At 55.0% G+C, this 56874-nt stretch carries 54 protein-coding genes and 2 tRNA genes (2 of these 56 cut by a window edge); 25 read left to right on the top strand and 31 right to left on the bottom strand.

Annotation, left to right across the window (positions count from 1 at the left end; all coding sequences use genetic code 11):
• From ldtD to ACR8BN_RS12520, 3 genes are all read left to right on the top strand, one after another.
• Positions 1 to 1409 carry the 3' portion of a L,D-transpeptidase gene (ldtD, locus tag ACR8BN_RS12530; protein ID WP_434746981.1) on the top strand. 403 nt of this gene lie to the left of the window's left edge, so the window shows 1409 of its 1812 coding nt (coding positions 404-1812); its start codon lies off the left edge, out of view; the stop codon is at positions 1407 to 1409.
• 185 nt (positions 1410 to 1594) lie between these two features.
• Positions 1595 to 2143 carry a YcbK family protein gene (locus ACR8BN_RS12525; RefSeq protein WP_010254972.1) on the top strand — a complete coding sequence of 183 codons (549 nt, stop codon included), beginning with the start codon at positions 1595 to 1597 and terminating at the stop codon, positions 2141 to 2143.
• A 39-nt stretch (positions 2144 to 2182) separates the two neighbouring features.
• Positions 2183 to 2812: an MBL fold metallo-hydrolase gene (locus ACR8BN_RS12520; protein ID WP_235764915.1), complete on the top strand. Its 630-nt coding sequence runs from the start codon at positions 2183 to 2185 to the stop codon at positions 2810 to 2812.
• A 42-nt stretch (positions 2813 to 2854) separates the two neighbouring features.
• Here the strand turns inward: ACR8BN_RS12520 and ACR8BN_RS12515 are convergent, their stop codons facing one another.
• The 4 genes from ACR8BN_RS12515 to pncB all read right to left on the bottom strand — a co-directional run bounded on the left by ACR8BN_RS12515 (position 2855) and on the right by pncB (position 8463).
• Positions 2855 to 4045, bottom strand: a complete 1191-nt coding sequence (locus ACR8BN_RS12515) for an amino acid aminotransferase (protein ID WP_235764916.1) — start codon at positions 4043 to 4045, stop codon at positions 2855 to 2857.
• A 233-nt stretch (positions 4046 to 4278) separates the two neighbouring features.
• Entirely contained in the window at positions 4279 to 5400 is a 1122-nt protein-coding gene (gene ompF, locus ACR8BN_RS12510) for a porin OmpF (protein WP_060679873.1), read from the bottom strand.
• 300 nt (positions 5401 to 5700) lie between these two features.
• Complete coding sequence (gene asnS, locus ACR8BN_RS12505) at positions 5701 to 7101, bottom strand: asparagine--tRNA ligase (RefSeq protein ID WP_010254981.1); 1401 nt, start codon at positions 7099 to 7101, stop codon at positions 5701 to 5703.
• 156 nt (positions 7102 to 7257) lie between these two features.
• The gene (gene pncB / locus ACR8BN_RS12500; RefSeq protein ID WP_279852024.1) at positions 7258 to 8463 is read right to left on the bottom strand and encodes a nicotinate phosphoribosyltransferase; all 1206 of its coding nucleotides are present in this window, start codon (positions 8461 to 8463) and stop codon (positions 7258 to 7260) included.
• A gap of 243 nt (positions 8464 to 8706) precedes the next feature.
• On the opposite strand from pncB, the gene pepN reads away from it, so the two are divergent.
• The gene (gene pepN, locus ACR8BN_RS12495; RefSeq protein WP_033766848.1) at positions 8707 to 11322 is read left to right on the top strand and encodes an aminopeptidase N; all 2616 of its coding nucleotides are present in this window, start codon (positions 8707 to 8709) and stop codon (positions 11320 to 11322) included.
• A gap of 37 nt (positions 11323 to 11359) precedes the next feature.
• Here pepN and ssuB read toward each other — a convergent pair whose 3' ends face one another.
• Genes ssuB through ssuE form a run of 5 tightly spaced genes read right to left on the bottom strand, consistent with a single transcriptional unit; the run spans position 11360 to position 15621 of the window.
• Positions 11360 to 12148, bottom strand: coding sequence for an aliphatic sulfonates ABC transporter ATP-binding protein (gene ssuB, locus ACR8BN_RS12490; RefSeq protein WP_010254985.1), 789 nt, complete (start codon positions 12146 to 12148; stop codon positions 11360 to 11362).
• The gene (gene ssuC / locus ACR8BN_RS12485; RefSeq protein WP_010254987.1) at positions 12145 to 12936 is read right to left on the bottom strand and encodes an aliphatic sulfonate ABC transporter permease SsuC; all 792 of its coding nucleotides are present in this window, start codon (positions 12934 to 12936) and stop codon (positions 12145 to 12147) included. Before ssuC ends, ssuB begins: the two co-directional genes overlap by 4 nt.
• A 10-nt stretch (positions 12937 to 12946) precedes the next feature.
• Positions 12947 to 14095, bottom strand: coding sequence for an FMNH2-dependent alkanesulfonate monooxygenase (gene ssuD / locus ACR8BN_RS12480; RefSeq protein ID WP_022625932.1), 1149 nt, complete (start codon positions 14093 to 14095; stop codon positions 12947 to 12949).
• Positions 14096 to 14104: 9 nt separating this feature from the next.
• Complete coding sequence (locus tag ACR8BN_RS12475; RefSeq protein WP_010669774.1) at positions 14105 to 15058, bottom strand: sulfonate ABC transporter substrate-binding protein; 954 nt, start codon at positions 15056 to 15058, stop codon at positions 14105 to 14107.
• Between the two features lie 11 nt (positions 15059 to 15069).
• Positions 15070 to 15621 (bottom strand): NADPH-dependent FMN reductase, encoded by a 552-nt coding sequence (gene ssuE, locus ACR8BN_RS12470; protein WP_434747589.1) that lies wholly within the window; start codon positions 15619 to 15621, stop codon positions 15070 to 15072.
• A 750-nt stretch (positions 15622 to 16371) separates the two neighbouring features.
• On the opposite strand from ssuE, the gene ACR8BN_RS12465 reads away from it, so the two are divergent.
• The 4 genes from ACR8BN_RS12465 (at position 16372) to ACR8BN_RS12450 (ending at position 20596) form a co-directional block, all read left to right on the top strand.
• Positions 16372 to 17352 (top strand): glycosyltransferase family 2 protein, encoded by a 981-nt coding sequence (locus ACR8BN_RS12465; protein ID WP_033757180.1) that lies wholly within the window; start codon positions 16372 to 16374, stop codon positions 17350 to 17352.
• Between the two features lie 101 nt (positions 17353 to 17453).
• Complete coding sequence (locus ACR8BN_RS12460; protein WP_031592844.1) at positions 17454 to 18755, top strand: flippase; 1302 nt, start codon at positions 17454 to 17456, stop codon at positions 18753 to 18755.
• A gap of 134 nt (positions 18756 to 18889) precedes the next feature.
• Entirely contained in the window at positions 18890 to 19900 is a 1011-nt protein-coding gene (pyrD, locus tag ACR8BN_RS12455; protein ID WP_010255000.1) for a quinone-dependent dihydroorotate dehydrogenase, read from the top strand.
• 153 nt (positions 19901 to 20053) lie between these two features.
• Positions 20054 to 20596 carry a cell division protein ZapC gene (locus ACR8BN_RS12450; protein ID WP_033757182.1) on the top strand — a complete coding sequence of 181 codons (543 nt, stop codon included), beginning with the start codon at positions 20054 to 20056 and terminating at the stop codon, positions 20594 to 20596.
• Here ACR8BN_RS12450 and ACR8BN_RS12445 read toward each other — a convergent pair whose 3' ends face one another.
• A complete protein-coding gene (locus tag ACR8BN_RS12445) occupies positions 20597 to 21706 on the bottom strand; it encodes a YcbX family protein (protein ID WP_434746980.1) in 1110 nt (369 codons plus the stop codon).
• Positions 21707 to 21816: 110 nt separating this feature from the next.
• Here ACR8BN_RS12445 and rlmKL point away from each other — a divergent pair, with 110 nt between their 5' ends.
• The 6 genes from rlmKL to rmf all read left to right on the top strand — a co-directional run bounded on the left by rlmKL (position 21817) and on the right by rmf (position 29780).
• Entirely contained in the window at positions 21817 to 23931 is a 2115-nt protein-coding gene (rlmKL, locus tag ACR8BN_RS12440; RefSeq protein ID WP_434746979.1) for a bifunctional 23S rRNA (guanine(2069)-N(7))-methyltransferase RlmK/23S rRNA (guanine(2445)-N(2))-methyltransferase RlmL, read from the top strand.
• A 6-nt stretch (positions 23932 to 23937) separates the two neighbouring features.
• Positions 23938 to 25854: an ABC transporter ATP-binding protein gene (locus tag ACR8BN_RS12435; protein WP_031592840.1), complete on the top strand. Its 1917-nt coding sequence runs from the start codon at positions 23938 to 23940 to the stop codon at positions 25852 to 25854.
• A 14-nt stretch (positions 25855 to 25868) separates the two neighbouring features.
• Positions 25869 to 27137: a membrane integrity-associated transporter subunit PqiA gene (gene pqiA / locus ACR8BN_RS12430; protein ID WP_434746978.1), complete on the top strand. Its 1269-nt coding sequence runs from the start codon at positions 25869 to 25871 to the stop codon at positions 27135 to 27137.
• Positions 27124 to 28767, top strand: coding sequence for an intermembrane transport protein PqiB (gene pqiB, locus ACR8BN_RS12425; RefSeq protein ID WP_031592838.1), 1644 nt, complete (start codon positions 27124 to 27126; stop codon positions 28765 to 28767). Before pqiA ends, pqiB begins: the two co-directional genes overlap by 14 nt.
• Positions 28764 to 29333 (top strand): membrane integrity-associated transporter subunit PqiC, encoded by a 570-nt coding sequence (gene pqiC / locus ACR8BN_RS12420; protein WP_434746977.1) that lies wholly within the window; start codon positions 28764 to 28766, stop codon positions 29331 to 29333. The genes pqiB and pqiC overlap by 4 nt, the downstream gene beginning before the upstream one ends.
• 279 nt (positions 29334 to 29612) lie before the next feature.
• Complete coding sequence (rmf, locus tag ACR8BN_RS12415; RefSeq protein WP_008925875.1) at positions 29613 to 29780, top strand: ribosome modulation factor; 168 nt, start codon at positions 29613 to 29615, stop codon at positions 29778 to 29780.
• Positions 29781 to 29848: 68 nt separating this feature from the next.
• Here rmf and fabA read toward each other — a convergent pair whose 3' ends face one another.
• Both fabA and ACR8BN_RS12405 read right to left on the bottom strand, forming a co-directional pair.
• Entirely contained in the window at positions 29849 to 30367 is a 519-nt protein-coding gene (gene fabA, locus ACR8BN_RS12410) for a bifunctional 3-hydroxydecanoyl-ACP dehydratase/trans-2-decenoyl-ACP isomerase (RefSeq protein WP_031592836.1), read from the bottom strand.
• Between the two features lie 68 nt (positions 30368 to 30435).
• Complete coding sequence (locus ACR8BN_RS12405) at positions 30436 to 32304, bottom strand: AAA family ATPase (RefSeq protein ID WP_050491346.1); 1869 nt, start codon at positions 32302 to 32304, stop codon at positions 30436 to 30438.
• A 53-nt stretch (positions 32305 to 32357) separates the two neighbouring features.
• Between ACR8BN_RS12405 and matP the strand changes: the two genes are divergently transcribed.
• The gene (gene matP / locus ACR8BN_RS12400; protein ID WP_138919647.1) at positions 32358 to 32825 is read left to right on the top strand and encodes a macrodomain Ter protein MatP; all 468 of its coding nucleotides are present in this window, start codon (positions 32358 to 32360) and stop codon (positions 32823 to 32825) included.
• 95 nt (positions 32826 to 32920) lie between these two features.
• Here matP and ompA read toward each other — a convergent pair whose 3' ends face one another.
• Positions 32921 to 33991 (bottom strand): porin OmpA, encoded by a 1071-nt coding sequence (ompA, locus tag ACR8BN_RS12395; RefSeq protein ID WP_010255028.1) that lies wholly within the window; start codon positions 33989 to 33991, stop codon positions 32921 to 32923.
• A gap of 350 nt (positions 33992 to 34341) precedes the next feature.
• Positions 34342 to 34833, bottom strand: coding sequence for an SOS-induced cell division inhibitor SulA (sulA, locus tag ACR8BN_RS12390; RefSeq protein WP_031592832.1), 492 nt, complete (start codon positions 34831 to 34833; stop codon positions 34342 to 34344).
• 210 nt (positions 34834 to 35043) lie between these two features.
• Between sulA and ACR8BN_RS12385 the strand changes: the two genes are divergently transcribed.
• Entirely contained in the window at positions 35044 to 35673 is a 630-nt protein-coding gene (locus ACR8BN_RS12385; protein WP_109653163.1) for a TfoX/Sxy family DNA transformation protein, read from the top strand.
• On the opposite strand, the gene yccS is transcribed toward ACR8BN_RS12385, so the two are convergent.
• Both yccS and ACR8BN_RS12375 read right to left on the bottom strand, forming a co-directional pair.
• Positions 35670 to 37829 carry a YccS family putative transporter gene (yccS, locus tag ACR8BN_RS12380; RefSeq protein WP_052270880.1) on the bottom strand — a complete coding sequence of 720 codons (2160 nt, stop codon included), beginning with the start codon at positions 37827 to 37829 and terminating at the stop codon, positions 35670 to 35672. The two genes, ACR8BN_RS12385 and yccS, sit on opposite strands and share 4 nt — an antisense overlap.
• The gene (locus tag ACR8BN_RS12375; protein WP_052270881.1) at positions 37813 to 38253 is read right to left on the bottom strand and encodes a YccF domain-containing protein; all 441 of its coding nucleotides are present in this window, start codon (positions 38251 to 38253) and stop codon (positions 37813 to 37815) included. The genes yccS and ACR8BN_RS12375 overlap by 17 nt, the downstream gene beginning before the upstream one ends.
• Positions 38254 to 38376: 123 nt before the next feature.
• Here ACR8BN_RS12375 and helD point away from each other — a divergent pair, with 123 nt between their 5' ends.
• Positions 38377 to 40431 (top strand): DNA helicase IV, encoded by a 2055-nt coding sequence (gene helD / locus ACR8BN_RS12370; protein WP_069026031.1) that lies wholly within the window; start codon positions 38377 to 38379, stop codon positions 40429 to 40431.
• 1 nt (position 40432) lies between these two features.
• Here the strand turns inward: helD and mgsA are convergent, their stop codons facing one another.
• Both mgsA and ACR8BN_RS12360 read right to left on the bottom strand, forming a co-directional pair.
• The gene (gene mgsA, locus ACR8BN_RS12365) at positions 40433 to 40891 is read right to left on the bottom strand and encodes a methylglyoxal synthase (RefSeq protein WP_434746976.1); all 459 of its coding nucleotides are present in this window, start codon (positions 40889 to 40891) and stop codon (positions 40433 to 40435) included.
• 69 nt (positions 40892 to 40960) lie between these two features.
• Positions 40961 to 41602, bottom strand: coding sequence for a YccT family protein (locus tag ACR8BN_RS12360; RefSeq protein WP_064704751.1), 642 nt, complete (start codon positions 41600 to 41602; stop codon positions 40961 to 40963).
• A gap of 176 nt (positions 41603 to 41778) precedes the next feature.
• Here ACR8BN_RS12360 and ACR8BN_RS12355 point away from each other — a divergent pair, with 176 nt between their 5' ends.
• A complete protein-coding gene (locus ACR8BN_RS12355) occupies positions 41779 to 42198 on the top strand; it encodes a CoA-binding protein (RefSeq protein ID WP_010669789.1) in 420 nt (139 codons plus the stop codon).
• A 31-nt stretch (positions 42199 to 42229) separates the two neighbouring features.
• Here the strand turns inward: ACR8BN_RS12355 and hspQ are convergent, their stop codons facing one another.
• Entirely contained in the window at positions 42230 to 42547 is a 318-nt protein-coding gene (gene hspQ / locus ACR8BN_RS12350) for a heat shock protein HspQ (protein ID WP_010246651.1), read from the bottom strand.
• Between the two features lie 59 nt (positions 42548 to 42606).
• Positions 42607 to 43797 (bottom strand): 23S rRNA (cytosine(1962)-C(5))-methyltransferase RlmI, encoded by a 1191-nt coding sequence (rlmI, locus tag ACR8BN_RS12345; RefSeq protein ID WP_022625919.1) that lies wholly within the window; start codon positions 43795 to 43797, stop codon positions 42607 to 42609.
• An 85-nt stretch (positions 43798 to 43882) separates the two neighbouring features.
• On the opposite strand from rlmI, the gene yccX reads away from it, so the two are divergent.
• Positions 43883 to 44161: an acylphosphatase gene (gene yccX, locus ACR8BN_RS12340; RefSeq protein WP_109653167.1), complete on the top strand. Its 279-nt coding sequence runs from the start codon at positions 43883 to 43885 to the stop codon at positions 44159 to 44161.
• On the opposite strand, the gene ACR8BN_RS12335 is transcribed toward yccX, so the two are convergent.
• Together ACR8BN_RS12335 and yccA are read right to left on the bottom strand one after the other, a co-directional pair.
• The gene (locus ACR8BN_RS12335) at positions 44162 to 44488 is read right to left on the bottom strand and encodes a TusE/DsrC/DsvC family sulfur relay protein (protein WP_010246645.1); all 327 of its coding nucleotides are present in this window, start codon (positions 44486 to 44488) and stop codon (positions 44162 to 44164) included.
• Positions 44489 to 44592: 104 nt separating this feature from the next.
• On the bottom strand, positions 44593 to 45246 hold the full coding sequence (yccA, locus tag ACR8BN_RS12330) for an FtsH protease modulator YccA (RefSeq protein ID WP_434746975.1): 654 nt from the start codon (positions 45244 to 45246) through the stop codon (positions 44593 to 44595).
• Between the two features lie 220 nt (positions 45247 to 45466).
• Between yccA and ACR8BN_RS12325 the strand changes: the two genes are divergently transcribed.
• The 3 genes from ACR8BN_RS12325 (at position 45467) to agp (ending at position 47729) form a co-directional block, all read left to right on the top strand.
• Positions 45467 to 45554, top strand: a tRNA-Ser gene (locus ACR8BN_RS12325).
• Between the two features lie 67 nt (positions 45555 to 45621).
• Positions 45622 to 45709: transfer RNA gene (locus ACR8BN_RS12320), tRNA-Ser, on the top strand.
• A 271-nt stretch (positions 45710 to 45980) separates the two neighbouring features.
• On the top strand, positions 45981 to 47729 hold the full coding sequence (gene agp, locus ACR8BN_RS12315) for a bifunctional glucose-1-phosphatase/inositol phosphatase (RefSeq protein ID WP_434746974.1): 1749 nt from the start codon (positions 45981 to 45983) through the stop codon (positions 47727 to 47729).
• 65 nt (positions 47730 to 47794) lie between these two features.
• Here agp and ACR8BN_RS12310 read toward each other — a convergent pair whose 3' ends face one another.
• From ACR8BN_RS12310 to wrbA, 3 genes are read right to left on the bottom strand one after another with little or no spacing between them, the layout of a single operon-like run.
• Positions 47795 to 49168 (bottom strand): NAD-dependent succinate-semialdehyde dehydrogenase, encoded by a 1374-nt coding sequence (locus ACR8BN_RS12310; RefSeq protein WP_425011703.1) that lies wholly within the window; start codon positions 49166 to 49168, stop codon positions 47795 to 47797.
• A gap of 53 nt (positions 49169 to 49221) precedes the next feature.
• Positions 49222 to 49452, bottom strand: coding sequence for a YccJ family protein (locus ACR8BN_RS12305; protein ID WP_010669794.1), 231 nt, complete (start codon positions 49450 to 49452; stop codon positions 49222 to 49224).
• Between the two features lie 20 nt (positions 49453 to 49472).
• Entirely contained in the window at positions 49473 to 50072 is a 600-nt protein-coding gene (gene wrbA / locus ACR8BN_RS12300; protein WP_022625914.1) for an NAD(P)H:quinone oxidoreductase, read from the bottom strand.
• A 300-nt stretch (positions 50073 to 50372) separates the two neighbouring features.
• Here wrbA and ACR8BN_RS12295 point away from each other — a divergent pair, with 300 nt between their 5' ends.
• Positions 50373 to 50546, top strand: a complete 174-nt coding sequence (locus tag ACR8BN_RS12295; RefSeq protein WP_010246636.1) for a general stress protein — start codon at positions 50373 to 50375, stop codon at positions 50544 to 50546.
• Positions 50547 to 50642: 96 nt separating this feature from the next.
• Positions 50643 to 51557 (top strand): DMT family transporter, encoded by a 915-nt coding sequence (locus ACR8BN_RS12290; RefSeq protein WP_010669796.1) that lies wholly within the window; start codon positions 50643 to 50645, stop codon positions 51555 to 51557.
• Between the two features lie 4 nt (positions 51558 to 51561).
• Here the strand turns inward: ACR8BN_RS12290 and rutG are convergent, their stop codons facing one another.
• The 6 genes from rutG to rutA are packed head-to-tail and all read right to left on the bottom strand — an operon-like array spanning position 51562 to position 56501.
• Positions 51562 to 52890 (bottom strand): pyrimidine utilization transport protein G, encoded by a 1329-nt coding sequence (gene rutG / locus ACR8BN_RS12285; RefSeq protein WP_010669797.1) that lies wholly within the window; start codon positions 52888 to 52890, stop codon positions 51562 to 51564.
• A gap of 46 nt (positions 52891 to 52936) precedes the next feature.
• A complete protein-coding gene (gene rutF / locus ACR8BN_RS12280) occupies positions 52937 to 53452 on the bottom strand; it encodes an NADH-dependent FMN reductase RutF (protein WP_434746973.1) in 516 nt (171 codons plus the stop codon).
• Positions 53453 to 53471: 19 nt separating this feature from the next.
• Positions 53472 to 54281: a pyrimidine utilization protein D gene (gene rutD, locus ACR8BN_RS12275; RefSeq protein WP_434746972.1), complete on the bottom strand. Its 810-nt coding sequence runs from the start codon at positions 54279 to 54281 to the stop codon at positions 53472 to 53474.
• Entirely contained in the window at positions 54281 to 54676 is a 396-nt protein-coding gene (gene rutC / locus ACR8BN_RS12270) for a pyrimidine utilization protein C (protein WP_010246626.1), read from the bottom strand. The genes rutD and rutC overlap by 1 nt, the downstream gene beginning before the upstream one ends.
• A gap of 20 nt (positions 54677 to 54696) precedes the next feature.
• Positions 54697 to 55410, bottom strand: a complete 714-nt coding sequence (gene rutB / locus ACR8BN_RS12265) for a pyrimidine utilization protein B (protein ID WP_010246624.1) — start codon at positions 55408 to 55410, stop codon at positions 54697 to 54699.
• Entirely contained in the window at positions 55410 to 56501 is a 1092-nt protein-coding gene (gene rutA, locus ACR8BN_RS12260) for a pyrimidine utilization protein A (RefSeq protein ID WP_010669800.1), read from the bottom strand. The genes rutB and rutA overlap by 1 nt, the downstream gene beginning before the upstream one ends.
• 306 nt (positions 56502 to 56807) lie before the next feature.
• Here rutA and rutR point away from each other — a divergent pair, with 306 nt between their 5' ends.
• Positions 56808 to 56874 carry the 5' portion of an HTH-type transcriptional regulator RutR gene (gene rutR, locus ACR8BN_RS12255; RefSeq protein WP_003849991.1) on the top strand. Its footprint extends 569 nt past the window's final position, so only the first 67 of its 636 coding nucleotides appear in the window; it begins with the start codon at positions 56808 to 56810; the stop codon falls past the right edge of the window.

The raw sequence follows: 56874 nt of genomic DNA, 5'->3' as shown, positions 1-56874 counted from the left end.
ATCTGCAATTTGTTTCGAATGTGCCGACGCAGGGTGAAACCTGGCTTTACAGCAATGTTCCCTACCGGCTGACGCAGCCGTCGGTGGCGGTCGTGAATCAGTGGCAGAACGCGGTCAATGCAGGTTCAGGCAACACGTTTATTGCGTCACTGCAGCCGCAGCACCCGCAGTATCAGCCGATGCACGCCGCGCTGAAAACCCTGCTAGGCGATAAGCAGCCCTGGCCGCAGTTGAAAAGCAGTGAAACACTGCGTCCGGGACAGGTCAGTGACGATGTTCCGGCGCTGCGTGAAATCCTGCAGCGCAGCGGCATGTTAACGGCGCAGGTTAATGCGCCGGCACCGGATGACGATGCGGTGCCGGTGGCCGCCTCACCAGTGACCCACAGCGACCAGCCGGTTGCGGTCAGCCCTTCCGCCGCGCCAGTCACCGATCTGTCTGCGCCGTCACTGCAATCGCCGGGTAACGTTCAGAGTGAGACGCTGGAAGGGAATACCGCCAATGTCTATGACGAGACGCTGGTGGCGGGTGTGAAGCGTTTCCAGCAGTGGCAGGGACTGGATGGCGACGGTGCTATCGGTGCCAGAACGCGGCAGTGGCTTAACGTCTCTCCGCAGATGCGTGCTTCATTGCTGGCGCTGAACATTCAGCGACTGCGCCTGCTGCCGGACGATATGCACAACGGCATTATGGTGAACATCGCCAACTACTCGCTGATTTATTACAACAACGGCAACAAGATCCTCTCATCCAGGGTCATCGTCGGGCGTCCCGATCGCAAAACGCCGTTGATGCGCAGCGCGCTCAATAATGTGGTGCTGAACCCGCCGTGGAATGTGCCAACCACGCTGGTGCGTAAAGATATCATTCCTAAAGTGAAGCAGGATCCAACCTATCTCTACAAGCACGGTTATACCCTGTTGTCGGGCTGGAGCGCTGATGCTGAAGTGATCGATCCCAGCATGATCGACTGGCGCATGGTCACCGCTTCATCGTTCCCCTATCGGTTGATTCAGGCACCGGGTGTGGCGAATGCGCTGGGCCGCTATAAATTTAATATGCCCAGCTCAGATGCGATCTATCTGCACGACACGCCGAACCACAACCTGTTCCAGCGTGATATCCGCGCGCTCAGCTCAGGGTGCGTCCGGGTAAATAAAGCGTCTGAACTGGCAGGTTTATTACTGCAGGATGCTGGCTGGAACGATGCCCGCATCTCCAGCACGTTAAAAGAGGGTGACACCCGCTACGTGCCCATCCGCCATCGCATCCCGGTCAATCTCTATTATCTGACGGCGTGGGTCGCTGATGATGGCAAACCACAGTTCCGCACAGATATTTACAATTATGATGACACCGCCCGTTCGGGCAGTCAGGCACTGAGTCGGGCTGAGCAACTGCTGCTCTAGTGATTGATTTTAAATCGTTAGCGGCGCGCAGGTTACTCACATAAATCTTATCAAATGACGATCCCTCGCGGGATCGTCACGCAAAGAGATTGCAGATGGGTTGACGCTCCACTGAGAGAAAGTTATGGTTCGGGCTGTGCGCTTTTTGCACATTTCTATGGCTTCACTCTCAGGTAAATCGTTACATGTCTACTATTGATTCTTTTCGTCGCAAACTACTGTTGTGCGGTAGCGCCGCCGCCGGTCTGGCATTATTACCCGCTTCTGCAAGGGCCTCGCTTTCTACCTCTCGCCCGCGTGTATTGATGCTTAATAATCTTCACACCGGTGAAACCCTTAAAACTGAGTTTTTTAATGGTAAGAGTTACGACAAGGATGAGTTGTCACGATTAAATCACTTTTTCCGGGACTATCGCGCCAATAAAGTGAAAAGCATCGATCCACACCTGTTTGATCAAATCTTCCGCCTGCAGGCGCTGCTGGGAATGCGTAAACCGATACAGCTGGTTTCGGGCTACCGTTCACTGGCAACCAACAACATGTTACGTGAGAGCGGTCCTGGGGTGGCAAAGCACAGCTATCACACCAAAGGCCAGGCAATGGATTTTCATATCGAAGGGGTTTCTCTGGCCAATGTACGCAAAGCGGCGTTATCTCTGCGTGCGGGTGGTGTAGGATATTATCCCCGCAGTAACTTTGTACATATTGATACCGGGCCGATCAGGCACTGGTAATGACACCGGCAACGCTGCGTGAGCCGGTCATGGAGCGTTATGAATTACCACATTATTCCTGTTACCGCGTTTGCCCAGAACTGTTCAGTTATCTGGTGCGAGTCCACTCGTGAAGCCGCGCTGGTCGATCCAGGCGGCGATGCCGATCTGATCAAAGAGACGCTGGAACAGCTCAGACTTAAACCTTCCCGGATTCTGCTGACTCATGGACACCTTGATCACGTCGGGGCCGCCGTTGAGCTGGCTGCCTTCTGGCAGATTCCGATTGTCGGACCACAAAAGCGTGATGCATTCTGGCTGGAGGCGCTGCCTACCCAGAGCCGGATGTTCGGGCTTGATGAGTGTGCGCCTTTTACTCCCGATCGCTGGCTGGAAGAGGGGGAGAGCGTACAGGTAGGGCTGACCACGCTGGAAGTCCTGCACTGTCCGGGCCATTCACCTGGACATGTGGTGTTCTTTGATCGTCCAGGACGGTTACTGATCTCAGGCGACGTGATTTTTAATGGTGGTGTGGGACGCACAGACTTCCCGCAGGGCGATCATCAGCAGTTAATCGATGCTATCCGCATGAAACTGCTGCCGCTGGGCGATGATGTCACTTTTCTACCCGGTCACGGCCCGATTTCCACTCTGGGGCATGAACGCATCAGCAATCCTTTTCTGCAATAAAAAATGGGCCAGCAGGCCCATTTTTCTGTTCACTCTTCCTGCTTACAGTACGGTGACAATCGCTTCGCACAGCGCCGACATATTGTCTGGCGTCATGCCCGCCACATTCACCCGACCTGAGTTCACCGCGTAGACGCCAAACTCCTCACGCAGGCGAATGACCTGGTCTTTGGTTAAGCCACTGAACGAGAACATGCCGTTCTGCTTAATAATAAAGCTGAAGTCGCGCTGTGCGCCTTTTTCCGCCAGGGTATTTACGAAGAGCTGGCGCATGCGCTGGATGCGCTGACGCATATCCGACAGCTCCTGCTCCCAGATGGTACGCAGGGTATCGTTGCCCAGAATGGTGGCGACGATGGCGGCGCCATGTGCCGGCGGATTGGAGTAGTTCGCGCGGATGGTGTACTTCACCTGGCTGAACGCGGTATCTGCCACGCTCGCATCGGCGGCAACCAGTGTGATGGCACCGACACGCTCGTTATACAGGCCGAAATTCTTGGAGTAAGAGCTGGCAACGATCAGTTCCTGATGCGAGGCGGCAAAAATACGCAGGCCTTCTGCATCTTCCTCCAGACCACGGGCAAAACCCTGGTAAGCGAAGTCGAACAACGGCAGCCAGCCATTGGCCTGTGACAGCTGCGCCAGCTGTTGCCACTGCTCGGCGGTCGGGTCGATACCGGTCGGGTTATGGCAGCAGCCGTGGAACAGCACCACGTCGCCTGGCTGAACCTGTTTCAGTGACGCCAGCATACCATCGAAATCGAGCGTATGGTTTGCAGCGTCATAATAGTGGTATTCACAGACTTCAAGACCGGCAGCATTGAACACGTTGTTGTGATTCGGCCAGCTCGGATTGCTGATCCAGACCCGCTTCACCGATGTTTGCGTGGCGAGGAAATCGGCTGCAACGCGTAGCGCACCGGTACCACCCGGTGTCTGAGCCGTGCGAGCGCGGCCAGCGGTGATTAGCGGACTCTGGTTGCCGAACAGCAGGGCCTGCGTGCAGCGGGCGAAATCAGCCAGACCATCAATGCTGAGATAGTTTTTGGTGGTTTCATTTTCCAGCAGATATTGCTCAGCTTTTTTAACACTGGTCAGCACCGGGGTCTTGCCGGTTTCGTCTTTATAGACGCCAATACCCAGGTTTATTTTTTCCGGGCGGTCGTCAGCACGAAACAGATCGGCCAGCCCAAGAATAGGATCGGCGGGTGCAGCAGAGATCGATTCAAACATGTGTCAGGTCCATTAGCGTGAACTTAAGCAAAAGAGCTCTCAGGTTAGCGTCCGGCCAGACAAATGCCAACCGTTTGCGAGACAAATTCATACATTTTGCAGGGTGGATTGCGCGACGGGGAAAGGCAGTGACTAAAGCGGGGTAACGGCGCGAGGGAAAACGCACCTGTCGGGAATAGCAGCCATAAAAAAACGGGGCCTTAGCCCCGTTTTTAAACATGTTTTAAGCAGGATTAGAACTGGTAAACCAGGCCTACACCAACCACGTCGTCTGTGTTCAGACCCAGCGGGTTGTTGTCATCCAGCTGGTTGATTTTGTAATCAACATAGGTAGACATGTTTTTGTTGAAGTAGTAAGTCGCGCCGATGTCAAAATATTTGTACAGGTCAGCATCGCCCACACCTTCGATATCTTTGCCTTTCTGCTGCACGTAGGCAACGGATGGACGCAGACCGAAGTCAAACTGGTACTGTGCAACTAACTCAATAGTCTGGCTTTTGTTAGCATAAGCAGTAGCCTTGTCGGTAGAGTTAGCTACATTGACGCCGATAAGGCTAGAGTTACGGCCTTCACCGTAGAGCGCTGCCAGGTAGACGTTGTTTGCATCATATTTAAGAGCGGTTGCCCAGCTCTCAGCACGTTTGCCCTGACCGACTACGTTACCATTAACATCGGTAACACCTGCCGCCTGTGCATTAGTACGGTCGCTGCTGCTGTATGCACCCACGATGCCTACACCGATTGGTGCGGTATATGAAGATGATACGGCCCAGCCGTCGCCGTTAGAACGACGCACACCGTCATTGTTACCGTCGCGATCGTTTTTGCCCTGATACTGAGCTGCAAAGTCCCAGCCATCAACCAGTCCGAAGAAGTTGGTGTTGCGGTAGGTCAGCAGGCCAGTGCTACGACCGTTCATGAAGTTGTCTGAGCTGCCCCAGTCGCCACCAAATACTGGCAGCATATCAGTCCAGCCGATTGCATCGTAAACCAGACCGTAGTTACGACCGTAGTCGATTGAGCCTGCATCGCCGAATTTCAGACCGGCAAAGCCCAGACGGGTCTTGTTGTCGTCTTGTGCGTCAGAACCTTCAGAGTTGTTCGCCTGAATATTATATTCCCACTGGCCGTAACCGGTCAGTTGGTCATTAATCTGGGTTTCGCCTTTGAAGCCGAAGCGCACATAAGACTCATCGCCATCATCACCAGCGCTATCAGAGAATTGGTGACGCGCATCCACTTTACCGTACAGGTCCAGTTTGTTGCCGTCTTTGTTATAGATTTCTGCAGCGTTTGCTGCGCCAGCTACTAACAGAGCAGGGATAACCACTGCAAGAATATTGCGCTTCATCATTATTCATTACCCTCATTGGAGTTATTTGTACACCTGCCACTGCCGTCAGGAAATCTTTACAGAACCCTGAACGAAGTTTGGTGTCTTCCTGTGTCTGCACGCATCTTTCCATCCCACCCGCCGTAATTCTAGCGCTTAAATGCTACTAAACTCGTAATCTTGTTTCAGTAAGAAAATATGTATTACAAAATGTAAAAAAAACGGAACTTTGTGAGAGAACTCAAAATTTACAAAAATAAAAAAAGGCCGGCAGTGCCGACCTCGTTATATATATGAATTTCTTATATTTAATGCCGAATATCAGAAACTCGCGTTGCGTGGGGTGCGCGGGAAGGGGATTACGTCCCTGACATTTTGTACGCCTGTGACATAGGCGATTAAACGTTCAAAGCCTAATCCAAAGCCAGAATGTGGCACGGTACCGTAGCGACGCAGGTCACGATACCACCAGTAATCTTCTTTATTCAGACCCATCTCTTCCAGACGCGCGTCCAGGACATCCAGACGTTCTTCACGCTGTGAACCGCCAATGATCTCACCAATGCCTGGCGCCAGAACATCCATCGCCGCCACGGTTTTGCCATCGTCATTCAGGCGCATATAGAACGCTTTAATGTCTTTCGGATAGTTTTTCACCACCACCGGCGCTTTAAAGTGTTTCTCGGCCAGGTAACGCTCATGCTCAGAGGAGAGGTCAATACCCCATGAGACCGGGTTTTCGAAGGTCTGACCGCAGTTCATCAGGATCTCAACCGCATCGGTGTAATCCACCTGCGCGAAATCGGTGGTGATGAAACGCTGCAGGCGCTCAACCGCCTCTTTATCTACCCGCTCAGCAAAGAAGGCCATGTCATCGGCACGCTCTTCCAGCACCGCGTTGAAGACATACTTCAGCATTGATTCGGCCAGTGCAGCGGCATCATCCAGTGAGGCAAAAGCGATTTCCGGCTCCAGCATCCAGAATTCCGCCAGATGGCGGCTGGTGTTGGAGTTCTCTGCGCGGAACGTCGGACCAAAGGTGTAGATCTTCGACAGGGCGCTGGCATAGGTTTCGCCATTCAGCTGACCTGAAACGGTCAGGAATGCCTCTTTACCAAAGAAATCTTCGCTGAAGTCAACTTTGCCCTGATCGTTACGCGGCAGGTTTTCCATATCCAGCGTAGAGACACGGAACATTTCGCCGGCACCTTCGGTATCGGAGGCGGTAATCAGCGGCGTCGAGACCCAGAAATAGCCATTTTCATGGAAGAAGCGATGCAGCGCCTGCGCCAGGGTGTGGCGAACGCGGGCGACCGCGCCAATCAGGTTGGTGCGCGGACGCAGGTGAGCCACTTCGCGCAGATACTCGATACTGTGGCGTTTCGCCGCCATCGGGTAGCTGTCGGGATCTTCCACCCAGCCCACGACTTCAAGGCTGGTCGCCTGAATCTCAAACGCCTGGCCCTGACCCGGCGAGGCCACCACTTTACCGGTGACGATAACGGAACAGCCCGTGGTCAGACGCAGCACTTCATCCTGATAATTATTCAGAGAATTATTGACGACAGCCTGAACGGGATTAAAGCAGGAGCCGTCATAGACAGCGATGAAGGAAAGACCGGCTTTGGAATCTCTTCGGGTACGCACCCAACCACGTACGGTGACTTCACTGTCAACCGCGACGCGACCGTGCAGTACGTCCGCTACAGGCACTACGCTCATAAATATCTCTCTATATAGAAGAAGTGAGTAAAAAGTTGCCCCATCCGGGGTTTTGCTATGTTACTTGCGAGTCTTCAGGAAACAAGCAAAATTCAGGGGGAAAGCAGATTTATTACAGCAGAGGCGGGGCGTATCAACGCCCCGATAAGAAGAGGATTAACTCGCTTTTTTCACCAGCGGCAGATCAAAAGCTTTACGCAGGGCTCTGACAAAGGCTTTATCCTGGCAGATAGTTTTGCCCGGGCTGTCTGAGAGTTTCGCCACCGGCTTGCCATTGCACTGCACCAGTTTGATAACGATGTTAAGTGGCGTCACGCCCGGAATATCGCAGGTGAGGCGGGTACCGATGCCGAACACGACGTTAGTCCGCTGGCCAAAGTGGCGGTAAAGCGCCAGCGCTTTGTCGAGATTCAGGTTGTCAGAAAAGACCAAGTGTTTGCTTTGCGGATCGATACCCAGCTTCTGGTAGTGAGCGAGCGCTTTCTCGCCCCATTCGACCGGATCGCCGGAGTCGTGGCGCAGTCCCTGGTAGCGGCGGGCAAACACCGGGCCGAAATCGCGCAGAAAGGCGTCCATGGCGATGCAATCGGTCAGGGCGATGCCCAGCTTATCGTCATACTCATCCAGCCACGCCTGCAGCGCCGCGCGCTGGCTGTTGGCCAGTACCGGACTGATCTGCTGGAAGGCCTGGAACCACTCGTGCGCCTGTGTTCCCACCGGCGTCAGTGACAGACGGCGCGCCAGATCATAGTTACTGGTGCCAATCAGCCACGGAAATTCCTGTTTCAGCGTTGAGACGATCGACTGCTGCACATCCTGCGAATAGCGACGACGGGTGCCGAAATCCATCAGGCGGAAGCGTGACATATCAAGGTCAGCAACCTGGCCTTTAAAGTCGCCGAGTTTCTGATGTAAGTGGTCAAGTGCCTGCTGAGTAGTGACCTGCGGCGTGCGATGACGATGCACAATCTCACTGATCAGCGCCAGCAGCGGCACCTCCCACATGATCACTTCTCGCCACGGCCCCTGAATACGGAGTTCCAGCTTGCCATGATGATTGCGCACCTCAACCTGATCCGGGTTATAGCGGAACTGGCGTAACCAGCTGAGGTAATCCTGCCGGAAGAAGGGAAGGTGAGACAACCAGGTCGCTTCATCATCAGTCAGCGCCAGGTGTTGCATTGCGGTTATCGCGTCACGAATTTCGTCAGCGTAGAGACCCAGCAGTTCGTCGCCGCGGCAGCGAAACTCCGCCGCCACCGTTATGTCATGATAGCGGTGGAAAACGGCCTGCTGCATATGGAGCTTATAGGCGTCCGTATCCAGCAGCGAGGTCAGTATCGGGGAAGCATGTCCTGTCATGGCGCGTTTCAGCATCCTGTTCGGTGGCGCAGAGCCCGGTGTTGTACACAGTCATAAAGACGCAAAAGTATAATTCACTATCTGAAGCCGATCACAGCATATTTCAGTCGGGCGGGTCGAGGCCAATCTGTGCCATTGTTAACAAAGTGTAGCCATTTCACCCTTTAGGTGCATTGTGCGTGGCAAGCTTGTAGTAACAAGCTTAGACTTTGCCGGTAAACTTATAACAACGCGAGACGCAATATGACGCAACAGCCCCAAATCAAGTATCGCCACGACTACCGTGCGCCTGAGTACACCATCACCGATATCGATTTAACTTTTGAACTGGATGCGTCCACCACCCGCGTAACGGCCATCAGCCAGGTTAAACGACTGGGCGACAGCCAGGCTGAGCTGCGACTGGACGGCGAAGCGTTAACGCTGATTGCGCTGGAGGTCGACGGGCAAGCCTGGACGGCCTTCCGTGAAGAAGAGGGCGCACTGGTCATCAGCCAGCTGCCGGAAAGCTTCACCCTGAAAATTATTAACGATATTCACCCGGATCAGAACACCGCGCTGGAAGGGCTGTACAAATCGGGCGAGGCGCTCTGCACCCAATGTGAGGCTGAAGGCTTCCGTCATATTACCTGGTATCTCGATCGCCCCGACGTGCTGGCGCGCTTTACCACTACCATTTATGCCGATGGTGAACGCTATCCATTCCTGCTCTCCAACGGTAACCGCATTGACAGCGGCCGGGATGAGCAGGGTCGCAGCTGGGTGAAGTGGCAGGATCCGTTCCCGAAACCCTGCTACCTGTTTGCGCTGGTGGCGGGCGATTTCGACGTGCTGCGCGACAGCTTCACTACCCGTTCAGGACGTGATGTGGCGCTGGAGATCTTCGTCGATCGCGGTAACCTCGACCGTGCCGACTGGGCGATGACCTCGCTGAAAAACAGCATGAAGTGGGATGAAGAGCGTTTCGGTCTGGAGTATGACCTCGACATCTTTATGATCGTGGCGGTGGACTTCTTCAACATGGGTGCCATGGAGAACAAAGGCCTTAACGTCTTCAATGCCAAATATGTGCTGGCTAAAGCGGAAACGGCGACGGACAAAGATTACCTGGGCATTGAAGCGGTTATCGGTCACGAATATTTCCATAACTGGACCGGTAACCGCGTGACCTGCCGCGACTGGTTCCAGCTCAGCCTGAAAGAGGGACTGACGGTGTTCCGCGATCAGGAGTTCAGCTCTGATCTGGGTTCACGCGCGGTGAACCGCATTGATAACGTGCGTATCGTACGCGGTGCGCAGTTCGCCGAAGATGCCAGCCCGATGGCACACCCGATCCGTCCGGATCAGGTCATCGAGATGAACAACTTCTATACCCTGACGGTGTATGAAAAAGGGTCAGAAGTGATCCGTATGATGCACACCCTGCTGGGTGAAGAGAACTTCCAGAAGGGCATGAAGCTCTATTTTGATCGCCACGACGGCAGCGCCGCCACCTGTGATGATTTTGTTCAGGCGATGGAAGATGCCTCGAATGTTGACCTGTCGCAGTTCCGCCGCTGGTACAGCCAGTCCGGTACGCCAGTGCTGACGGTGCGTGACGATTACAACCCGGAGCTGGAGCAGTATACGCTGCACGTCACGCAGCACACGCCTGCGACTGCCGATCAGAAAGAGAAGCTGCCGCTGCATATCCCGCTGGATATTGAACTCTACGATGGCGAAGGCAAGGTAATCCCGCTGCAGAATAATGGTCATCCGGTACATCATGTGCTGAATGTCACCGAGGAGTTCCAGACCTTTATTTTCGATAATGTCTACTTCCAGCCGGTGCCGTCGCTGCTGCGCGAATTCTCTGCCCCGGTGAAGCTTGATTACAAATGGAGTGATGCTCAGCTCACCTTCCTGATGCGTCATGCACGCAACGACTTCTCCCGCTGGGATGCGGCTCAGAGCCTGCTGGCGACCTATATCCGTCTGAATGTCGCCCGCTATCAGCAGGGTCAGCATCTGTCACTGCCGCTGCATGTGGCCGATGCCTTCCGCGCGGTGCTGCTGGATACCGACTGCGACCCGGCGTTGACCGCGCTGATCCTGACGCTGCCGTCGGAAAATGAGATTGCCGAGCTGTTTGATACTATCGATCCGCAGGCGATTGCGCTGGTGCGCGACGCGCTGCAACGCACGCTGGCACGCGAACTGGCCGATGAGTTTTTTGCGATCTACAACGCCAATCAGCAGCCTGAATACCGCGTGGAGCATGACGCGATTGGTCAGCGCAGCCTGAAAAATATCTGCCTGACCTATCTCGCCTTCAGCGATGCGCAGCTGGCGGATAAACTGGTGCAGACGCAGTATCACCAGGCGACCAACATGACCGATGCGCTGGCGGCGCTTTCTGCTGCTGTTGCGGCACAGTTACCGTGCCGTGATGCGCTGCTGGCAGCTTACGATGAGCGCTGGCATCAGGATGGTCTGGTGATGGACAAATGGTTTGTGCTGCAGGCGACCAGTCCGGCCGCTAACGTGATGCGCAACGTGCGTCAGCTTCTGAATCATCGCTCCTTCACCATGAGTAATCCGAACCGTGTTCGCTCGCTGGTGGGTGCCTTTGCCTCGGCTAACCCTGCCGCTTTCCATGCTAAAGATGGCAGCGGTTATAAGTTCCTGGTGGAGATGCTTACCGACCTCAACACCCGCAATCCGCAGGTTGCGGCACGGATGGTGGAGCCGCTGATTCGCCTGAAACGTTATGATGAAGGCCGTCAGGCGATGATGCGCCAGGCACTGGAGCAGCTGCTGGAGCTGGATAAACTCTCTGGCGACCTCTACGAGAAAATTACCCGGGCACTGAACGCCTGATAATTAAAAAGGGGAGCGTCTGAGACACTCCCCTTTTTCAGCGCTGCTGCGCGTAACGAACCGGCTGCGGTCGCTCCGTACGCTGCATGACCCGATCCAGTACCTCAGCTTCCAGCTCGGCCAGCCGCGCCGATCCGCGACGGCGGGGACGGGGCAGATCCACCAGCAGATCCAGCCCGATCTGACCCTCTTCGATCAACAGCACGCGATCTGCCATCACCACCGCTTCACTGACATCATGCGTAACCAGCAGCACGGTAAAGTGATGCTGCTGCCACAGTGACTCAATTAATCCCTGCATTTCAATGCGTGTCAGGGCATCCAGCGCCCCCAGCGGTTCATCCAGCAGCAGTAAACCGGGCCGGTGGATCAGCGCCCTGGCCAGTGCGACGCGCTGTTTCTGGCCGCCGGAGAGGGCGGCTGGCCACTCATCAGCCCGATCGGCGAGGCCTACCGCCGCCAGCGCATCCAGCGCCGCGCTGCGCCATTCGCGTCCACGCAGACCCAGCCCGACGTTATCAATCACTTTTTTCCACGGCAGCAGTCGCGCATCCTGAAACATCAGGCGGGTATCTTCACGAGCCGACTGCAGCGGCGCGTTGCCTGCCAGCAGTTCACCGCTGGAGCTCTGTTCGAGACCGGCCAGCAGGCGCAGCAGCGTGCTTTTACCACAGCCGCTGCGACCCACCACCGCCACAAACTGACCTGAGGGAATATGCAGGTCAATCTTATTGAGAATGGTGCGGCTGCCATACTGTTTGCTGACGCCGTTAACGCCAACCGGGGTACCGGTGTTGAGGCGCGCCGGTGAGAGAGTCTGGCTCATGCGTTCTCCTCCTTCAGTTGATAAGCGGGATGCCAGCGCAGCCAGACACGTTCAAGCAACAACGCGGCGACATCCGCCAGTTTGCCGAGCAGGGCGTAAAGAATAATGGCGACCACCACCACATCGGTCTGCAGGAATTCACGCGCGTTCATGGCCAGATAGCCGATACCCGCGTTGGCAGAGATGGTCTCTGCGACAATCAGCGTCAGCCACATCAGGCCCAGCGCGAAACGCACGCCGACCATGATATTGGGCAGCGCGCCTGGCAGGATCACCTGGATAAACAGGCTCCAGCCGGAAAGGCCATAGCTGCGCGCCATCTCAACCAGCCCGCGATCGATGTTGCGGATGCCGTGATAGGTATTCAGGTAGATCGGGAACAGCGTCCCCAGTGCCACCAGAAAGATCTTGGCGGACTCATCGATACCGAACCAGAGGATCACCAGCGGGATCAGCGCCAGATGCGGCACATTGCGCAGCATCTGTACCGAGGTATCCAGCAGTCGTTCACCGGTTCTGGAGGTGCCGGTAATCAGCCCGAGCAGCAGGCCGATAGAGCCGCCGATACTGAAGCCGATCAGCGCCCGCCAGCTACTGATCGCCAGGTGCTGCCAGAGTTCACCACTGGCGGTCAGCTGCCAGAAGGTGGTCACAATTTTCTCCGGTGCGGGCAGAATGCGGGTCGACAACCAGCCGGTTTGCGAGGCAATCTGCCACACCACCACCAGCAGCGTCGGCAGCAGCCAGGGCACCAGCGTATCAGCAAGGCGTTTTCGGGTTCTGGTCATCATGCTCTCCTCAGCCCCGGGCGACTTTTTTCTCAGGGGTAAAATCGTTGGCTACCGCTTCACCGTGTGCCTGAACCACGCGCGGCTGGGGCACCAGTGGAACCTGCAGATCAAGATGCGGGAACAGCAGTTCACCGACGCGATAAGCCTCTTCCAGGTGCGGATAACCCGACAGGATGAAGGTCTCAATGCCCAGCGCTTCATACTCTTTGATGCGAGCGGCCACGGTCGGACCATCGCCGACCAGCGCGGTCCCGGCTCCGCTGCGCACCAGGCCGACGCCTGCCCACAGGTTAGGGCTGATTTCGAGCTTGTCACGGCGACCGCCATGCAGTGCGGCCATCCGGCGCTGCCCCACAGAATCTGCCCGCTGGAACGCCGCCTGCGCTTTCGCGATGGTGGCGTCATCCACATTAGCAATCAGTTTGTCTGCGGCCTGCCAGGCCTCTTCATTGGTTTCACGCACGATCACATGCAGACGGATGCCGAACCGGACGGTGCGTCCCTGGGCTGCCGCTTTCGCGCGCACCTGATCAATCTTCTCTTTAACCTGCGCAGGGGGTTCGCCCCAGGTGAGGTAGACATCGACCTGTTCGGCCGCCAGCTCCTGGGCGGGTTCAGAAGAGCCGCCAAACCACAGCGGGGGACGAGGCTGCTGAACCGGTTTAAACATCAGACGCGCACCGCGAACCTTCACGTGCTTGCCTTCATAATCGACGGTTTCGCCTTCCAGCACCCGACGCCAGACGCGGGTAAACTCGGCGGATTCCGCGTAACGCTCGCGGTGATCGAGAAACACGCCGTCGCCCGCCAGCTCTTCCGGATCGCCGCCGGTCACCAGATTAAACAGCGCACGTCCGTTAGAAAGACGGTCCAGCGTGGCGGCCTGACGTGCTGCCTGGGTCGGTGAAATCACCCCAGGACGCAGCGCCACCAGGAATCGCAGGCGCTGCGTCACCGGAATCAGCGAGGCGGCAACCAGCCAGGCATCTTCGCAGGAGCGGCCGGTGGGGATCAGTACGCCGCCAAAGCCAAGGCGGTCAGCGGCCTGCGCCACCTGTTGCAGATAGGCGTGATCAACCGGTCGCGCCCCTTCGGCAGTACCAAGATAGTGGCCGTCGCCATGCGTCGGCAGGAACCAGAAAATGGATACGCTCATTGTTGCTCCTTATTGCGTCACGGTATGCGGATGCCAGATGCGATCCTGGATCGTCACTTTTACTGGCAAGAGATGATTGGCATAGAACAGGTCAGCAGTGCGCTGCTGAGCTGCGGCAGTTTCGGCACTGACCGGCGAAATCCGGGTGGGTGGCCGATGGCTGAGGTAGCTGGCGATAACCGGTTCGGGCAAGCCCATCGCCTGCGCCAGTAACGTGGTGCTCTGCTGACGCTGGCTGATTGTCAGCGCGTCAGCAGTGCTGAAGGTGTCGAGCACCTGCTGAATAAACGCGCCATGGGCTTCGGCGTAGCTGCGGGTCGCTAAATAAAAGGAGCCGGTCAGGTTAAGGGAGCTGCCATCAATCAGCAGGCGCGAATTCCCCTGCAGCAGCACTGATGAATAGTAGGGGTCCCAGATTGCCCAGGCATCAACGTCACCCTGCTGGAAGGCGGCGCGCGCATCGGCGGGGGTGAGATAGACCGGCGTGATGTCTTTAAAGGTCAGACCCGCCTGCTGCAAGGCACGCAGCAATAAATTATGTGAGCTGGAGCCTTTCTGGAAAGCCACTTTCTTGCCTTTCAGATCTGCAACCTGTTTCAGCGGGCTGCTTTTTGGCACCAGAATCACTTCCGCTTTGGGTTTTGGCGGCTCCGCGCCGACATAAAGCAGATCCGCGCCCGCGGCCTGGGCAAACAGCGGGGGAAGATCACCGGTACTGCCCAGGTCGATACTGTTGATATTCAGCGCTTCCAGCATTTGCGGACCTGCAGGAAACTCGATCCACTTAATCCGGGTATGGGGAAACCGTTTCTCCAGTAACTGATGTGACTTCGCCAGCACCATGCTGACCGAACCTTTCTGATAGCCGATGCGAATCTCAGACGGATCGGATTCGGCGGCCTGTACCTGGAGGCCAGCCAGTAAAAGTCCGGCCACCAGCCACTTTCCTAATCTCAGCTTCATCGATCGTTTCCTTATACCGCTTGCGCAACAGGGTGATGGTGACGGGTCAGCGCCAGCCAGAAGGCGGAGACGGCTTCATCCAGGCGCTGTGACAGTGAATCCTGCAGTTCGGGCTGACGGTCGTAATGGCTGATCTGGCTATCTTCGGCATAAACACCATACAGGATCTCCTGCGCCTTTAAGGCGTTGAGCACCGGCTTCAGGGCATAGTCCAGCGCCAGCATATGACCGGCGCTGCCGCCGCTGGCCAGCGGTAATACGACTTTGTGTTCCAGTGCGCGCTCAGGCAGCAGATCGAGCAGAGTCTTCAGCGCACCCGAAAACGACGCTTTATAGATAGGTGTCGCAACAATCAGTCCATCAGCCGAAGCCAGATCGTCACGCAGGGCCAGCAGCGCAGGCGCATCAAAACGCGCATTGATCAGATCGTCAGGCTGAAAGTTGTGAATATTCCAGGGGATGACTTCAATGCCACGCGCCTCCAGCTTGTGCTGACATAGCGTCAGCAGTGAGGTTGAGCGGGAGGGGAATCTTGGGCTGCCTGCCAGCGTAATAACTCGCATCATCACTCCTTATAACTAAAAGTTATTGATTATCAAATGTTGAGAACTTATGTCTTCATACTGTCAGAGCAGGGGAGTGGGCTTAAATGATTTATCCGGCAAAGTAAGGGTGAAATCTGCAAATAGAAGCGGTAGTGGCAGGTGTCAGCATCGCCGCTTCCGATAATTCTTAAATTATGTGTCGGCAGCAGAACAATTCATTAAGAGGGATGATACGAGATCGTCAAAATGAGCCGGTTAAGCAGAAAAAATAGCTTTCGTCTGATTGCTTAATCATTTTTCCTGAGAGTGGCACGGCAATAAAGCGAAACGGCTGACAAAAGAGCGCTGCGAAGCAGCACAGTATCAGCTTATCTGCGGGAAGCATCTTTCAGGAATTAGGATTAGTTGCAGAAAGAAAACTGTAATGAAAATGAAGGAATGCTGAACTTATTCATCGTTTCAGATGTTCGCTTACACATTCCTGAATCTGGTTACGTCTGCTTCACAGGGCAATTTTAAATCGATCATCAACGGTTTTAACATTAACGCAGGCTATAGATGCACTTTCGTTAACAGTGATTCTCACGTGAAACGTTAAGATAATTTTTACGACTGGTCTTTTTTCGCCTTACCGGTTTAAGATAATCAGGCTAAATGAAAGCCATCATAATATTAGCGCATCACTCTTTTCGACGTTTCGCCTCTGGTCATGCCCTGCATCTGGCGGGTGAATCGTATTGTCTTTTTTCTAACAGCAGAGAATTGCCTATGTCTGACACTTTATTATCAGTGATTATTCCAACTTACAATGTTGAAAAATATATTGTGGAGTGCGTCGATTCATTATTACGTCAGGTTAAAGCGCCCAATGAAATACTCATTGTGAATGATGGCTCCACCGATGGAACATTAGCCTTACTTGAACAGAATTATGCGCATCTTTCTCAGGTGAAAATAATTACCACTGAAAATGGTGGTGCCGGTCATGCACGGGATGTGGGTATTGAGCAGGCGCAGGGCCAGTTTCTCTTTTTCTGTGACCCGGATGACGTCGTCGCGGATGGGCTGGTAGCTGAACTGGCCATGGTGGCGGAAAAGCACCCTGAAACCAACCTGTTCTGTTTTAACTCCTGCGTCTACCGCGATGGTCAGACAGAGATCACATCGCCAAAAGTCAGACACGAACACTTCGGCCAGCAGAAATCGCAGGAAGTCTTATTGGGCCTGCTGCGTAACGGCAGCTATACCTCTGCGGCCTGGAGCTATGTCATCAGCAAACGCGTTATTGAGCAGCATAAATTACGCTTTGTTAAGCGCGTTCATGAAGATCACAATTTTACGCTCTCCTGCTTTATGAAAAGTCAGCAGGCATGGGTCAGTCATCAGGTCTATTATAAACAGCGTATTCGCAACGGCTCACTGACTAACAGTACCAAAAGTAATGAGTTTTTCTATCAGCGCTATGATGCCTTTATGCACGCCTACAACACCTTAACCTGTTCTCAGGTTAAATCAGCGTGGCGCGATACGCTGGAAAAAGCTTATTTAGTGCACTCGTTTCGTCTGATGATCTATTTATCGCTCTATAATCGCACCCCTGTTCCGGAATATGTGCTTAACGCTATTCGCTTTATGGGCCGTAATGTGAAAACAGAGAGCTTTAAAGAGTGGTTATTGTTCAAACGTCCTGAACTGTTTATAGCGCTACAGCATTACAAGGTTAAAAAAGAGCTGAAAAACGCGGCCTGATTCTGAAAAACAGCCTGATTCTGAAAAGTGTTTAGCGATATTGTTTATGCCTTTACGAAATGAGAAGGTGAGACATGCAATGTGTATAAGGTTGTTGCGTCATGGCAAAAGTTCTCGATAAAAGTCTGGTTATTAATATTTTTTCGCTGCTGGCTTACCGCGGCGCGTCGTTTTTGTTCCCGCTGGCCACGCTGCCCTATCTTGCCCGCGTTCTGGGCGTAGAGCAGATGGGTACGCTGGCGCTGGCGATCGCCTGCGTGCTCTATTGCAGCACCATCTCCGACTGGGGATTCAATGTCTTTACCACCAAAGATATTGCTCACCATCGTGATGACAAAGAACGCGTCAGTCAGCTCTTCTGGTCAACGTTTAACGCCAAGCTGATGCTGCTGGTGGTCACCAGCGGCACGCTGCTGACCGCGACCTGGTTCAATCCCTCCTGGCACCCTCTGTTCTTCATCATTCTGGCGAACTGCACCACGCTGGTCGGCTCGCTGTTTTCATTTGGCTGGCTGATGCAGGGCTTTGAGAAGCTGGGTAAGACGGCGATGATCGCCACCTTCGGTAACTTCTGTGCGATTCCGCTGACCTTTTTGCTGGTGAAATCCCCGCAGGACACCTGGCTGGCGGCCCTGATCCCTGGCGCGGTCTCCATTATCAGCGCGGCGATTACGCTGAAGTTTGTGCTGGAGATGAAAGTCATTGGCCGCTATCGCTTTGAACCACGCGAAATCAAACAGCGCATCACCGACAGCATGGATGTGTTTATCGCCATTGCCGGCGCTAACCTTTTCAACAGCGTCAACGTGGTGATTCTCGCCTCCTTTGCTTCTACTTACATGGTCGGGATCTACAACGGCGCCGATCGCCTGCGTAAAGCGGCTAACTCTGTCCCGGAGCAGATCGGCAGCGCCTTCTTCCCGCGCGTCAGTCACCTGTTCGGCCGGGATAAACGGGCCGCGATTGCGGCGACACGTAAAAGCCTGCTGCTGTCGTTCTCCCTGAGTCTGGCAATTGTGATCTTTACCTGGTTTTTTGCTGATCTGGTGGTCTCAATCTTACTGGGTAAAGACTTTATCCCGTCGGCGGATGTGCTGCGCGTCTTTGTGCTCTGCTTCCTGTTTGGCAACATTGCCTATCCGGCTGGATTGCAGATTCTGATCCCACATGGTCTGGCCCGCCAGCGTATGTGGGTGATGATGGCCGCTGGTGTGGTCAACGTGCCGCTGTGCTGTTTCCTGGCGTGGAAGTTTGGCGCAATCGGTGCCGCATGGTCGATGGTCGGGGCTGAAGCGTTTGTCTGTCTCGGTATTTTTGGCATCATGCAACGTCACGGCATCCTGCGGGAATATCTGTTTCCCTCTGAGGTGAAAAATCACCCCGTAAACGATTCCGCCGCGTAAGATCAAAGCATTTTCAGATAGTTTTATGCATCTCCGCTGTTCGATTTACTTTTGCGCCAGAGCACTTTACCATTCTGGCGCACATTTTCCCGTGCACCGACTTCCACGATCGCTTCCGTCCTTCAGGAGAGTGCATGTTTTATCCTATCGTCCGACCGGCGCTGTTTAAACTCGACCCCGAACGCGCACACGAACTCACCTTTCAGCAACTGCGTTTTATGAATGGCACCCCGCTGGAGATGTTTTATCGCCAGAATCTGCCGTCGCGTCCGGTCACCTGTATGGGACTGACCTTTAAGAATGCCCTGGGCCTGGCGGCGGGTCTGGATAAAAACGCAGAGTGTATTGATGCGTTTGCGGCGATGGGCTTTGGTTTTGTTGAAGTCGGCACCGTCACACCACGCGCTCAGGCAGGAAATGATAAGCCACGCATGTTTCGTCTGGTCGAAGCGGGCGGAATTATCAATCGGATGGGATTTAATAATCTCGGTGTTGATCACCTGGTTGAGAACGTGAAGAAAGCGCGTTTTAACGGCGTGCTGGGGATCAATATCGGTAAAAATAAAGATACGCCGGTCGAGCAGGGCAAAGATGATTATCTGATCTGCATGGAGAAGGTCTATGCCCACGCCGGTTATATCGCCATCAATATTTCTTCGCCTAACACCCCAGGTTTGCGTTCGCTGCAATATGGCGAGGCGCTGGATGATCTGCTGTCTTCGATCAAACAGAAACAAAAAGAGCTGGAACAGCGTCATCTTAAATATGTTCCGCTGGCCGTAAAAATTGCGCCCGATCTCTCTGAAGAAGAGTTAATTCAGGTCGCGGACAGTTTAATACGTCATCAGATTGATGGCGTGATTGCCAGCAATACCACGCTCGATCGTTCGCTGGTGAGCGGTCTTAAGCATGCTGAGGAAGCGGGTGGGTTAAGTGGACGGCCAGTACAGTCGCGCAGTACGGCAGTGATCCAGCGCCTCTCTCAGGAACTGCAGGGACGGTTGCCGATTATTGGCGTAGGCGGGATCGATTCTCTGACGGCAGCGCGTGAAAAAATCGCCGCCGGGGCAACACTGGTTCAGATTTATTCAGGCTTTATTTATCAGGGGCCAGGATTAATTAAAGATATCGTCACCCATCTCTAAGACAATTCTCACAATGATTGGCCGGGGGGTTTATTTATCCCCTCGGCTCGTTTATATTTTGTCCTGTTGCACGCTTTTTCAGCTTTTCCTTATATTTCTTTTTTCGCTGAATTCTGCGTGATTTTTGGCGCAGCGGTAAATACAGGGCACACGATGAAAATTAAACCCGATGATAACTGGCGTTGGTATTTTGACAGCAGCCACGACCGAATGATGCTCGACCTGGCAGACGGTATGCTTTTCCGTTCCCGTTATTCCCGCAAAATGCTGACGCCGGATGCCTTCACTGAATCGGGTTTTTGTGTCGATGACGCTGCCCTTTATTACACCTTTGAAGAGACCTGCCGTCAGTGCAAACTCAGTGGCAGCCATCGCGCCGAACTGGTGTTAAATGCGCTGGTCGCTGCACGCTTCCTCAAGCCACTGATGCCGAAAAGCTGGCATTTCGCCTCTTATGCCCCGGCAATGCAGCCCCGTCCCGGTGAAATGGTGCAGGTTACGCTGGCAGAAGAGGGGACGCAGGCGCGTCTGCTGGTGGTTGAGAGTGGCGATAACGCGGCGCTCTGCCTGCTGGCGCAGCCGGGATTGACGCTGGCCGGAAAAAACATGGTGCTCGGCGATGCCATCAAGGTGATGAACGATCGCCTGCAGCCTCTGTATCAGGATGTCGCGCCGCGCTACGCCCGCGCAGTCTGATTACCTTAGTTCTACATCGCCAGCCGGAATACAGCTGCAGCTCAACAGCGTGCCGTCCTGACGCAGGGCGCTCTGTTTCAGCGCCTTAACCTCACCCGCGACCAGACTCAGCTTGCAACTGCCGCACAGTCCCGCCCGACAGGAGTAGGGGATCCGGAAGCCCTGCATCTCCAGCTGATCCAGTAGTACCTGCTGATTATCTCCGGTGAACGTATGCCCCTGAAACGTGATGGTCACGGCATCTGGCGCCTGCTGCTTTGGTTTCAGTGTTTCGACCACTTCACCGGCACCATAGCTGCGCGGTGCATGACGTTTCAGGACAATCATCTCATCACCGGCGCGCACCACCCCACTGTTGCGCGCCACTAAGTTCAGACCGAAATCAATATCCCCGCTGCCATCCAGGGCGGTACGGAACGTCTGCAGCGTGGCCAGCGGATGACCGGCAGGATGCTTAACGCCGGTCTCGGTGCTGACAGTGGTGAGCACGCAGCGACTGCATGGCTTAGGCACCTCGAATATCACGTCGCCAATCTGAATCTCCGCCCAGCTGTCTTCATCCCACGCGGCAGCGCCGCTGACGACCAGATTCGGACGAAACTGTTCAGCACGGACGCTGGCCGGGCAGTGCTGTTGCAGATCATGCAGCGACGCGTTGTTGATCAGCAAAAACGGAAAGCCGTCGGCAAAGCTCAGCGGAATATGATTAAACGCTTTAACCCGGCGGCTGGGTTGCGGCCCGACCCAGCGCAACTGAACCTCACGCGGGAAGAACTGGCTCAGCCATTGATTAATCGCACGCGGCGCTATGCGCGCGGTGAAATGGTTTCCCCAGACTTCGGTGGGGTGATCCTGCTCATCGAAATCGCTGAAGCGGATCAGGGAGTGACTGCCATCCGGGGCCGTCAGCAGCAGGCCATCCGGTAAAATAGCGGGCGTGAAGCGTACCATCTCAGGGTGCTGCCGGGCAGTAATAAAGGTGCCATCAGGTTCGGTCACCATAAACAGACGATCAAATGCCAGTCCGCTGTCAGTGACCAGCGCGTGTGACAGCGCTAATCCCCGCATCGACTTCACAGGATGAATAAATAAGCGGGAAAGCGTGATCATGGTGTTCTCCTTGAACCCGACGCGCGACACAAAAGAAGCTAACTTTATGACATAGGTCTCCGATTCGCTATAATGCGCGACAATTTTCTCAAGAGTTAAAAAGTGACGATATGAATTCTCTGTTTGCCAGCACGGCGCGTGGGCTCGAAGAGCTGTTAAAAAGTGAGCTGGACGCGCTGGGCGCGCAGGATTTGCAAGTGGTGCAGGGAGGCGTTCACTACGAAGCCGACGATCGCACCATGTACCAAAGCCTGATGTGGAGTCGTTTAGCATCACGCATCCTGTTGCCGCTGGGAGAGTTTGGCGTTTACAGCGATCTGGATCTCTATCTGGGTGTGCAGAGCGTGGACTGGCCGACGATGTTCGGCAGCGACAAAACCTTTGTCGTCCATTTCAGCGGCACCAACGATTCGATTCGTAACAGCCAGTTCGGCGCGCTGAAAGTTAAAGATGCCATCGTGGACAGCTTTACCCGTCAGAACCTCGAACGACCCAACGTCGATCGTGAGCAGGCAGATATCCGTGTCAACGTCTGGCTGAATGACGATCGCGCCAGCATTGCGCTGGATCTCAGCGGCAGCTCGCTGCATCAGCGTGGTTATCGCCAGCAGACCGGTCAGGCACCGTTAAAAGAGACCCTGGCGGCGGCCATCGTGCTGCGTTCTGGCTGGGAGCCGACGACACCGCTGCTCGATCCGATGTGTGGTTCCGGTACGCTGCTGATTGAAGCCGCGCTAATCGCCTGCGATCGTGCGCCTGGCCTGCTGCGCAAGCACTGGGGCTTCACCGCCTGGAGCCAGTTTAACGCTGCGTTGTGGCAGGACGTTAAAACCGAGGCGCAGAACCGTGCCCGCACTGGCACGGCTGCCACCCAGGCGCGCTTCTTTGGCTACGACAATAATGGTCGGGTGCTGGAGTGGGCGCAGGCGAATGCCCGCCGCGCTGGGGTCTTTGAACTTTTCACCTTCGGCCAGCAGGATCTGCTGAAGCTGGCTAATCCGGTCGACCCGGCGGTTCATGGTACGGTGCTGAGTAATCCTCCTTACGGTGAACGTCTGGAGAGCGAGCCAGCCCTGATTGCGCTGCACAGCCAGCTCGGACGTCTGATGAAGCAGCATTTTGGCGGCTGGAACCTGTCGCTGTTCAGCGCCTCGCCTGAACTGCTGAGCTGCCTGCAGCTGCGTGCCGATCGCCAGTTTAAAGCGAAGAACGGTCCGCTGGATTGCGTGCAGAAAAACTATAAGCTGGCGGTTAACAGTCATGAAAGCGCCGGACAGATTGCGGAAGATTACGCTAACCGCCTGCGTAAAAACGTGAAGAAACTGGAGAAGTGGGCGCGTCAGGAAGGCATTGAATGCTACCGTATTTACGATGCCGATCTGCCAGACTACAACGTTGCTGTTGATCGCTATGGCGACTGGGTGATTATCCAGGAGTACGCGCCACCAAAAACCATCGATCCTGATAAAGCGCGTCAGCGTCTGTTCGATGTCATCAGCGCGACGCTGAGCGTGCTGCAACTGCCTGCTGACCGTCTGATTATGAAAACGCGTGAACGCCAGAAAGGCAAAGCGCAGTATCAGAAGCTCAGCGAGAAGGGCGACTATTTCGAAGTTAAAGAGTTTAATGCGCGTTTCTGGGTGAATCTGACCGACTATCTCGATACCGGCCTGTTCCTCGATCACCGCATTGCCCGTAAAATGCTGGGCCAGATGAGTCAGGGCAAAGATTTCCTGAACCTGTTTGCCTATACCGGTACCGCCAGTGTGCATGCCGGTCTGGGTGGCGCGCGTTCAACCACCACAGTAGATATGTCGCGTACCTATCTGGAGTGGGCGGAGCGCAACCTGCGTCTCAACGGACTGACCGGGCGTCAGCACCGTCTGATGCAGGCGGACTGCCTGAGCTGGCTGAATGAGAGTGATGAGAACTTTGACCTGATCTTTATCGATCCGCCAACTTTCTCCAACTCAAAACGTATGGAAGAGAGCTTCGACGTTCAGCGCGATCATATGATGCTGATGCGTAACCTGAAGCGCCTGCTGCGTCGCGGCGGCACCATCATGTTCTCCAATAACAAACGCGGTTTCAAAATGGACATGGATGGCCTGAAATCACTGGGCCTGCAGGCGCAGGATATTACCCAGAAAACGCAGTCGCAGGACTTCGCGCGTAACCGTCAAATTCACAACTGCTGGCTGATCACTCACGCCGGTAAGGAATAAGCTTACATGTCATTAATCAGTATCCACGGCGCTTATCTCTCCTTCAGCGATGCGCCGCTGTTAGACAACACCGAACTGCACATCGAAGAGAACGAACGCGTCTGTCTGGTGGGCCGTAACGGTGCGGGTAAATCCACGCTGATGAAAATCATCAATGGCGAACAGCCACTGGATGATGGCCGCATTATTTATGAAACCGATCTGGTCGTGGCGCGTCTGCAACAGGATCCGCCGCGCAATATTACCGGTTCGGTGTATGACTTCGTGGCCGAGGGCGTTGAAGAGCAGGCTGAGCATCTGAAAGCCTATCACGCCATTTCCCATGTGGTGATGGAAGATCCCAGCGATAAAAACCTCAACGAGATGGCGCGTCTGCAGAGCATTCTCGACCATCAGAATCTGTGGCAGCTGGAGAGCCGCATCCATGACGTGCTGGAGCAGATTGGACTGCAGCCCGATACCGAGCTGTCGTCGCTCTCGGGCGGCTGGCTGCGTAAAGCGGCACTGGGCCGGGCGCTGGTGAGTAACCCGCGCGTCCTGATGCTGGATGAGCCAACCAACCACCTCGATATCGAAACCATCGACTGGCTGGAAACGTTCCTGAAGAACTTTACCGGCAGTATCATCTTTATTTCCCATGACCGTTCGTTTATCCGCAACATGGCGACGCGCATTGTCGATCTGGACCGTGGCAAGCTGGTCTCCTGGCCAGGCAACTACGATCTCTATCTGGAAGGTAAAGAGGAAGCGCTGCGCGTTGAAGAGATGCAGAACGCCGAATTCGACCGCAAACTGGCGCAGGAAGAGGTATGGATCCGTCAGGGCATCAAAGCTCGTCGTACCCGCAACGAAGGTCGTGTGCGTGCGCTGAAAGCGCTGCGTCGTGAACATTCAGAACGCCGCGAAGTGATGGGCAAAGCCAATATGCAGGTGGGCGAAGCGTCCCGTTCCGGCAAGATTGTGTTTGAGCTGGAAAATGTCGACTATGCGGTCGATGGCAAAGTGCTGGTGAAGGATTTCTCAACCCAGGTGCAGCGTGGCGACAAAATTGCGCTGATCGGACCGAACGGCTGCGGGAAAACCACCTTACTGCGCCTGATGCTGCAGCAGCTTAAAGCCGATCATGGCCGCGTGCATTCCGGCACCAAACTGGAAGTGGCCTACTTTGACCAGCATCGCGCTGAACTGGATCCGGACCGCACCGTGATGGACAACCTGGCCGAAGGCAAGCAGGAAGTACTGGTCAACGGCAAACCGCGCCACGTGCTGGGCTATCTGCAGGACTTCCTGTTCCATCCAAAACGTGCCATGACGCCGGTGCGCGCCCTTTCGGGCGGTGAACGTAACCGTCTGCTGCTGGCACGCCTGTTCCTGCGTCCCAGCAACCTGATGATTCTGGATGAACCGACTAACGACCTCGACGTCGAAACGCTGGAACTACTGGAAGAGCTGATTGATGGCTATCAGGGCACCGTCTTACTGGTGAGCCACGATCGTCAGTTCGTCGATAATACCGTTACCGAGTGCTGGATTTTTGAAGGCAACGGTGAGATTGGTACCTTTGTTGGCGGTTATCACGATGCTCAGCAGCAGCGCGCCGCCTACCGGCAGCACAAGGCGGCAGCACCGGCGAAAGCGACGGGTAACGCCTCTAAGCCTGCAGCAGAGAAGGGTGATGCGAAGCGTAGCGTGAATAAACTCAGCTACAATCTGGCGCGTGAGCTGGAACAGCTGCCGCAAAAACTGGAGCAGCTGGAAGCGCGTATCGGAGAACTGCAGGCGAAGATGAGTCATCCCGACTTCTTCAGTCAGGCACACGATCAGACGCAACCGGTGCTGGATAATCTGGCTCAGACTGAGCAGGAGCTGGAAACCGCTTTTGCGCGCTGGGAAGAGCTAGAGTCACTGAAAAACGGCGCGTAGGGCAGGGCTAACGGATGTGTTCAGCAGTGAAAAGTAACGCGTGGATGCTCTGTCCACAATGCGATTTAATGATTAAGCTGCCGGACATTCCCGTTGGCAGCCGTGCGTCATGCCCGCGCTGCCACACCTCCCTGACGGCCAACTGGCACGAACCGCGTAAACGGCCAACGGGCTATGCGCTGGCAGCGCTGTTTATGCTGCTGCTGGCGAATCTGTTTCCTTTTGTCTCAATGAAGGTGGCCGGGCTGACCAGCCAGATCACCCTGGCGCAGATCCCTCAGGTGATGGTGACGGAAGATTACAGCAGTCTGGCGACGCTGTTCCTTCTCTTTGTGCAGGCGGTTCCGGCCTTCTGCATGATCACCATTATCCTGCTGGTCAATCCGGTCCCGTTGCCGACGCGCCTCAAAATCGGTCTGGCACGTATCCTGTTTCAGCTGCGTAACTGGGGCATGTCAGAAATCTTTATGGCGGGCGTGCTGGTCAGTTTCGTTAAGCTGATGGCCTATGGTGAGATCGGCCTGGAGACCAGCTTCTGGCCGTGGGTCCTGTTCTGTCTGCTGCAGTTGCGGGCCTTTCAGTGCGTTGATCGACGTGGCTTGTGGGACAGTCTGTCACCCCGACCTGCGCTGCCCCATCCGCCCAAAGTGGGCATTAGTGGTTTAGAGCAGGGTCTGCGCTCCTGTCCCTGCTGTACGGCCATTCTGCCGGAAGCAGAGCATAAGTGTCCCCGCTGCGGCGTCACGGCCGAGGCACGGCGTAAGCACAGCCTGCAGTGGACGCTGGCGCTGTTGTTCACCTCAATACTGCTTTATATCCCGGCCAACCTGTTGCCGATCATGGTGACGGAAACCCTCGGCACAGCCTATCCCTCCAATATCATGGCGGGGGTGATTGTGCTGTGGGGCGATGGCTCCTATCCGGTGGCGCTGGTGATCTTTATCGCCAGTATCATGGTGCCTACGCTGAAAATGCTGGCGATTGGCTGGCTTTGCTGGGATGCCAGCGGACGCGGACAGCGTGACAGCCACAGGATGCACAAAATTTATGAAGTGGTCGAATTTGTTGGCCGCTGGTCAATGATCGACGTGTTTGTTATTGCCGTGCTCTCTGCGCTGGTGCGCATGGGGCAATTAATGAATGTTTATCCCGCGTGGGGGGCAGTATTGTTTGCAATGGTGGTGATTATCACCATGATTGCTGCCATGACCTTTGACCCGCGATTAACCTGGGATCGTGTACGCGAAAACAATATGAAGGAGTCGCGCCTTGACGGAAACTAATCACGGCCATGCAAAGGTGGAACAGATTAAGCGCTGGTCGCCGGTCTGGATTGTCCCCATCGTTACGCTGTTAATCGGCGGATGGATCCTCTTTTATCACTTCAGCCATCAGGGGCCGGAAGTCACCCTCATCACCGAAAACGCCGAAGGCATTGTTGCGGGTAAAACCACGATTAAAAGCCGTAGCGTGGATGTCGGTGTGGTGGAAAGCGCGGTGTTAAGCGACGATCTCCACCATGTGGAAATCAAAGCGCGCCTGAATGCCGGCATGGGAAAATTGCTGCATAGTGACAGCGTTTTCTGGGTGGTGAAACCGCAGGTGGGTCGCGAAGGGATCAGCGGTCTCGGTACTCTGTTATCCGGTGCCTATATCGAATTGCAGCCTGGCACTAAAAGCCAGGCACCCGAGCAGTTTAAGCTGCTGGATGCGCCGCCGTTAGCGCCACCAGATGCCAAAGGTATTCGCATCGTGCTGGACAGCAAGAAAGCGGGTCAGCTCAATCCGGGGGATCCGGTGCTGTTCCGTGGCTATCGCGTCGGTACGGTCGAGACCAGCGCTTTTGATACCGAAAAACGTATGATGACCTATCAGCTGTTCGTCGCTGCGCCTTACGATCGCCTGATTACAACCAACGTTCGCTTCTGGAAGGACAGCGGCATCGCCGTGGATATGTCCGCTTCAGGAATGCGAGTGGAAATGGGATCGCTGACCACGCTGTTCAGTGGCGGCGTCAGTTTTGACGTGCCGGATGGCTGGGAGTTGGGTCAGCCTGCGAAGAATCAGTCTGACTATCATCTGTTTGACGATCAGCGCAGCATTCAGGACTCGCTCTACACCAACCATATTGATTACCTGATGTTCTTCACCGACTCCATTCGTGGTCTGCAGGCGGGTGCGCCGGTTGAGTTCCGCGGCATTCGCCTGGGTACCGTATCGGAAGCGCCCTTGATGAAAGCCGGTCTGGACCAGGCGCTGAATAATGATTACCGCGTGCCGGTGCTGATTCGCATCGAGCCGGATCGCTTTATCAGCCGACTGGGTGAGAACTTCGATCTGCAACAGCATCTGCAGGATGGTAAAAAACGTGGCCTGCGTGCGACGCTGAAAACCGGCAGTCTGTTGTCGGGTGCGCTCTATGTCGATCTCGACTTCTATGACAATGCGCCACCTTACAAAGGTCCGCAGAAAGTCTCTGGCTATGAAGTTATCCCAACGGTTAGCGGTGGCCTGAGCCAGATTCAGCAGAAGCTGATGGCGGCGCTGGATAAGATCAACAGTCTGCCACTGAACGGTATGGTCAATGAAGCGACAGGTACGCTGAAAGAGAGCCAGAAAACGATGCGTGATCTGCAGCGCACCATCGACAACATCAACAAAGTCACCGCCAGTCCGGCTATGAAAACCCTGCCGGAAGACCTGCAGCAGACATTGCGCGAGCTGAACCGCAGCATGAAAGGCCTGCAGCCAGGTTCACCAGCCTACAGCAAGCTGGTGGGGGATATGCAGCGCCTGGATAAGGTTCTGCGTGAACTCCAGCCGGTGTTAAGAACGCTTAACACCAAGAGCAATGCGCTGGTATTTGAGGCAAAACCGGGACAGGATCCCCAGCCGAAGAGGGCGAAACAGTGAATAAAGGATTAATACTTTGTGCCGCGCTGGTGTTGAGTGCGTGCAGTAGCAGCGTTGACAATACCTGGTATCAGCTGCCCTCCGGGGCGGCTTCCATGCAGGTCAGCGGCAGCCAGCTGAATGAAGCGCAACCGATGTTGTGGGTGCAGCAGGTGACGGTGCCGGACTATCTGGCAGGCAACGGACTGGTTTATCAGACCAGCGATGTCAAATACGTTATCGCCGCGAATAATCTCTGGGCCAGCCCGCTCGATCAGCAGTTGCAGCAGACATTGATTACTAACCTGAGCAAGGCGCTGCCAGGCCGGCTGGTAGCCGGTTCACCTTTGGGCGCGCAGCACGATACGCTGAATGTGACCGTGACAGGCTTCCAGGGACGCTATGATGGCAAAGCAATCGTCAGTGGCGAATGGACGCTGGAACATCAGGGCCGGCTGACTAAACAGGCGTTTAACCTGGTACTGCCGCAGACCGAAGATGGCTACGATGCGATGGTCAGAACGCTGGCGGCGGGCTGGCAACAGACGGCGCAGAAAATTGCCAATAGTGTGGTTGCGTTAAATTAAGATTGATGTGAATAAATAAGCTAAGCCCCTGACCGATTGTCGTGCTTTTTCGACAGGGGTCAGGGGCTTTTTTATTAGCTTAATCATAAAGATAGTGCTGTCGCATGCATCACAAAACGCCGTTATTTTTACCGATTAAGGTCACATTTATGACACTGGCATGAAGATTGGGCATTGATCTTTGGGTGCGCAGGAGGTAGAACATAAGGGTGGTTGAACATTAATTCACCACTTTTCTTTCCACCAGATTCCACAGACCTTACATGAGGGACACGGAGTATGAAGAGACAGAAACGAGACCGCCTCGAACGCGCCCATTCACGTGGTTATCAGGCAGGCATTACTGGACGCTCAAAAGAGATGTGTCCGTATCAGTTGATTGACGCTAAGTCTCACTGGTTGGGAGGTTGGCGACAAGCCATGGAGGACAGGTCGGTAGCTGCATAACCGGATGTCACTGAAAAGGGAATATAACCTCCGCCATGCGCGGAGGTTTTTGTTTCCGGGGGAAACGCTTAGAAAGCGGCGGTATCTTTAAACAGGCCGACTTTAAGATCGCTGGCGTTATAGATCAGATTACCGTCAACCAGCACTTCACCATCTGCCACGCCCATAACCAGTTTGCGGTTAATAACGCGTTTGAAGTGAATGCGGTAAGTCACTTTCTTCGCATCTGGCAGGACCTGACCGGTAAATTTCACTTCACCCACGCCCAGCGCACGACCTTTACCTTCGCCGCCCAGCCAGCCCAGATAGAAACCAACCAGCTGCCACATGGCATCAAGGCCCAGACAACCCGGCATCACCGGATCGCCAATAAAGTGACAGCCGAAGAACCATAGATCAGGATTGATATCCAGCTCCGCTTCAACAAAGCCTTTGTCATATTTGCCGCCGTCTTCGGTCATTTTGACCACGCGGTCCATCATCAGCATGTTGCCGGATGGAAGCGGCGGACCATTTTCGCCAAACAGTTCACCACGACCTGACAGAATCAGATCTTCTTTGGTATAGGATTCGCGTTTATCTACCATGTTTTCAATAAGCCTTGTTTTAGTGAATCACGAATATTAGCGAACAGTTGTACGCTGAGCAAATCGGATTAACGGTGGTTGAACCAGTTAAGCCAGCGCAGCGCCCAGGGACGTTGCGGACCGTCCGGCTGGTTGAACAGGCTAATGCGTTCCTGGATGGTATTCAGCAGGCAATCGCCCAGGCCATCCTCGGTACTCCAGATTTTACCGGTCAGCAGCGGTAGCGCTTCATCAGCACGGTCAATAGCCCAGATATGGAAATGACCCTGTTCAACTGCACTGACAACCGCCTGGCTGAGACTGAGATGACGGACATTGCTGGCGGGAATAATCACACCCTGCTGACCTGTCAGTTCTCGCTGATGGCAGATATCAAAGAAGCCTTCAATTTTCTCATTCAGTCCGCCCACCGGTTGTACGTTGCCGAACTGATCAACCGAGCCGGTCACCGCAATTTGCTGATTGATGGGCTGATTAGCCAGCGCGCTGATTAAGGCACAGAGTTCAGCCAGTGAAGCACTGTCACCATCCACCTCGGAGTAAGATTGCTCAAAGACCATTGAGGCCGAGAAGGGCAGTTGCTGATCGAGTTCCAGCTCGGCAATCAGGTAAGCCTGCATAATCATCATGCCTTTAGCATGAATATTACCGCCCAGCTCCGCTTTGCGCTCGATATCCATGAATTCACCATCGCCGGGATGTACCACGCAGGTAATACGCGAGGGATCGCCCCAGGCACGGGGATGGCCAGGATATTCAACGACCGACAGGCCATTAATCTGACCGACCACTTCGCCTTCGGTTTCAATCAGAATCTGTCGCAGCAGGATCTCGTCACGCATCCGCTCATTGAGATAATTCTCGCGCCACAAACGCGCTTCCAGCGCATCACGCAGCGCTTCAGCGTTCAGTTCATCGCCCATCAGGGCCGATTCGCGCATCTGGCGTTGTAGCCAGCGGGGGCAGAGTGGCAGCGTTTCCTGATCGCCGCTGTAGCGGACGCCTTCTTTAATCAGTTCTGGCCAGAAGTCCGCTTCCGGCTGGGGCAGACCCGCCTGTTGCGCCAGTTCGATGTTCCAGCGGCACCAGGCAAGCATGTCATCTTCATCCAGAATCTGAATATTCTCTTCAAATTCAGTATAGATGGCCATTTCGTGAGCTTCGGGATCCAGCTCCTGAAATTCTGCCAGCGCTTCCCGATCGCCACACAGGACCAGTTTCAGATTGAGGGGCAAGGGAGGAATCGAGACTGGCAGCGGCCGGCGCTCATCCTGAGATGTCCACTCAACATAACCCTGCTCAATACACTTTTTCAGGCGCAACCAGAGAATCGGCTGCGTCATCAGGCTACGCAGGGAAAGCAGCAGCGTGCCGCCATTAGCTTGATGGATCAGGCCCGGTTCCAGCTGGATGCGATCTTTATACTGGCGCACGCAGCCAAACAACTGCTCCATCTCAATCCATTCAGCAAAGTGAATACCACCCTGACTGGTGAATGGGCGTTGAGGATCGGAGGGGGGCTGGAGCGTGACGTTGTCGGCCATGATATGGTAATCACCGCCGAATAGAGTGGTACTGTCGGCCATAACCCGCTCTGCGGCCTGGGCAATGAATGTCAGATAATCGCGGTTCTCCTGGCTACGAACCAGCAGTAACGGGAACCCCTGCGTCTGATGGTGTAAATGCGCCAGTGCATTCAGCAACCGGGGCTGTACCGTTGCCAGAGCATCAGTTTCTTCATCAGCAATTCGGGAGAAAACGGATTGGTATTGCGCGCTATCTGGCTGTAAGGTCTGCCACGTAAGTTGAGTGCTGGTCAAAATAATCGCATTTGTCTGTTTTAAGAAAAGCGAGATTATACAGGATTCACCCTTGTTAAGCACTGCAGACTTCCTGTTGAAGATGTGATGGTGACAGCATGTTTTTCGTTGCTGCATCCGGGAAAAAAGCTGTTATTCTTAGTTCGTTACGTGATCACGATGAGATTCCGATGAAATACCAGCAACTCGAAAATCTTGAATGTGGATGGAAGTGGAAATACCTGGTGAAAAAACATCGGGAAGGTGAACTGATCACGCGTCACCTTGAATTAAGCGCGGCGCAGGCAGCAGTGGATAAGCTGCTGGCAATGGAAAATAATCCGGTTACAGTGAATGAATGGATCGCAGAACATATTCACGCTGATCTGGATAACCGACTGAAGCAAACCATCCGTGCCCGACGGAAACGCCATTTCAACGCTGAGCATCAGCATACGCGAAAAAAATCGATAGACCTGGAGTATCTGGTCTGGCAGCGACTGGCAGGTCTGGCACAGCGGCGCGGCTGCACGCTCTCTGAAACGATTGTTCAGCTGATAGAAGATGCAGAACGTAAAGAGAAATATGCCACTCAGATGTCGAGTCTGAAGCAGGATTTGCAGGCGATTCTGGGTAACTCCGGTTCAGAGAGCGAATAATCGGGCAGGGTAATCAGAGCCTTTACTCTTCAGTCCGGTTTTATTACCGGCATAAAAAAACCCCGCCTTAGCGGGGTTTTTTATTACGTGTAAACTTAAGCCTGTGGCTGAGTTACAACGTCTTTGATACCTTTAACGTCGATTTCTACACGACGGTCCGGCGCCAGGCAGTCGATCAGGGCATTACGGCCTTTCACGCTGTCACAGGTGTTGCCGGTAACTGGGTTAGATTCACCCATGCCACGTGCAGAGATCTTGTTAGAAGGAATACCTTTAGATACCAGGTAATCTACGACTGACTGAGCACGTTTCTCAGACAGTTTCTGGTTGTACTGCTCTGAACCGATGCGATCGGTGAAGCCCAGTACGACAACGGAACCATCTTTAGGATCCATTGAGCTCAGCTGGCTGTACAGCTGATCCAGAGCCTGCTGGCCTTCTGGCTTCAGGGTAGATTTGTTGAAGGTGAACAGAACGTCAGACTTCAGAGTGAAACGCTTGGTTTCAACAACTGGAGCTGGTGCCGGAGCCGGAGCTGGCGCCGGAGCAGCGACGTCATCCTGACCGAAGCGGTATGAAACGCCTACGCTCAGCATGCCGTTGTCTGGACGAGTACCAACGGTCTGTGCATCACCGATGTTGTTAACCCACTGGTAATCCAGGCGGGTAGCCCAGTTTTTGGTCAGCGCATATTCAACACCAACAGCAGCCAGCGGAGATACGCCGGTGTCGTGGTCGCTGATGCGGCCAGTAGTTGGGTTAGTCTGCGTTGAGTCTGCACGCCATACCATGCCGCCCAGACGAGTATACACGTCCAGATCGTCATAGATTGGGTAGCTCAGTTTAGCAGCCAGCTGAACGCCCTGTGCTTTGAATGCGCCGTTAGTCACGTTGCCTTTGTTAGGCATGCGACCCAGCCAGTCATAGCCCAGCTCGAAGCCCAGGTATGGATTTGCCTGGTAACCAACGAATGCACCTGCACCCAGCTGGCTTTCATGAGTTGGACCGTCATTGTTTTCGTAACCGTTACCGTAGTAACCAGTGTCGTGATACTGAGACCAGCCCAGTTTAGCACCGGTGTACCAGGTGTCATCTTTCGGAGCGGCCTGCGCTACGGTAGCGAAGCCAGCCAGTGCCACTGCAATTGCGATAGCTGTCTTTTTCATTTTGCGCCTCGTTATCATCCAAATAGGCAATGAGCAAAAAGGTTGCTCTTGGTTTAAATCCTTCGCCGGGTCAAAATGCTCGCTTATGACTCTACCGCAAAAAACGGAGGTTATTGAGCACCCTGGCGAGCTAAAGTCTACAACGAGATTGGAAACTTACAAGTATGATGTGAGGCGCTTATGTAAAAAAACAGCGATTTATACACAATTTCTAACAATTAGGCTGGTCTTATTGCCGCGGCAAAAAGCCTTAAAAACTTGCTAAACCATTGTCAACGCTCGAACTAACAGAATCAGTGGTTTAGCTGCGACAGATAAGAAAAATAGCTTGGGAAACTTCTGATTTTTACTTAATGAAACAAATCCGACTGAATTTTTATCGCAGTTTGCGGTCTGAGAGGCGCTTCCGATGTCCCGCTTGCACGCAAAATCAATCCCAGCGCTTCACCCTCTGCCGCCGCATTTTCAAGTTGACGTCGTTCATCTTCGTCAAGATCGTAAGGAATCCATGCCAGAACGACACTGTAATTTCCTGTACGCAATGCTTTGACCATCGCTTCAACCGCATTCAGACGTTCAGAATCGGCGATATGCATACTTTTATCCAGTGGTAATCCTGATTCCTGCAGCCAGGTGCGATTCAGTTTATATGCCGGTGTTAACCACAATTGCCAGCGCGATTGCTGACTCAGCTGCTGCAATAATGGCAACAGCAACATCTGCATCATACCGGGCTGTTCGCTGTAGCGTAACTCAGTAATTCCACCGCCCTGAGAGGCCGGAACGGAAGAGGACGCATAATGATGAGCATAGCGTGAATTATCAGGATGTTGTGTTCGCATAAGTTAATCACCAGCAGTGGACTGTATGAATATACAGTACTGTCATCCTGGATAAAGATCAACCCAAATTTCGGAAAACGCCTCGCAAAATCGCGACAAGATTAGTTGAAACGCTATTTATTCATTGAACCCGCTGAAGCTTTTTTTTATCTTCTAATTACCTGATACCCAAGGTAATTTACGATATATTTCTTACATGGAGGTGGTGCAATGAAAAAGGTGAATCCGGTTGTAGAGCGCTCCAGAGCGCGCCTGGCCCCATTAGGAACAATAGAGTCGCGCACCCAGTTCGGAGGCTATGCCCTGGCTGTAGAAAGTGTGGTTTTTGCCTTAATTAATAAAGACGAACTCTATCTGCGCGCCAGTGAACCTCTGCGGGAATACCTTACAGATCGTCCGCTGCAACCCCTGATTTTTCGCAAGCGGGGCAAGCTGGTGAGTCTCAATTACTTTCGGGTCGATGAGGCGTTATGGCGCGACCCTGATCATCTGCTGGCGCTCTCCGCTGCCTCTTTAGAAACGGCGCAGCTGGAGTTGCAGGACCGCCAATCCTCACCGCGGTTAAAAGATCTGCCAAATCTCAGCGTACGTATGGAGATGATGCTGTACGAGGCGGGCGTCATGAGCGTCAATCATCTTTACCAGATGGGGGCTAAACAGTGCTGGCTGAAGCTAAAAGCGATCAACCAGCACGTTGGGTTCCAGACGTTACTTGCGCTGCAAGGGGCCATCACGGGCCACCATGCCGCCGCGTTGCCGCAGGCGACACGGGCGGAGCTGAATGCGTGGTTCCAGCGCACGCTTTTATCAAACCCCAATCTCAGCGGCGGTGAAGGCTAATCAGTGATTAGCGTGCGGCGCAGGCGAGCCACATCGGGCATTAATGCCACCAGCAGACCGAGTTGCTGGAGCACCAGCGGCGCACGCGTATCCGCATCTGCGGCCAGCTGGCTGATTCGCTGAGCCAGTTGATGGCGCATCGTTTCAACGTGCTCATCGCTGACAACTTCCGTCTGAAGGACATCCTCCACATAGCAAACCGTATCATCCAGCAATGTCAGCAGTTCGGGTGCGGTAATTTTATCGCGATGGGCGCCCAGCGCAGAAATGTAACTCAGAAACGAATGGTTGGAGCAAAGCAGCTGAAAAGCCGAATCGCGCAGCTTCTGGCTGGTGCGGCTTTCACTGCTCATATTTGAGACCACCGACGCCAGTTCAGCATCCGCGTTATGCGCATCACGCCGTGCAATGCGATAGGCGAGACGGTTATCTTTGCCCTGATGATATTGCTCCATGATCGCGTCCAGATAGCGACAATTCGCTTTCAGCGTTCGTTCTGCCACGGCAGGTAACTGACGAAAGCGCCAGTCAGGCCAGATAAACGCGACAGCCAGCCAGGCCAGGCCACAGCCCAGTAAGGTATCCACTACCCGTGGCAGGGCAACTTCAAACCCTTCACCCAGCAGGTTAAAGCAGAGCAGCACCAGCAGAGTGATAAACAGCGTGGCCTGTGCATACTGCACCTGCCTGAAAGCGAAGAACAGTACGCCCGTGATCACTATCAGGATTAACTGACCTTCAATCGAAGGCACCAGCCATAAAACGGGCAGACCAATGGCAATCCCCGCCAGCGTTCCGCCGATGCGCAAGGCCAGTCGTCGCTGCGTTGCATTGTAGTTGGGCTGGCAGACAAACAGGCTGGTCAGCAAAATCCAGTATCCCCGCTCCAGTCCGGTTACCTGAATAAAACCATATCCAATACAGAGCACCACTGACATGCGAACCGCATGCCGGAACAGCGCCGATGCGGGAGAAAGGTGGCGGCTGAAGCGCAGTCGGATATCACTCCAGCCACTCAATCCTTCGCGTGACAGCAGATTGTCACTGTGCTGAGGATCTTCACCGGCCAGCGTCTGTTCTGATTCAATCGAAGCAAGCTGTGCGTCGATGGCGCGCAGGTTGCGCAGCAGCCAGAAAAGAGCACGGGTATGTGTAGCGTCGGGATCATGCTGCTCCAGACGTTCTATCGCTTTCTGTAATCGTTCAAATGCACGCTCAAAACGGCTGTCATGCACCCATCTTTGGCGCATCAGAATACAATGTGCCAGCTGGCGACAGGCCTGAGCCTGCATATTCAGCAGGCGCTGAAAGCGAAACAGAATTTCGTTGTAGCGCCAGTCGCCGCGCAGCAGATGATATTGCAGATGGGAAGAGCTGGCCCGTTCATGAATATCCTGCGCCACAAAGTAGTAGTGCAGACTACGGCGGGTGCCGCGCGACCCGCGATCGCCGCGCAGACGACTCTGCAGTGTGGTCTTGGTCAGATTAAGTTGCGCCACTAACTGGCTGTTGACCATCGCCGCATCGATAAACGCGGCATCATCCTGATCGCCCGCGTCGGGATCGAAAAGATTCGCTTTGGCATCAAGGTAACGCGCCAGTTGTGAAAAACTCCCGGCCAGCTGTTCCTGCACCGGCCGGACCGGAAACATCAGATGGCCCAGTAATGTCAGCAGGTTGTACCACAGCGCGCCGACCAGCAGCAGCATCGGCTGCATATACCACTGGCTGAACAGTCCAATGCCGAGCATGGTATAGACCGCAATCAGCAGAGCACCAAAGGCGATAGTCGCGTAGCGCTGGCCAAGGGCGCCCAGCAGAATAAAGCCCCAGGTCGAGATTGCCAGCCCGATAATAAAGGCGAACGGATAGGGAAACAGTAACTCGACTGAAACCGAGGCGATGCAGAAGCAGAGCAGGGTAATCAGCAGATTCTTCAGGCGACCGGCCAGGCGATCATCGAGATCGGCCAGCGCAGCAGCGACCACTCCCAGCGTCAGAGGGATCGTCCACTCAATCTGATGCAGCCACCAGGGAATGGCGGCGCAGCCACTCAATGCAAACAGGATCCGCAGCAGATAGCGCCACGTACTGTTAAACAGATATTTGCGCCAGCCTGGCACGGCATCCGACATCATATTAGTAGCGGCGGGCATTGGCTTCGCGCGCGGCACGCGCCTCTTCCACCGACACCACCCTGCGCCCAACCGGCCAGAGCGCGATAGCGGCGATCTTAAAGTTCGCAATTCCTACCGGAATACCGATGATACTGATGCACTGCACAATCCCTACGGAGATATGCGAAAGGCAGAGCCACCAGCCGAAGAAAATCAGCCAGAAGATATTCAGAAAGGTGCCGCCGGTATTCAGAATATGACTCTTACTTTCCGGACGCAGCACATCAATATGCACCGCCTCGTTGCCAAACGGCAGCAGCGAGAGTTTGGTGATTTCCCAGCAGGAGCGGGTCAGTGGCAGGGTAAAAATCAGCACGATGCTGATTAACGTGGCAAACAGCCAGCTCAGGGTGGTGAAAAAACCGCCCAGAACAAAATTAAGAATATTTAAAACGGTGCGCATGATCTTCTTTTCCTTTTGCATTCCGCAAGATGTGACGCCAAGTTTAGCCTGTTTTAAGGCTGGAGCGCTAAGGGTCTGACAGGTAAACTCCCCCTAATCCTATTCTCTGACGTTGGTGTCGGCGTGGAACTGAAAGCAACCTCGATGGGCAAACGGCTTGCCCAGCATCCTTATAATCGTGTCCGTTTGATGGCGGCAGGCGTCGAAGTCAGCGGCGATAAGCATGAGTATCTGATCCCCTTTAACCAGTTACTGGATATCGCCTGCAAGCGCGGGCTGGTGTGGGGCGAGCTGGAGTTTTTGCTGGCCGATGAAAAAGTGGTCCGCCTGCATGGCACGGAATGGCAGGAAACGCAGCGCTTTCACCACTATCTGCTGCAGGCCTGGCAGAGCTGGAGTCTGGAGATGAGCGCAGTGTGCTGCGAGGTGCTGCAGGCGCTACGCGACGAAATCGAGGCGTTTGGCGCACAGGATCGCTGGCTGAACCGCCACGAATTGCAGGCGCTAAAAACCAACATCCTCAAACAGTTCGATGCGTTGCCGATGCCGCTCTCCCGCTTAAAAGATTTTGCTGACTGCCGGGATAACTGGCAATTCTGTCAGCGCTGGCTGGAGCAGGGCGAAACGGCGTTGCGGCAGCGAAACCGCGACTGGACGGCCGCCATGCTGACCCGCTATCAGGATTTCTTTGCCAGCGTCGAGAGCACGCCACTCAATCAGTCGCAATGTGAGGCGGTGGTTAATGGCGAGAATTCTCTTCTGGTGCTGGCAGGCGCGGGCAGCGGTAAAACCTCGGTGCTGGTGGCCCGTGCAGGCTGGTTAATGCAGCGCAAGCTGGCCAGCGCCGATCAAATCCTGTTACTGGCATTTGGCCGCCAGGCGGCTGAAGAGATGAACGCACGTATCCAGTCGCGGCTCTCCGCCGCTGACATCCAGGCGCGGACCTTTCATTCTCTGGCGCTGCATATTATTCGCGAAGGCAGTAATAAGCAGCCGGTTATCAGCAAACTTGAGAGTGATGCCGATGCACGTCGCACGCTGCTGATCCAGCAGTGGCGGCAGCAGTGTCATGAGAAGAAGGCACAGGCAAACGGCTGGCGTCAGTGGCTGCGTGATGAACTGGAGTGGGAGTTGCCCGATGGCCCATTCTGGGAGGACGACAGGCTGGCAAACCGGCTGGCGTCACGACTGGAGCGCTGGCTCGGTCTGATGCGTATGCATGGCGGTGCGCAGGCAGCGATGATCGCCGACGTTCCCGAAGAGATCCGCGATCTCTTCAGTAAGCGCATCAAACTAATGGCACCGTTGCTGAAAGCGTGGAAGAGCGCATTAAAAGAGGAGGGCGCGGTCGATTTTTCGGGTCTGATTCACCAGGCGATTGCCATTCTGGAAAAAGGACGGTTTATCAGTCCGTGGAAACACATTCTGGTGGATGAATTCCAGGATATCTCGCCTCAGCGTGCCGCGTTGCTGAGCGCATTACGCCAGCAGAATAAGCGTACTGCACTGTTTGCTGTTGGTGATGACTGGCAGGCTATCTACCGCTTTAGTGGGGCGGAGATGACGCTGACGACGGCATTCCATCACTATTTTGGTGAGGGAGACCGCTGCGTACTGGACACAACCTACCGTTTTAACGACCGCATCGGCGACATTGCTAACCGGTTTATACAACAAAATCCGCAGCAGCTGGCAAAACCGCTGAACAGCATTACCAAAGGCAATAAAAAGTCGATTTCGCTGCTGGCGCAGGATCAGCTGGAAGCCTTGCTGAACAAACTCAGCGGTTACGCGAAGCCTGATGAGCGAATTCTGCTGCTGGCGCGTTATCACTATCTGCGACCGGATTTACTGGATAAAGCCAGAACCCGCTGGCCAAAGCTCAATCTGGAATTTATGACGATTCATGCCAGCAAAGGTCAGCAGGCAGATTACGTCATTTTGCTGGGATTACAGCAGGGTAAAGAGGGCTTCCCGGCAGAGGCGCGCGAATCGATTATTGAACAGGGCTTATTACCGCAGCCAGAAGCGTTCCCTGATGCAGAAGAGCGCCGTCTGGCCTATGTGGCACTGACGCGTGCGCGTCAGCAGGTTTTTCTGATGTTCGATAAGGCAGCGCCGTCACCGTTTGTCGATCACTTCCGCGAGCTGGGTGTGCCGGTGTTGCGTAAAGCCTGAGTTACTTCAGACGATCGGCCAGATAGCGCTGATAGTCGGGGATCATAATCTCAACGCTTTGCGCAAACAGTGGCGACTGAATGATAAAGTCAGCCGTGGAGCGGTTAGTGGCGACCGGGATATTCCATACGGTAGCCAGACGCAGCAGCGCTTTGACATCCGGATCGTGCGGCACTGCGTTGAGTGGATCCCAGAAAAAAATCAGTGCATCGATCTTCCCTTCCGAAATCAGCGCACCCACCTGCTGATCGCCGCCCATCGGGCCGCTCAGCATGGCTGTCACATTCAGACTGGTATCGCGATTGATCAGATTACCGGTAGTGCCGGTAGCATAGAGGATGTGCGATTCCAGCGCGGGCTGGTTTTGTTTCACCCAGTCAAGCAGGGCGGCTTTGCAGTGGTCGTGGGCGACCAGCGCGATATGTTTTGTGGTGCCGAGGGTACGAACAGTCTGTTCCATAAAGGCGTCCTGGTAAGGCTCATGCGCAAGAAGAGAGAGCACGAGTGTACCTCTGGCCTTTCGACTCTATCAACTCGTACGTAGCATTTTGACCAGCGTCAGAAGCTGCTGACGCGTGGCTTCATCGAAGCGGTGAAACCAGCGGTGCAGCGAGGGCAGTTCGGCCTGAGTGGTCCAGTCCAGATCGGCGGTAAGCCGGACGGAAGAGGGCGTAGCAGAAGTGGTATTTGCAAACCGGGGCACAGAGGCAATCTGGCGGGTGCGATTATAATTCAGCATCGCTTTTTCCATATCTGCGGATGTGGTGACCGGCAGGTGGTCGCGCACGCTGGTAATCTCCGTGCCTTTTTCATCCACCAGCTGAAAGTTCAGGCTGCGGTCAAAATGATAACGCTCGCGTTTTGTCTCCAGCGCAGGCAACCGAATGGTGATGGTTTTGGCTACCGCGGTGAACGTGACGATCATCGGCACCGATTGATAAGCGATGACGTTCTCTTTCTGACCTTTGCGCTGCTGCTCTACCCGAAACAGAAACTGATGCTGACCGCGGTCCAGCTCCAGGCTGTCTGCGCCTTTGAGGAGGGAGCCTGAAATTTTTCGACCATCCAGCACCAGCAAATCGATCTGAGGATCGAGCTTTAATGTGATGGCAGAACAGGACGCCGAAACGAGGAGGGTAAGTAACCCCGTTACAGCCAGCGACAGCTTCATTTCAACTCCGGTAACTGAAGACACAAAGGATGGTGTGTAGCAAATTCTTACATTATGGCAGTTAATTTACATTTAAACATATTTATTCGTGCGCGGGTTCAATTAATTTCGCTGAGGGCTTACCCGCTAAAGGGCACGCCAATCTACACTCAACACTGGCCTGAAAGGAGATAAACATGAACGATCAGACAATTCGTGAGGTGCTGACGCGCACCCAACGTATCGCCTTAGTCGGAGCAAGCGATCGCCCCGAACGTCCCAGTTACGGTGTGATGAAATATCTGCTCGATCAGGGGTATGAGGTGATCCCGGTCAGCCCGAAACTGGCAGGAAAAACGCTGCTGGGGCAGCAGGGGTATGCCAGCCTGGCGGATGTACCGGGCAAGATTGATATGGTGGACGTCTTTCGCAATTCTGAAGCCGCGTGGGGCGTGGCCCAGGAGGCTATCGCCGTGGGGGCAAAAACATTATGGCTGCAGCTGGGTGTGATTAATGAGCAGGCGGCGGTACTGGCACAGGATGCGGGCATGACGGTGATTATGGATCGCTGCCCGAAGATTGAAATTCCGCGTCTGGGAATAACGCGTCAGAAATGATGAGTGTGGCGGCAGAGCGTGCCGCCACTAATTAGTGTCGCAGATGAGGTGCCTGTAATTGCTGACGTACCGATGCTGCCAGCTCATCCATTGAAGGCTGCTCAGGGTGTTCAATGCTGGTTTCGCCGGAAAGCTGAATCTCAGCAACATAGGTATGTACCTGATCGCCTTCCTCATCTTCCATCACCACATGATACCAGGGCGCGGTGCGCATTTTCTCTTCCGCGCCAACATCTTCAATTTTAGGCTCATCTAACGAGTATTCAGGATCGACATCGACGATAACGCCCAGTACGCCGGACAAACGATGACGAACCTGCTGACCAATACCAAATTTACTGGCAATCATTGTGACCTCCCAAAAAAAAGCTCTCTTACCAATATTGGGGCAGGAGCCGTTTTTTCAAGTCACATTACGCGGCAGGCGAAACCTTTCAGGTAGAGACCTTCCGGATAGCTGGCGATCACCGGATGATCCGCGGCCTGGCGGAACTGTTCGATAAACTGTACTTCACGGCCCGCATCCAGCGCGGCATCGGCGATGATCTTCTGGAACAGATCGGTGGCCATCAGACCGGAGCAGGAGAAGGTCATTAATACGCCGCCCGGATTCAGTAACTGAATGGCAAGCATATTGATGTCTTTATAGCCGCGACAGGCGCCCATCAACTGGCTTTTGTTTTCAACGAACTTTGGCGGATCCATAATGATCAGATCGAATTTCTCACCACTGTCCCGATAACGGCGCAGCAGTTTGAAAACATCATCACGCTCAAATTGCGCGCGGGAGAGATCCAGCTCATTGAGTTCAACATTCTGACGGGCAACGTCCAGCGCCTCCTGTGAGGTATCCACGCTGATCACTTCTTTACAGCCACCCATTAGCGCAGAAACCGCGAATCCGCCGGTGTAAGAGAAGCAGTTAAGGACGCGGGCATCCTGTGCGTAACGACGCGTAGCGAGACGGCTGTCACGCTGATCAAGATAATAGCCGGTTTTGTGACCGCCCTGGATATCCACCAGCAGCTTCATGCCATGTTCAGTAATCGGCAGCAGCGGCGGCGGCAGTTCACCGGTAACGGTGCCCTGCGTCAGCGCCAGACCCTCTTTCTTACGAACGGCGACGTCAGAACGGTCATAGATGGCGCAGCCAGGGAAACAGTGCTGCAGGGCAGTGATGATCGCTGCACGCTGATATTCTGCGCCTGCTGAGAGCAGTTGCATCACTAAAAAGTTGCCAAAGCGGTCGATGGTGACGCCCGGTAAACCATCAGATTCACCGGCGATCAGGCGATAGCTGTCCAGACCATCGCGGGCCGCCAGCCATTCGCGCCACTGCTGCGCCTGTTCAAACCGGCGGACAAAGAAGGCGATATCGATGGATTCATCGGCCTGCCAGCTCCAGACGCGGGCGCGGATCTGCGACTCGGGTGAATAAGCGGCGCGAGCCAGCCATTTACCGTTACTGTCACAAACGTCAATGGTTTCACCCAGTTGCGCTTTACCTTCCAGACGCGCAACGGCACCTGAAAAGACCCATGGATGGCGACGGAGCAGGGACTTTTCACGTCCCTTTGCGAGAATCAATCTGACTGTCATAGTTTGCTATGCTTACCTGAAAAAATGAGGCGCCATTGTCCGGTGGATAACGGGAAATTGCAACGAACAGCAGCAGGAGAGAATAATGTCAGCAGCCTGTTTTAAAGCATGGGTTCATGGCCGCGTCCAGGGCGTCGGGTTTCGTTACAGTACTCAGGCAGAAGCCAGGACGCTGGGCGTACTGGGCTATGCGCGAAATCTGGATGACGGCAGTGTCGAGGTGCTGGCCTGGGGTGAGGCGGAGCAGGTCGATGCGCTGATCGCCTGGCTTAAAGCGGGCGGGCCACGCAGCGCGCGCGTTGAAAAGGTGCTGGTGGAGCCGTACCAGCCCGCAGAGCCGCCCCGCGATTTTACGACCGGTTAATTACAGACATTTCGCCGGCTTAGGCAGGCCGGCGATTTTCGTCGCCTGTTTAGCCGGCCCTTCAGGGAACAGGCGGAACAGATAGCGGCTATTGCCTTTCTCTTCCCCATATTTTTGCGCCATCGCCTTCACCAGCATTCGCACGGCAGGGGAGGTGTTATATTCCAGATAAAAGGCGCGCACAAAATGGACCACTTCCCAGTGTGCTTCGGTCAGGGTCAGGCCTTCCTGATCGGCGATGTGGACAGCCAGTGCTTCACTCCAGTCGCCGGGATGCTTCAGATAGCCTTCGGCATCAACGGCGATTTCGTTACCGTTAAAATTCACGTGACATCCTCTTAGTAAATGACGGCGCAGTTTATCAAACCTGGCGGGCAGTAAAAGCAAAAACCCCGCCGAAGCGGGGTTTTACAGGCTACTGTCACTGCGGATTAGTTACTGCGGGCAAATCCCAGCAGGCTCAGCAGGCTGACAAAGATGTTATAGAGCGAAACATAGAGGCTGACCGTCGCCCGAATGTAGTTGGTTTCGCCCCCGTGAATGATGTTGCTGGTTTCCCACAAAATCGCACCGGCTGAAAACAGAATGAACAGGGCGCTGATGGCCAGATGCAATGCAGGCAGCTGCAGGAAGATGTTGGCTACGACAGCAACCAGCAACACGACGAAACCTGCCATCATCATGCCGCCGAGGAAGGACATATCACGACGGGTGGTCAGCACGTAAGCCGAACAGCAGAAGAACACCAGGGCCGTGCCGCCCAGCGCCAGCGCTATAACGTCACCCATGCCTGCGGTTAAGAATGAGCTCAGGATAGGCCCCAGGCAATAACCCAGGAAGCCCGTAAAGGCAAAAGCGGCCAGGATGCCCATCGGGCTGTTAGCCAGACGGTAAGTTAAAAACATCAAGCCATAGAAGCCAACCAGCATCAGGATTAAACCCGGCGCAGGCAGGGCCAGCAGGGTGCTGGCGGTAGCCGTAACGGCTGAGAAGGCCAGAGTCAGTCCGAGAAGAAAATAGGTATTGCGCAGAACTCTGTGCGTAGACAGCAGTGAGGCCTGCGATGAGGTGACAATTCTTTCCATGTTGCGCTCCTTTAAGCAGAACACCAAATATGTGCCGAGAATACGCAGGCCATTAAAGAGGGAAAAGGCGTTTTACCCTTCTTTACGCGCTAAACTGCTAATTGTTTGAGCAGAGTGGCGATTTTGACACCGAAAAATCACAATCTGGCTGTTTTTCAGGCGAATAGACAGATAGGTGCTTTACATCCCTAAACGGGGTGTTTATAGTGCGCGTCATTGCGGAGGGGTGGCCGAGCGGCTTAAGGCAGCGGTCTTGAAAACCGCCGATGGGAAACCATCCGAGAGTTCGAATCTCTCCTCCTCCGCCACTTTATCTGCCCTGGGCAATAAAGCGGCAAAAATAAATGTTTTGCCAATGCAGTACAGTTTCAAAACGGAGGGGTGGCCGAGCGGCTTAAGGCAGCGGTCTTGAAAACCGCCGATGGGAAACCATCCGAGAGTTCGAATCTCTCCTCCTCCGCCACATTTTACAGGCCAGCACTCAGTGCTGGCCTGTTTCGTTTCTGCCCTCACTGTTTCTTCTTCCTGTCTGAAAAAAGCGTGTCTCTCTCTGTGACGCGTGGCTGCGCATTCATCTCTCAGGTGCATCTCTGCTATAGTCCACTCACCGTTTTTGCAAACATCTGGCGCTTTTCTGAGGCGAGCTGAGTTACACTGTTGATTACATCGCTCTGAGGCGAGCTAATCGGTTGATAGCCAGAGTGTTTCTTTACTGAATGAATGGAATAGGCACAATGATCAAGAAACTGAGTCTTTGCGCATTGTCAGTGCTCGCTGCATTGCCGGTCGGAACGGTAGCATTTGCTGCTGAGGGTGATATGCAGCTGCAACAGGTGCTGATGTTAAGTCGCCACAATCTGCGTGCACCGCTGGCTGATAATGGCAGCGTGCTGGCGCAGTCGACCAAAAAGAGCTGGCCGCAGTGGGATGTTCCCGGCGGACAGCTGACCACTAAAGGTGGTGTGCTGGAAGTCTACATGGGTAACTACACCCGTCAGTGGCTGGCACAGCAGGGCCTGGTGAAGAACGGCAGCTGTCCTGACAGCAATAACGTCTTTGTTTACGCCAACAGCCTGCAGCGCACTGTGGCCACCGCCCAGTTCTTTGTTAATGGCGCCTTCCCGGGCTGTGACGTCGCTGTCACTCATCAGGATGAAATGGGCTCCATGGATCCTATTTTCAATCCGGTTATCACAGATGGCAGTGAAGCATTCAATAAGAAAGCGCTGGCTGAGATGGCCGCTGCGAATGAAAAACTGTCGCTGAAGCCTGCCTTCCAGCGCCTGGAAAAGATTGTCGACTACAAAGCATCGCCTGCCTGCAACAATAAAAAGCAGTGTGACCTCAGCAGTGGTCAGAACACCTTCAGCGCTGAAAATGGTAAAGAACCGAATGTCAGTGGCCCGCTGAAAACGGGGAATTCGCTGATGGATGCGTTCACGCTGCAATATTACGAAGGTTTCCCGCTGGATCAGGTTGCATGGGGCCAGATCAAAACGCCTGAGCAGTGGAAAGAGCTGTCAGCGATTAAAAATGGTTACCAGGATGCGCTGTTTACCAGCCCGGACATTTCCCGTGAAGTGGCGGCACCGCTGGTGGACTATATTCGCAGTCAGTTAGTGGATCAGGACAAAGCCAACGCGCCAAAAATTACGCTGATGGTAGGCCATGACTCAAACATCGCCTCGCTGCTGAGCGCGTTGCAGGTCAAGCCTTATGAACTGCCTGATACCTTCGAAAAAACGCCGATTGGCGGTCAGGTTGTTTTCGAACGCTGGCATGATGCGAAAAATGATAAAGACCTGCTCAAAGTTGAGTATGTCTATCAGAGCGCCGATCAGCTGCGCAACGCAGACGTGCTGAGCCTGAAGAATCCACCGAAGCGCGTTACGCTGCAACTGGCGGGTTGTGAGACCGATGCAAACGGCTATTGTAGCTGGGATCAGTTCTCTCAGGTGCTGAATGCTGCGCTGCAGGGCACGCCAATGCAGCCAGCGGCGGCACCACAACCGGCAGCCCAGTCTGACGACGACAGTGCGAAAGCCGCAGCGACGAATGACGCTGCTGCTGATAAGGCTGAAGCGGATAAAGCGACCGCAGCCAAAGAGAAGGCTGACGCCGATAAAGCTGCCGCTGAGAAGTCTGAAGCGGATAAAGCCTCCGCTGAAAAAGCAAAAGCGGACAAAGCAGCAGCCGATAAAGCTGCAGCCGAGAAGGCAAAAGCGGACAAGGCAGCAGCGGATAAAGCCGCCGCCGAGAAGGCAAAAGCGGACAAGGCAGCAGCGGATAAAGCCGCCGCCGAGAAGGCAAAAGCGGACAAGGCAGCAGCCGATAAAGCCGCCGCTGAGAAAGCGAAAGCGGACAACGCGGCAGCGAAATCAGCCAGTGCCGATAAAAGCGCGGCTGACCAGGCTAACGCCTCGAACACGCCTGCAACAGCGCGCAACGACGAATCAAAGTCAGCGGCTGTGGCAACACAGTAATCGCGCTATCTGGCCGATAATAAAAAACCCCGTCGAGACGGGGTTTTTTTATGGCTGCAAGGCGGTTAACCCGCCACGACCACCAGTTTCTGGTTAGCAAACTCTTTGATGCCCAGATCAGACAGCTCACGGCCATAACCTGAACGTTTCACGCCACCAAAGGGCAGTTCCGCTGAGGTGTCGCTCTGAGAGTTGATAAACACCATGCCGGTTTCAATGGCAGAGGCCAGTTTACGACCCCGTGCAATATCGCGTGTCCAGACCGAGCCGCCAAGACCATAGTGAGAGTCGTTCGCCAGCGCCACAGCCGCCTGATCGTCACTTATGACATAAACCTGCGCGACCGGACCGAAGAACTCCTGATAATAGGCGGGATTATCCGGGGTAATGCCAGTGAGAATGGTTGGCTGATAGTAGCAACCTGCACCGTCAACGGCTTTGCCGCCCGTGACCAGTTTTGCGCCATTGGCGACGGCTTCGTCTACCTGTTTCACCAGGCGGTCACGCGCGTCAGCGGAGGAGAGCGGGCCAAGCGTAGTCTTCTCATCCAGCGGATCGCCCAGCGTAGCGGAACTCAGTGCAGCGCTGAACTGGCTGATAAAGCGATCGGCAATCTTCTCATGCAGAATAAAACGTTTTGCGGCGGTACAGACCTGGCCGCAGTTGCTGAGGCGAGCCTGCACACCCTGACGTACCGCTTCGTCGAGATCGGCATCATCCAGCACCACAAACACGTCATTGCCACCCAGCTCCAGCGTCGATTTCTTAAGATGCTTACCGGCCTGCTCAGCCACGGCGCTGCCAGCGCGCTCGGATCCGGTCAGGGCGACACCCTGCACCCGGTCGTCAGCAATCAGATCGGCGACCTGATCGGTGGAGATGAACAGGTTAGTCCAGGCCCCTTCAGGCGCACCCGCTTCACGAACCAGCTTTTCAAAGATATCGGCACAGTGCGGCACGATATTGGCATGTTTTGCCAGCACCGGGTTACCCAGCGCCAGGTTAGGTGCCAGCACGCGCATCAGCTGATAGTAAGGGAAGTTCCACGGCTCGACGGCGACTAAAACGCCAATCGGGTGGTACTCAACCCAGGCTTCGCCCAGATCGCTGGGATAGGACTGCGGCTGCAGAATACGTTCCGCATTCTCTGCGTAGTAGCGGGCAATCTGCGAGCAGATTTTCACTTCTCCGCGGCTCTGACCAATCAGTTTACCCATCTCTTTACTGGCGATGGTGGCCAGTTCTTCCGCGCGGCTATCAATCAGGTCAGCCAGTTTTTTCAGTACCTGCAGACGCGGCTGAATATCACCTTTACTCCATGAAGAATGGAAAAGGCGATCGGCCACTTCGAGGGCATGGCTGACGGCGGCTTCATCGTGTGACGGCCAGCTTTTCAGCAACTGGTTGTTTGCGGGATTAATGCTTTGATAGGAAGACATAGCGTACTCCTTGGTGTGCTAAAAATTGAGGGCGGGAAAGTCCCGCCCCTGAATCAGACGTTCTTACGTTCTACGGGCTTGTCATCCCAGGTCAGGAGATCTTTATCGGTTTTTTCAAAGGCGCGAATCAGCACGTCATCACTGCCTTGCTGACGCCAGATCTCTTCTGCCAGTTTTTCATCGTAATTGGCCACTTCGAAGATGGCCTCAGCAATTTCAGGGGAGGTATGACGCAGACTGGCCCATTCGCCAACGTGATGTGCTTTTGATTGTTCAGTAGACATACTTTTCTCCTTTGATTAAATCAGTCCTGCAGTTTGACTGTCAGTCCGGCCACATGTTCACCCTGGAAACGGGCGATATTGAGTTCCGCTTCGGTAGGCTGACGCGAACCATCGCCGCCCGCCAGTGTGGTGGCTCCATAAGGCGTGCCACCGCGAACCTGAGAAATATCGAACAACTCTTTGGTGCCGTAGCCGATTGGCACAATCACCATGCCGTGATGCGCCAGGGTGGTCCAGACAGACGTGATGGTCTGTTCCTGACCGCCGCCGGTGCCGGTTGAGGTAAAGACGCTGGCAACCTTGCCAAACAGCGCGCCTGACGCCCAGAGTCCGCCGGTGCGATCCCAGAAGGTACGCATCTGTCCGGCCATGTTGCCGAAGCGGGTCGGGGTACCGACGATAATTGCGTCATAGTGCGGCAGCACCTCAGGCGTGGCTTCTGCTGCCTGCTGATCGGTTTTGCCGCCCACCTGTGCAAAGCGATCGGCCTCCATCGTTTCTGGTACCCGCAGGATATCCACTTCCGCGCCGGGAACCCGACGAGCGCCTTCTGCAACCGCGTTCGCCATTGTTTCAATATGTCCGTACATCGAGTAGTAGAGCACCAGAATCTTAGCCATTGATCTCTCCAGATGGTTTTGACGTCCAGAAAAAGTATAGAAGAGCTTTCGTTTTACGCAGGCGATGCCGAAGCCGAAGCGGAGGAGTCGGGCAATAAATCAGCAGCTAATCGGTTGTAAGTCGGCAGAGTGTTTGTTGTTTAGCCAAATTTCTGGCGATTACTCTGTTGCTAAATGTGACTGGCGGAAGAGTGAAAGGATAATCTGGCTATTATTTAAACATGGGCTGCTCCCGGGTTTCGGGCCGTCAGCCCTCTGTTTTTAATTCTTAATTATCGCACTACGCGACAGGAGCAAATCATGACAACACATCGTGGGGGTTCTGGAAATTTTGCTGAAAACCGTGAACGTGCCGCAGAAGCGGGACGTAAAGGGGGAAAAAACAGCGGCGGTAATTTTAAAAACGATCCGCAGCGCGCCGCGCGCGCGGGTGAGAAGGGGGGACGCAGCAGTCCTAAAAAACCGGACGCCTAACCCCACCCTGCCGCCGGTGGAGACCGGCGGTTAACGTCGTTGCTTTTCCCCCTCGCTCTCCCCACAATATTGTCCGGACACATCATCAGGTGAATTATGTCGGACACACTCCGTGGTTTAACCCTGCGCCTGACGCGGCAGGAGCTGGTATTACTATTCATAACCATGATCTGGGGCGGCACCTTTCTGGTGGTGCATCGTGCGATGCAACATTCCGGCCCGTTCTTCTTTGTCGGCCTGCGTTTTGCCACCGCCGCGCTGTTGCTGGCGCTCTTTTTCCGCCGTTATCTGGCAGGCATGACCTGGCTGGAGGTGAAAGCGGGCGCGCTGATTGGCCTGTCGATCGCCGGGGGCTATGGTCTTCAGACCTGGGGAATGCAGACCATCTCCAGCAGTCAGTCCGCCTTTCTTACCGCGCTCTATGTCCCTGTCGTGCCATTGCTGCAATGGCTGTTTCTGCGCCGTCCGCCGGGATTAATGTCGTGGCTGGGGATTGTACTGGCGTTTACCGGCCTGCTGCTGGTGGCCGGGCCGCAGGATGGTCGCATCACTCTGAATGCGGGTGAAATAGCGACGCTGATCAGCACCCTGGCGATCGCCGCCGAGATCATCTTAATCAGCCGCTATGCCGGTAAGGTCGATGTGCGCCGTGTGACCCTGATCCAGCTGGCGGTGGCGTCGCTGTGCGCCTTTGGTCTGATGATCCCCAATGGGGAAACGGTGCCTGCCATCTCAACACCGCTGCTGCTCAGCGCGCTGGGGCTGGGTGCGGCCAGCGCCCTGATTCAGGTCACCATGAACTGGGCGCAACGCAGCGTTTCGCCGACCCGCGCCACGGTGATTTATGCCGGGGAACCAGTCTGGGCCGGCGTCGTGGGGCGTATTGCGGGTGAGCGCCTGCCTGCGCTGGCGTTGCTGGGCGGGGCGCTGATCGTCTGCGGGGTGATCGTCAGTGAGCTGCGGCTGAAACGAAAAAAAGCGGTGCAGCCTGCTGCCACACCGCTGGAGTAGTTAGTTAACCCTGCTGTCGCGCCAGTGGCTTGTCCTGCTTTGCCGCACTGCGTCGGCGCAGAATAGCATTGAGGATAATCGCGCCAAAGGTGGCGGTACCGATACCCCCCAGCGTGAAAGAACCGATTTTCAGCGCGAAATCACCGGCTCCGAGCACCAGTGTGGTCGCCACCATGATCAGGTTACTGTTCTGGCCTAAATCGACATGGTTCTGCACCCAGATGCGGGCACCCGCGACTGCAATCAGCCCGAACACCACGATGGATGCGCCACCAATCACCGGGGCCGGAATGGTGTGGATCAGCGCTCCAAACTTCGGCGAGAAACCGGCGAGGATGGCGATAACCGCCGCGGCGACAAACGCCAGCGTAGAGTAGACTTTGGTCACCGCCATCACCCCGATATTTTCGGCATAGGTGGTGACGCCACTGCCGCCGATCGAGCCGGAGAGCATGGTGGCCAGGCCATCGCCAACAAAAGCGCGTCCCATGTAAGGATCGAGATTGCGTCCGGTCATGCCCGCCACTGCTTTCAGATGCCCGAGGTTTTCAGCCACCAGAATGATCGCCACCGGGGCGATAAGCACCATCGCCTGCAGATCAAAGGTGGGAGCGGTGGTGTGCGGCAGGCCAAACCAGGCGGCCTGTGACAGCAGCGTAAAATCGACCGGCTTACCCAGCCCCAGACCGTTGGTCAGTAGCGCATAGATCGCCCAGGCCAGAATCAGGCCGACCAGAATCAGCAGTCGCTGAATCATCCCGTGGGTAAACACCGCCACCAGACCGATACAGAGCACGGTCATCACCGCAACCCAGCTGTCGAATGACGAGGCGGAGACGCTGTGAACTGCAATCGGGGCCAGATTCAGCCCGATAGCCATCACCACCGCACCGGTCACGACCGGCGGCATCAGGTTTTCAATCCAGCGCGTGCCGGACTTCATCACCACCAGACCAATCAGCGTGTAGAGCAGGCCGCAGGCGATCACGCCGCCCAGCGCCACGCTGAGATTGGGATTAAGCCCCTGACCGCTGAAGCCAGTTACCGCAATGACCACGCCGACAAAGGCAGCGCTCGACCCGAGATAGCTGGGCACCCGACCGCCGGTTATAAAGAAGAACAGCAGCGTGCCTATACCCGAGACCAGAATGGCCAGGTTGGGATCCAGCCCCATCAGCAGGGGCATCAGCACCGTTGCGCCAAACATCGCCACCGCATGCTGTAAACCCAGCACCAGCGTCTGCCCCAGAGGCAGGGTCTCATCCGGGGCGATAATACCGTTTTCTGTTAATGCCGACTTCTTTTGCCATTGCGGAAACCAGGATCGTGCCATCGTCTACTCCAGAGCGTTATGAATGCCGGTGGGATTCAGGGAAGCGTTAACAGGCATCCTGCCGCAACAGGGGATGGTATCCCCGGTCAAACCACGCCAGACCGTGGGTGTCGTCATTGCGCACTAACCCCACGACTTCGCAGAACAACGTGTCATGCGTACCGACGCTGACAATCTGAGTGATGCGACAGTCAAAGGACACGACGGCGCCGCTCAGTACCGGTGAGCCGGTCACGGCCGTTGACCACTCAGCGGCAATAAAACGATCAGCCATTGGCGTTTTGCCGCCGAACAGATTGGAGAGCGTTTCATGGCCCGCTGCCAGCGTATTGACGCAGAGCTGCATGTTTTCGCGGAACACCGGGTAAACCGAGGCAGAGCGGTTAAGGCAGACCAGCAGCGTCGGCGGCGAATCCGTGACGCTGCACACCGCCGAGGCCGTAAAGCCTGCGCGTCCGGCCGGGCCTTCCGTGGTGATGATGTTGACCGCAGCACCCAGCCGCGACATCGCATTACGAAACTCAGTTTTCTCAACGGCAGGGGTAAGGGTATCCAGGCTCATCGTGTTCTCCGCGAAAAGGTTATCCGACGACGCGCTGCAGCGGCTGCACGTCATCAGTCTGATCCAGCCACTGCAGCAGCAGGGCATTAAAGTTTTCGGGGGCGGTGACGCTCATGGCGTGGCCGCCCCAGGCCATCATCTGTTCAGTAGCATTGGGCAGGGCCGCGGCCAGCTCAGTTGAGCAGCTCCACGGCACCAGCAGATCGTCCTGGCTGGCGATTACCAGCACCGGTTGTGGAATGGCAGCAGCCTGCGCGCTGAAGTCGGCGCTCATCAGGGCGTGCAGCCGCCGCATCAGATTTTCCATTCCCTGAAAATGTGCGACGTGATGGCTATCTTCCTGCTCCAGCCGCGTCTGATGCTGCGCCATCCACTCCGCTGGATAGAGAAACAGCGGCTGAGCGCGGACAAATGCCTCGACGCCGACGTTGAGCAGCAGGTCCTGACGCACCTGAAAGCAGCGACGGGTATGGGGATGCAGCGTCAGCCAGCCATTGATCACCGCGATCCGTTCGATCCGATCCGGATAATCCAGCGCCAGCTGCATCCCCATCAGACCGCCCAGCGCGTGACCGATCAGGCTGAAGCGCAGGATGCCGTGCTGCGCCAGCGCGACGGCCAGTTCTGACGCCATCATCGCCATGCTGTAGCCTTCCGGCAGGCTGTCAGCGCTGCGGCCGGTGCCGCGCTGGTCATAGATCACCACCCGATAGCGTGCCGTTAGTGCGGCCAGCTGCGGCTGCCAGAAACCCGCCACGCCGCCCAGACCGGATGAGAGCACCAGCGTCGGTGCATCGGGATTTTGCAGACCCAGAATATCCAGCTGCATCAGACCTCCGCTTTGCCGATGTGCGCCACGCTGGCGATCTCAATCAGCGCATCAGGCTTGACCAGACCGCACTGAATACAGAAGCGCGCCGGTTTTTCGCCGGGAAAGTACTCGGCATAAACCTGATTCACCGCGGCGTAGTTCGACCAGTCAGTAATAAAAATCGAATTAAACGTCACATCGGCCATGCTGCCACCGGCGGTCTCAATCACCTTTTTGATGGTTTCCAGCACGTGGCGGGTCTGCGCTGCGGCATCACCCACATGCACCACGTTGTTGTCAGCATCAAACGGCAGCGTACCCGAGACATAGACCACGCCATCCGCCAGCGTGCCGGGAACGAACGGGGCGATGGGGGTGGTGGTGCCTGGCGGAACAATAATACTTTTCGGCATAGCGTCGTCCTTATCGTGGATTAGCGGGCATTCAGGCTTTCGCAGAAGGTATCGACATCCGATACCCAGCCAAAAAAGGTTTCGATATTGAACAGGGCAGCCTGCTGAGCAAAGGGCGGGCCGGCCTGATAAGTGGCATCTTCCAGCACCACGCCGAAGTACTCCAGAAAGAAGCCGTCGCGCAGCGTCGATTCAACGCAGACGTTGGTGGCGATGCCGGTAAACATCAGATGACGGATCCCGCGGCTGCGCAGCATGCTGTCGAGCGGGGTGTTATAGAAGCCGCTGTAACGCGATTTCGGCAGCACGATGTCACCGGGTTGTGGCACCAGTTCATCGACCAGTGCGTAATCCCAGCCGCCTTTCGACAGCAGCGAGCCCTGCAGTTCAGGCCGTTTGCGCATGGTTTTCAGGGCATTCGATTTATGGAAATTGGGGGAACCGGCGTCGCCCGCTTCTACATAGTCACTGTCCCAGCCGTTCTGGAACCAGATGATCTGAACGCCTGCCGCACGGGCCGCCGTCACCGCCTGATGGATTTTCGCAATCACCGGCTTTGTGGCGGAAACATCGAAGCCCGCCAGATCGAGATAGCCGCCTTCAGTGGCGTAGGCGTTCTGCATATCCACGACAATCAGCGCGGTCTGGCCGGGCGGAAAGGCGATCGGTTCTGGCCGCGCCGGCAGTTCAACCTGTGGAACATCCGGCGTGTGAGCACAATAAACGGTAGCCATCATGCCACCTCCTGCTGTGCGTCGAGCAGGGCGCTGCGACAGGCCATCAGCGGCTGAATGTGCTGCCCGAAGTTCTCGATACCCTGCAGGAAGTCATCAAACGTCAGCAGCACGCCGTGGGTGCCTTCGACCTGCGCAACCTCATCCAGCATCCGCGCCACGCTGGCATAAGATCCCACCAGGGTGCCCATATTGATATTGACTGCCGAGGTCGGATCCGCCATCTGGCGCACATTGGTGTCGCTGCCCGATTTGGTGTCCTGCTGACTCTGGGTGGTGAGCCAGGAGAGCGCCTCTTCATCCGCACCCGCTTTGTAGTGTTCCCACTTCGCCCGCGCTTCTTCGTCCGTTTCAGCAGCGATGATCATAAACAGCACATAGGAGCCGACATCGCGGCCCGCTTTTTCAGCGGCCTGCTTCATGCGAATCGAGGTAGAGCTGAACGCGGCGGGTGTGTTAACACCTTTACCAAAGCAGAAGTTGTAATCGGCGTGCTGAGCAGAGAAGGCCATACCGGCATCGCTCTGTCCGGCGCAGATCACCTTCATCGGGCGCTGCGGCTGCGGACTCACGCGGCAGTCGTTCATGGTGAAGAACTCACCTTTAAAGTCCGATTTTCCGGTGCCCCACAGATCGCGCAGCACGGTAACGTATTCGGTCAGATAAGCGTAGCGGCTGCTGAAGTACTCATCGCCAGGCCACATACCCATCTGTTCATATTCCGGTTTCTGCCAGCCGGTCACCAGGTTGACGCCAAAGCGACCGCCTGAAATGGAATCGATGGTGGACGCCATGCGCGCCACAATCGCCGGAGGCAGCGTCAGGGTGGCGGCGGTGGCGTAGATCTCAATGCGCGATGTCACGGCGGCCAGCCCAGCCATCAGGGTGAACGATTCGAGATTATGATCCCAGAACTCGGTTTTTCCGCCGAAGCCGCGCAGTTTGATCATCGAGAGCGCAAAATCGAAATGGTAATGCTCTGCTTTCAGCACGATCGCTTTGTTCAGTTCAAAGGTCGGCATGTACTGCGGCGCATTGGACGAAATCAGCCAGCCATTGTTACCAATCGGAATAAAGACGCCTATCTTCATGTGAAACCTCGTTGCGATGGGGGAAAGGTGTTTCACGCGCTGCACTGCATCCTGCATCGTCCATGTGGGCCGCGCTCAGTCACAATTCTGCAAAGTGTGTGCCACTTTTTTTATTGTTTTATATAACAATGAGTTAAAATTAACCCGAAAGAGGTAAGTGGAGTAACTGGTCCATTTCAGACCGTCTGGTCAAAATTCGCTGCACGTTTTCCATGCAGACTGAGCAAAAAAGGTGCAGGGCGCGGATTGGGCAGCGATGAATCCCTTTGCTATGATGCGCTGACACCAGAAGGATGAGGTAAACGTGTGAATACCGATGAAAAAAAGCCAACGCGTCGTTCGCGTGCGGTTGCAGCGAAGCGGGCCGCCATAC

Source organism: Pantoea sp. Lu_F5_004 (assembly GCF_051136245.1).
Lineage (GTDB): Bacteria > Pseudomonadota > Gammaproteobacteria > Enterobacterales > Enterobacteriaceae > Pantoea > Pantoea agglomerans.
This window is presented reverse-complemented; position numbering and strand designations above follow the sequence as displayed.

Bases quoted from the DNA above. Each gene is read 5' to 3' on its own strand.
- ACR8BN_RS12525 (WP_010254972.1), top strand. From the start codon at position 1,595: ATGTCTACTATTGATTCTTTTCGTCGCAAACTACTGTTGTGCGGTAGC.
- ACR8BN_RS12520 (WP_235764915.1), top strand. From the start codon at position 2,183: ATGAATTACCACATTATTCCTGTTACCGCGTTTGCCCAGAACTGTTCA.
- ACR8BN_RS12515 (WP_235764916.1), bottom strand. From the start codon at position 4,045: ATGTTTGAATCGATCTCTGCTGCACCCGCCGATCCTATTCTTGGGCTG.
- ompF (WP_060679873.1), bottom strand. From the start codon at position 5,400: ATGATGAAGCGCAATATTCTTGCAGTGGTTATCCCTGCTCTGTTAGTA.
- asnS (WP_010254981.1), bottom strand. From the start codon at position 7,101: ATGAGCGTAGTGCCTGTAGCGGACGTACTGCACGGTCGCGTCGCGGTT.
- pncB (WP_279852024.1), bottom strand. From the start codon at position 8,463: ATGACAGGACATGCTTCCCCGATACTGACCTCGCTGCTGGATACGGAC.
- pepN (WP_033766848.1), top strand. From the start codon at position 8,707: ATGACGCAACAGCCCCAAATCAAGTATCGCCACGACTACCGTGCGCCT.
- ssuB (WP_010254985.1), bottom strand. From the start codon at position 12,148: ATGAGCCAGACTCTCTCACCGGCGCGCCTCAACACCGGTACCCCGGTT.
- ssuC (WP_010254987.1), bottom strand. From the start codon at position 12,936: ATGACCAGAACCCGAAAACGCCTTGCTGATACGCTGGTGCCCTGGCTG.
- ssuD (WP_022625932.1), bottom strand. From the start codon at position 14,095: ATGAGCGTATCCATTTTCTGGTTCCTGCCGACGCATGGCGACGGCCAC.
- ACR8BN_RS12475 (WP_010669774.1), bottom strand. From the start codon at position 15,058: ATGAAGCTGAGATTAGGAAAGTGGCTGGTGGCCGGACTTTTACTGGCT.
- ssuE (WP_434747589.1), bottom strand. From the start codon at position 15,621: ATGCGAGTTATTACGCTGGCAGGCAGCCCAAGATTCCCCTCCCGCTCA.
- ACR8BN_RS12465 (WP_033757180.1), top strand. From the start codon at position 16,372: ATGTCTGACACTTTATTATCAGTGATTATTCCAACTTACAATGTTGAA.
- ACR8BN_RS12460 (WP_031592844.1), top strand. From the start codon at position 17,454: ATGGCAAAAGTTCTCGATAAAAGTCTGGTTATTAATATTTTTTCGCTG.
- pyrD (WP_010255000.1), top strand. From the start codon at position 18,890: ATGTTTTATCCTATCGTCCGACCGGCGCTGTTTAAACTCGACCCCGAA.
- ACR8BN_RS12450 (WP_033757182.1), top strand. From the start codon at position 20,054: ATGAAAATTAAACCCGATGATAACTGGCGTTGGTATTTTGACAGCAGC.
- ACR8BN_RS12445 (WP_434746980.1), bottom strand. From the start codon at position 21,706: ATGATCACGCTTTCCCGCTTATTTATTCATCCTGTGAAGTCGATGCGG.
- rlmKL (WP_434746979.1), top strand. From the start codon at position 21,817: ATGAATTCTCTGTTTGCCAGCACGGCGCGTGGGCTCGAAGAGCTGTTA.
- ACR8BN_RS12435 (WP_031592840.1), top strand. From the start codon at position 23,938: ATGTCATTAATCAGTATCCACGGCGCTTATCTCTCCTTCAGCGATGCG.
- pqiA (WP_434746978.1), top strand. From the start codon at position 25,869: ATGTGTTCAGCAGTGAAAAGTAACGCGTGGATGCTCTGTCCACAATGC.
- rmf (WP_008925875.1), top strand. From the start codon at position 29,613: ATGAAGAGACAGAAACGAGACCGCCTCGAACGCGCCCATTCACGTGGT.
- fabA (WP_031592836.1), bottom strand. From the start codon at position 30,367: ATGGTAGATAAACGCGAATCCTATACCAAAGAAGATCTGATTCTGTCA.
- ACR8BN_RS12405 (WP_050491346.1), bottom strand. From the start codon at position 32,304: ATGCAGCAACGAAAAACATGCTGTCACCATCACATCTTCAACAGGAAG.
- matP (WP_138919647.1), top strand. From the start codon at position 32,358: ATGAAATACCAGCAACTCGAAAATCTTGAATGTGGATGGAAGTGGAAA.
- ompA (WP_010255028.1), bottom strand. From the start codon at position 33,991: ATGAAAAAGACAGCTATCGCAATTGCAGTGGCACTGGCTGGCTTCGCT.
- sulA (WP_031592832.1), bottom strand. From the start codon at position 34,833: ATGCGAACACAACATCCTGATAATTCACGCTATGCTCATCATTATGCG.
- ACR8BN_RS12385 (WP_109653163.1), top strand. From the start codon at position 35,044: ATGAAAAAGGTGAATCCGGTTGTAGAGCGCTCCAGAGCGCGCCTGGCC.
- yccS (WP_052270880.1), bottom strand. From the start codon at position 37,829: ATGCCCGCCGCTACTAATATGATGTCGGATGCCGTGCCAGGCTGGCGC.
- ACR8BN_RS12375 (WP_052270881.1), bottom strand. From the start codon at position 38,253: ATGCGCACCGTTTTAAATATTCTTAATTTTGTTCTGGGCGGTTTTTTC.
- mgsA (WP_434746976.1), bottom strand. From the start codon at position 40,891: ATGGAACAGACTGTTCGTACCCTCGGCACCACAAAACATATCGCGCTG.
- ACR8BN_RS12360 (WP_064704751.1), bottom strand. From the start codon at position 41,602: ATGAAGCTGTCGCTGGCTGTAACGGGGTTACTTACCCTCCTCGTTTCG.
- ACR8BN_RS12355 (WP_010669789.1), top strand. From the start codon at position 41,779: ATGAACGATCAGACAATTCGTGAGGTGCTGACGCGCACCCAACGTATC.
- hspQ (WP_010246651.1), bottom strand. From the start codon at position 42,547: ATGATTGCCAGTAAATTTGGTATTGGTCAGCAGGTTCGTCATCGTTTG.
- rlmI (WP_022625919.1), bottom strand. From the start codon at position 43,797: ATGACAGTCAGATTGATTCTCGCAAAGGGACGTGAAAAGTCCCTGCTC.
- yccX (WP_109653167.1), top strand. From the start codon at position 43,883: ATGTCAGCAGCCTGTTTTAAAGCATGGGTTCATGGCCGCGTCCAGGGC.
- yccA (WP_434746975.1), bottom strand. From the start codon at position 45,246: ATGGAAAGAATTGTCACCTCATCGCAGGCCTCACTGCTGTCTACGCAC.
- agp (WP_434746974.1), top strand. From the start codon at position 45,981: ATGATCAAGAAACTGAGTCTTTGCGCATTGTCAGTGCTCGCTGCATTG.
- ACR8BN_RS12310 (WP_425011703.1), bottom strand. From the start codon at position 49,168: ATGTCTTCCTATCAAAGCATTAATCCCGCAAACAACCAGTTGCTGAAA.
- ACR8BN_RS12305 (WP_010669794.1), bottom strand. From the start codon at position 49,452: ATGTCTACTGAACAATCAAAAGCACATCACGTTGGCGAATGGGCCAGT.
- wrbA (WP_022625914.1), bottom strand. From the start codon at position 50,072: ATGGCTAAGATTCTGGTGCTCTACTACTCGATGTACGGACATATTGAA.
- ACR8BN_RS12295 (WP_010246636.1), top strand. From the start codon at position 50,373: ATGACAACACATCGTGGGGGTTCTGGAAATTTTGCTGAAAACCGTGAA.
- ACR8BN_RS12290 (WP_010669796.1), top strand. From the start codon at position 50,643: ATGTCGGACACACTCCGTGGTTTAACCCTGCGCCTGACGCGGCAGGAG.
- rutG (WP_010669797.1), bottom strand. From the start codon at position 52,890: ATGGCACGATCCTGGTTTCCGCAATGGCAAAAGAAGTCGGCATTAACA.
- rutF (WP_434746973.1), bottom strand. From the start codon at position 53,452: ATGAGCCTGGATACCCTTACCCCTGCCGTTGAGAAAACTGAGTTTCGT.
- rutD (WP_434746972.1), bottom strand. From the start codon at position 54,281: ATGCAGCTGGATATTCTGGGTCTGCAAAATCCCGATGCACCGACGCTG.
- rutC (WP_010246626.1), bottom strand. From the start codon at position 54,676: ATGCCGAAAAGTATTATTGTTCCGCCAGGCACCACCACCCCCATCGCC.
- rutB (WP_010246624.1), bottom strand. From the start codon at position 55,410: ATGGCTACCGTTTATTGTGCTCACACGCCGGATGTTCCACAGGTTGAA.
- rutA (WP_010669800.1), bottom strand. From the start codon at position 56,501: ATGAAGATAGGCGTCTTTATTCCGATTGGTAACAATGGCTGGCTGATT.